Annotated in this window: 51 protein-coding genes and 1 riboswitch (2 of these 52 only partly in view); of the genes, 22 read left to right on the forward strand and 29 right to left on the reverse strand. The window is 71.0% G+C overall.

Going from position 1 to position 57,671, the window contains the following annotated elements; all coding sequences use genetic code 11:
* The 7 genes from O3597_RS10830 to O3597_RS10860 all read right to left on the reverse strand — a co-directional run.
* Positions 1–1,369: the 5' portion of a cellulase family glycosylhydrolase gene (locus tag O3597_RS10830; protein WP_281604056.1), read on the reverse strand. The gene continues 608 nt to the left of window position 1, outside the view; only the first 1,369 of its 1,977 coding nucleotides appear in the window; it begins with the start codon at positions 1,367–1,369; its stop codon lies beyond the left edge, outside the window.
* Between the two features lie 207 nt (positions 1,370–1,576).
* Positions 1,577–2,260, reverse strand: coding sequence for an urea ABC transporter ATP-binding subunit UrtE (gene urtE / locus O3597_RS10835; RefSeq protein WP_235944642.1), 684 nt, complete (start codon positions 2,258–2,260; stop codon positions 1,577–1,579).
* Between the two features lie 8 nt (positions 2,261–2,268).
* Positions 2,269–3,042 carry an urea ABC transporter ATP-binding protein UrtD gene (gene urtD, locus O3597_RS10840; protein WP_281604057.1) on the reverse strand — a complete coding sequence of 258 codons (774 nt, stop codon included), beginning with the start codon at positions 3,040–3,042 and terminating at the stop codon, positions 2,269–2,271.
* Positions 3,039–4,208, reverse strand: a complete 1,170-nt coding sequence (gene urtC, locus O3597_RS10845; RefSeq protein WP_281604058.1) for an urea ABC transporter permease subunit UrtC — start codon at positions 4,206–4,208, stop codon at positions 3,039–3,041. The genes urtD and urtC overlap by 4 nt, the downstream gene beginning before the upstream one ends.
* The gene (urtB, locus tag O3597_RS10850; protein WP_164446921.1) at positions 4,205–5,092 is read right to left on the reverse strand and encodes an urea ABC transporter permease subunit UrtB; all 888 of its coding nucleotides are present in this window, start codon (positions 5,090–5,092) and stop codon (positions 4,205–4,207) included. Before urtB ends, urtC begins: the two co-directional genes overlap by 4 nt.
* A 64-nt stretch (positions 5,093–5,156) precedes the next feature.
* On the reverse strand, positions 5,157–6,401 hold the full coding sequence (gene urtA / locus O3597_RS10855; protein WP_281604059.1) for an urea ABC transporter substrate-binding protein: 1,245 nt from the start codon (positions 6,399–6,401) through the stop codon (positions 5,157–5,159).
* Between the two features lie 455 nt (positions 6,402–6,856).
* Entirely contained in the window at positions 6,857–7,984 is a 1,128-nt protein-coding gene (locus O3597_RS10860; RefSeq protein WP_281604060.1) for a substrate-binding domain-containing protein, read from the reverse strand.
* 97 nt (positions 7,985–8,081) lie between these two features.
* Here O3597_RS10860 and O3597_RS10865 point away from each other — a divergent pair, with 97 nt between their 5' ends.
* Positions 8,082–8,525, forward strand: coding sequence for a MarR family transcriptional regulator (locus tag O3597_RS10865; protein WP_164446923.1), 444 nt, complete (start codon positions 8,082–8,084; stop codon positions 8,523–8,525).
* Positions 8,526–8,606: 81 nt separating this feature from the next.
* Here the strand turns inward: O3597_RS10865 and O3597_RS10870 are convergent, their stop codons facing one another.
* The 10 genes from O3597_RS10870 to O3597_RS10915 all read right to left on the reverse strand — a co-directional run bounded on the left by O3597_RS10870 (position 8,607) and on the right by O3597_RS10915 (position 16,940).
* Positions 8,607–10,106, reverse strand: a complete 1,500-nt coding sequence (locus O3597_RS10870) for a hypothetical protein (RefSeq protein ID WP_281604061.1) — start codon at positions 10,104–10,106, stop codon at positions 8,607–8,609.
* 82 nt (positions 10,107–10,188) lie between these two features.
* Positions 10,189–11,211, reverse strand: coding sequence for a serine hydrolase (locus O3597_RS10875; RefSeq protein ID WP_281604062.1), 1,023 nt, complete (start codon positions 11,209–11,211; stop codon positions 10,189–10,191).
* A 221-nt stretch (positions 11,212–11,432) separates the two neighbouring features.
* A complete protein-coding gene (locus O3597_RS10880; RefSeq protein WP_348650360.1) occupies positions 11,433–12,026 on the reverse strand; it encodes a maleylpyruvate isomerase N-terminal domain-containing protein in 594 nt (197 codons plus the stop codon).
* Between the two features lie 39 nt (positions 12,027–12,065).
* Entirely contained in the window at positions 12,066–12,392 is a 327-nt protein-coding gene (locus O3597_RS10885; protein ID WP_281604063.1) for a hypothetical protein, read from the reverse strand.
* Positions 12,376–13,158, reverse strand: a complete 783-nt coding sequence (locus O3597_RS10890) for an urease accessory protein UreD (RefSeq protein ID WP_281604064.1) — start codon at positions 13,156–13,158, stop codon at positions 12,376–12,378. The genes O3597_RS10885 and O3597_RS10890 overlap by 17 nt, the downstream gene beginning before the upstream one ends.
* Positions 13,158–13,880, reverse strand: a complete 723-nt coding sequence (ureG, locus tag O3597_RS10895) for an urease accessory protein UreG (RefSeq protein WP_281604065.1) — start codon at positions 13,878–13,880, stop codon at positions 13,158–13,160. Before ureG ends, O3597_RS10890 begins: the two co-directional genes overlap by 1 nt.
* The gene (locus tag O3597_RS10900) at positions 13,870–14,553 is read right to left on the reverse strand and encodes an urease accessory UreF family protein (RefSeq protein WP_281604066.1); all 684 of its coding nucleotides are present in this window, start codon (positions 14,551–14,553) and stop codon (positions 13,870–13,872) included. The genes ureG and O3597_RS10900 overlap by 11 nt, the downstream gene beginning before the upstream one ends.
* Positions 14,553–16,256 (reverse strand): urease subunit alpha, encoded by a 1,704-nt coding sequence (locus tag O3597_RS10905; protein WP_164446927.1) that lies wholly within the window; start codon positions 16,254–16,256, stop codon positions 14,553–14,555. Before O3597_RS10905 ends, O3597_RS10900 begins: the two co-directional genes overlap by 1 nt.
* 61 nt (positions 16,257–16,317) lie before the next feature.
* Positions 16,318–16,641: an urease subunit beta gene (locus O3597_RS10910; protein WP_281604067.1), complete on the reverse strand. Its 324-nt coding sequence runs from the start codon at positions 16,639–16,641 to the stop codon at positions 16,318–16,320.
* Positions 16,638–16,940 carry an urease subunit gamma gene (locus O3597_RS10915; RefSeq protein ID WP_281604068.1) on the reverse strand — a complete coding sequence of 101 codons (303 nt, stop codon included), beginning with the start codon at positions 16,938–16,940 and terminating at the stop codon, positions 16,638–16,640. Before O3597_RS10915 ends, O3597_RS10910 begins: the two co-directional genes overlap by 4 nt.
* A 396-nt stretch (positions 16,941–17,336) precedes the next feature.
* Positions 17,337–17,449, forward strand: a riboswitch (SAM riboswitch).
* A gap of 262 nt (positions 17,450–17,711) precedes the next feature.
* Here O3597_RS10915 and O3597_RS10920 point away from each other — a divergent pair.
* From O3597_RS10920 to O3597_RS10940, 5 genes are all read left to right on the forward strand, one after another.
* Entirely contained in the window at positions 17,712–18,560 is an 849-nt protein-coding gene (locus O3597_RS10920) for an ABC transporter substrate-binding protein (RefSeq protein WP_164446930.1), read from the forward strand.
* A 37-nt stretch (positions 18,561–18,597) separates the two neighbouring features.
* Positions 18,598–19,377 carry an amino acid ABC transporter permease gene (locus tag O3597_RS10925; RefSeq protein ID WP_164446931.1) on the forward strand — a complete coding sequence of 260 codons (780 nt, stop codon included), beginning with the start codon at positions 18,598–18,600 and terminating at the stop codon, positions 19,375–19,377.
* Positions 19,374–20,105 (forward strand): amino acid ABC transporter ATP-binding protein, encoded by a 732-nt coding sequence (locus tag O3597_RS10930; RefSeq protein WP_281604069.1) that lies wholly within the window; start codon positions 19,374–19,376, stop codon positions 20,103–20,105. The genes O3597_RS10925 and O3597_RS10930 overlap by 4 nt, the downstream gene beginning before the upstream one ends.
* Before the next feature lie 62 nt (positions 20,106–20,167).
* On the forward strand, positions 20,168–23,338 hold the full coding sequence (locus O3597_RS10935) for a DEAD/DEAH box helicase family protein (protein ID WP_281604070.1): 3,171 nt from the start codon (positions 20,168–20,170) through the stop codon (positions 23,336–23,338).
* Positions 23,338–26,040 (forward strand): site-specific DNA-methyltransferase, encoded by a 2,703-nt coding sequence (locus tag O3597_RS10940; RefSeq protein ID WP_281604071.1) that lies wholly within the window; start codon positions 23,338–23,340, stop codon positions 26,038–26,040. The genes O3597_RS10935 and O3597_RS10940 overlap by 1 nt, the downstream gene beginning before the upstream one ends.
* Here the strand turns inward: O3597_RS10940 and O3597_RS10945 are convergent.
* Positions 26,028–27,182, reverse strand: a complete 1,155-nt coding sequence (locus O3597_RS10945; protein ID WP_281604072.1) for a caspase family protein — start codon at positions 27,180–27,182, stop codon at positions 26,028–26,030. The two genes, O3597_RS10940 and O3597_RS10945, sit on opposite strands and share 13 nt — an antisense overlap.
* Positions 27,179–27,541, reverse strand: a complete 363-nt coding sequence (locus tag O3597_RS10950) for a hypothetical protein (protein WP_281604073.1) — start codon at positions 27,539–27,541, stop codon at positions 27,179–27,181. Before O3597_RS10950 ends, O3597_RS10945 begins: the two co-directional genes overlap by 4 nt.
* 233 nt (positions 27,542–27,774) lie before the next feature.
* Between O3597_RS10950 and O3597_RS10955 the strand changes: the two genes are divergently transcribed.
* From O3597_RS10955 to O3597_RS10965, 3 genes are all read left to right on the forward strand, one after another.
* On the forward strand, positions 27,775–28,947 hold the full coding sequence (locus tag O3597_RS10955; RefSeq protein WP_281604515.1) for a helix-turn-helix transcriptional regulator: 1,173 nt from the start codon (positions 27,775–27,777) through the stop codon (positions 28,945–28,947).
* 187 nt (positions 28,948–29,134) lie between these two features.
* Complete coding sequence (locus tag O3597_RS10960; RefSeq protein WP_281604074.1) at positions 29,135–29,296, forward strand: hypothetical protein; 162 nt, start codon at positions 29,135–29,137, stop codon at positions 29,294–29,296.
* Positions 29,289–30,491, forward strand: a complete 1,203-nt coding sequence (locus O3597_RS10965) for a helix-turn-helix domain-containing protein (RefSeq protein ID WP_281604075.1) — start codon at positions 29,289–29,291, stop codon at positions 30,489–30,491. Before O3597_RS10960 ends, O3597_RS10965 begins: the two co-directional genes overlap by 8 nt.
* A 314-nt stretch (positions 30,492–30,805) precedes the next feature.
* Here the strand turns inward: O3597_RS10965 and O3597_RS10970 are convergent, their stop codons facing one another.
* Both O3597_RS10970 and O3597_RS10975 read right to left on the reverse strand, forming a co-directional pair.
* Positions 30,806–32,431 carry an anibiotic ABC transporter gene (locus O3597_RS10970; protein WP_281604076.1) on the reverse strand — a complete coding sequence of 542 codons (1,626 nt, stop codon included), beginning with the start codon at positions 32,429–32,431 and terminating at the stop codon, positions 30,806–30,808.
* Positions 32,428–33,348, reverse strand: a complete 921-nt coding sequence (locus O3597_RS10975) for an ABC transporter ATP-binding protein (protein WP_164446934.1) — start codon at positions 33,346–33,348, stop codon at positions 32,428–32,430. The genes O3597_RS10970 and O3597_RS10975 overlap by 4 nt, the downstream gene beginning before the upstream one ends.
* A 97-nt stretch (positions 33,349–33,445) precedes the next feature.
* Here O3597_RS10975 and O3597_RS10980 point away from each other — a divergent pair, with 97 nt between their 5' ends.
* Positions 33,446–34,249, forward strand: a complete 804-nt coding sequence (locus tag O3597_RS10980; RefSeq protein ID WP_164446935.1) for a TetR family transcriptional regulator — start codon at positions 33,446–33,448, stop codon at positions 34,247–34,249.
* A 21-nt stretch (positions 34,250–34,270) separates the two neighbouring features.
* Here O3597_RS10980 and O3597_RS10985 read toward each other — a convergent pair whose 3' ends face one another.
* Positions 34,271–35,596 (reverse strand): carbohydrate-binding domain-containing protein, encoded by a 1,326-nt coding sequence (locus tag O3597_RS10985; protein WP_164446936.1) that lies wholly within the window; start codon positions 35,594–35,596, stop codon positions 34,271–34,273.
* A gap of 140 nt (positions 35,597–35,736) precedes the next feature.
* Complete coding sequence (glpK, locus tag O3597_RS10990; protein ID WP_281604077.1) at positions 35,737–37,254, reverse strand: glycerol kinase GlpK; 1,518 nt, start codon at positions 37,252–37,254, stop codon at positions 35,737–35,739.
* Positions 37,255–37,476: 222 nt separating this feature from the next.
* Here glpK and O3597_RS10995 point away from each other — a divergent pair, with 222 nt between their 5' ends.
* Together O3597_RS10995 and O3597_RS11000 are read left to right on the forward strand one after the other, a co-directional pair.
* Complete coding sequence (locus tag O3597_RS10995; protein ID WP_281604078.1) at positions 37,477–38,349, forward strand: SDR family oxidoreductase; 873 nt, start codon at positions 37,477–37,479, stop codon at positions 38,347–38,349.
* Between the two features lie 62 nt (positions 38,350–38,411).
* Positions 38,412–38,915: an ATP-binding protein gene (locus O3597_RS11000; RefSeq protein WP_281604079.1), complete on the forward strand. Its 504-nt coding sequence runs from the start codon at positions 38,412–38,414 to the stop codon at positions 38,913–38,915.
* A 21-nt stretch (positions 38,916–38,936) separates the two neighbouring features.
* Here O3597_RS11000 and O3597_RS11005 read toward each other — a convergent pair whose 3' ends face one another.
* Entirely contained in the window at positions 38,937–39,257 is a 321-nt protein-coding gene (locus O3597_RS11005) for a TraR/DksA family transcriptional regulator (protein WP_281604080.1), read from the reverse strand.
* Positions 39,254–39,481, reverse strand: coding sequence for a hypothetical protein (locus O3597_RS11010; protein WP_281604081.1), 228 nt, complete (start codon positions 39,479–39,481; stop codon positions 39,254–39,256). The genes O3597_RS11005 and O3597_RS11010 overlap by 4 nt, the downstream gene beginning before the upstream one ends.
* Before the next feature lie 227 nt (positions 39,482–39,708).
* On the opposite strand from O3597_RS11010, the gene O3597_RS11015 reads away from it, so the two are divergent.
* The 5 genes from O3597_RS11015 (at position 39,709) to smpB (ending at position 45,745) form a co-directional block, all read left to right on the forward strand.
* Positions 39,709–40,152 (forward strand): SCP2 sterol-binding domain-containing protein, encoded by a 444-nt coding sequence (locus tag O3597_RS11015; protein ID WP_281604082.1) that lies wholly within the window; start codon positions 39,709–39,711, stop codon positions 40,150–40,152.
* Positions 40,149–42,215, forward strand: a complete 2,067-nt coding sequence (locus tag O3597_RS11020) for a glycogen debranching N-terminal domain-containing protein (protein WP_281604083.1) — start codon at positions 40,149–40,151, stop codon at positions 42,213–42,215. The genes O3597_RS11015 and O3597_RS11020 overlap by 4 nt, the downstream gene beginning before the upstream one ends.
* A gap of 32 nt (positions 42,216–42,247) precedes the next feature.
* Positions 42,248–42,760: an NUDIX domain-containing protein gene (locus O3597_RS11025; protein ID WP_164446944.1), complete on the forward strand. Its 513-nt coding sequence runs from the start codon at positions 42,248–42,250 to the stop codon at positions 42,758–42,760.
* A gap of 114 nt (positions 42,761–42,874) precedes the next feature.
* Positions 42,875–45,223 carry a hypothetical protein gene (locus tag O3597_RS11030; protein ID WP_281604084.1) on the forward strand — a complete coding sequence of 783 codons (2,349 nt, stop codon included), beginning with the start codon at positions 42,875–42,877 and terminating at the stop codon, positions 45,221–45,223.
* Between the two features lie 30 nt (positions 45,224–45,253).
* Positions 45,254–45,745, forward strand: a complete 492-nt coding sequence (gene smpB, locus O3597_RS11035; protein ID WP_281604085.1) for an SsrA-binding protein SmpB — start codon at positions 45,254–45,256, stop codon at positions 45,743–45,745.
* 93 nt (positions 45,746–45,838) lie between these two features.
* Here the strand turns inward: smpB and O3597_RS11040 are convergent, their stop codons facing one another.
* From O3597_RS11040 to O3597_RS11050, 3 genes are all read right to left on the reverse strand, one after another.
* Positions 45,839–46,252, reverse strand: a complete 414-nt coding sequence (locus O3597_RS11040; RefSeq protein WP_281604086.1) for a type II toxin-antitoxin system Phd/YefM family antitoxin — start codon at positions 46,250–46,252, stop codon at positions 45,839–45,841.
* A gap of 41 nt (positions 46,253–46,293) precedes the next feature.
* Positions 46,294–47,187, reverse strand: a complete 894-nt coding sequence (locus O3597_RS11045) for an MHYT domain-containing protein (protein WP_281604087.1) — start codon at positions 47,185–47,187, stop codon at positions 46,294–46,296.
* 169 nt (positions 47,188–47,356) lie between these two features.
* Positions 47,357–50,137, reverse strand: coding sequence for a DEAD/DEAH box helicase (locus O3597_RS11050; protein ID WP_281604088.1), 2,781 nt, complete (start codon positions 50,135–50,137; stop codon positions 47,357–47,359).
* 85 nt (positions 50,138–50,222) lie between these two features.
* Between O3597_RS11050 and O3597_RS11055 the strand changes: the two genes are divergently transcribed.
* Positions 50,223–50,978, forward strand: coding sequence for an HAD-IA family hydrolase (locus tag O3597_RS11055; protein ID WP_281604089.1), 756 nt, complete (start codon positions 50,223–50,225; stop codon positions 50,976–50,978).
* Between the two features lie 92 nt (positions 50,979–51,070).
* On the opposite strand, the gene O3597_RS11060 is transcribed toward O3597_RS11055, so the two are convergent.
* The gene (locus tag O3597_RS11060) at positions 51,071–51,994 is read right to left on the reverse strand and encodes a diacylglycerol kinase (RefSeq protein ID WP_281604090.1); all 924 of its coding nucleotides are present in this window, start codon (positions 51,992–51,994) and stop codon (positions 51,071–51,073) included.
* Between the two features lie 240 nt (positions 51,995–52,234).
* On the opposite strand from O3597_RS11060, the gene lanKC reads away from it, so the two are divergent.
* From lanKC to O3597_RS11080, 4 genes are all read left to right on the forward strand, one after another.
* Entirely contained in the window at positions 52,235–54,829 is a 2,595-nt protein-coding gene (lanKC, locus tag O3597_RS11065) for a class III lanthionine synthetase LanKC (protein ID WP_281604091.1), read from the forward strand.
* Between the two features lie 6 nt (positions 54,830–54,835).
* A complete protein-coding gene (locus tag O3597_RS11070) occupies positions 54,836–54,955 on the forward strand; it encodes a SapB/AmfS family lanthipeptide (RefSeq protein ID WP_164446950.1) in 120 nt (39 codons plus the stop codon).
* Positions 54,956–55,028: 73 nt separating this feature from the next.
* Positions 55,029–56,756 carry an ABC transporter ATP-binding protein gene (locus tag O3597_RS11075; RefSeq protein ID WP_281604092.1) on the forward strand — a complete coding sequence of 576 codons (1,728 nt, stop codon included), beginning with the start codon at positions 55,029–55,031 and terminating at the stop codon, positions 56,754–56,756.
* Positions 56,753–57,671: the 5' portion of an ABC transporter ATP-binding protein gene (locus O3597_RS11080; RefSeq protein ID WP_281604093.1), read on the forward strand. 842 nt of this gene lie beyond the right edge of the window; 919 of the gene's 1,761 nt are visible here — the first part of the coding sequence; its start codon is at positions 56,753–56,755; its stop codon lies off the right edge, out of view. The genes O3597_RS11075 and O3597_RS11080 overlap by 4 nt, the downstream gene beginning before the upstream one ends.

Consider the following 57,671-nt stretch of genomic DNA (forward strand, 5'->3'; position numbering starts at 1 on the left):
GGCCGGGCCCGCCGGCGTAGCGCTCGGCGAGGCTCATGCCGGTGGTGGAGTCGGTGCCGCCGAGGCGCACCTGGTGGTCGAGGCCGACGAACTTGCCGTTGTGCTGCCACAACGCGGGCTTGAGCATCTGGTTGTACTTCGTCTCGTCCCAGCTGGCCCAGTCGTCCAGCAGCAGACCCCCGGTGTCACCGGAGTTGGGGTTGAGGCACCAGAAGGTGTGGTGAATACCGTTCTCGATCATCAGGTCGCGCAGCGCGGCCATCCAGCGGTCCTGCCGGTCGTCCTGCCCCAGCCGGCCACCCCACTCCCCGACCAGCAGCGGCGCGATGTTCTGCTCGTGGATGTAGAACCAGTTCGGCCGCCACACGTCGTTGGTCAGCGAGTCCTTGTCGAAGTCGCCCTCGAACCACGGCTGCTCGTACACCAGCGGTCCGTAGTCGTGCGGCGAGTAGACGAGTTGGTCCTGCTGGGCACCGAGGTTGACCGGGTGCTCGGCAACGCCGCGCAGGTTGCCGCCCCACCAGTTGTAGTGGTAGTTGGGGCTGCGGTCGGGGTTGGTGTTCGGCGAGTTCCAGGTGGCACCGGCGCGCGGGTAGATCTCGATGCCCTCGCAGAGGATCAGCAGGTTCGGGTTGATGGCCAGGATCCGCCGGCCCGCCGTCTCGCACGCGTACTTGAAGTTGTCCTGGTCGGTGCTGGAGTCCCACTTGGCCCGCTGGGGATCGTTCGGAGTCCCGTGCGGCTCGTTCTTGATGTCCATCGCGACGATGGTGTCGTTCGTCCGGTAGCGGGTGGTGATCCACTCCCAGCCCTGGAAGAACAGTTCCGGGGTGACGCTGCCCTTCCACCACACCGGATAGACGTGGCCGGAGTTGTCCGCCTCGGCGCTGTGCACGTCGAGCATGACCTTCAGCCCGTACTTCTCGCACAGGGCGAGCCAGTGGTCGAAGACCTGGAGGTTGTTCAGGCCCTCCAGCTCCGGGTTGACGTACGTGTTGACGTTCGGCCGGATCGTCTGCCCGGCCTTCCACTCCAGCAGCAGTTGCGTGGAGATGGGCACCCGGACGATGTTGATGCCGCGCTGGGCCATCTGGCGGGTTATCGATTCGAGGTTGCCCGACCACAGGCCGTGGAAGACCCGCTCGCTGGCGTTGAAGCCGAACCAGTTCGCCCCGGTGAGCCAGACCTGGTTGCCGGCCTCGTCGACGATCCGGTTGCCGTCGGTGTGCAGCCAGTCGGCGGTCGGCGCGGCGGCGACGGCCGGAGCACCGACCGTCGGCGCCGCCGTCGCGGCGGGCGCGGCGGCGGCCAGGCCGAGCAGAGCCACGGCCACCGTCGCGGCGGCCTGAAGTTTTGTACGTGCAGACATGCGACTTCCTCTGTGGTGGGTGAGGGAGCGAGCACGTCGAGAAACAGTCCTGCCCAGGGACCGTGGGAGCGCTTCCAGACCCACCTTAGGCGGTCGACCCCGACAACGGAAGGCCCACCCCCGACCTCGCCGATCTTGCACTTTCCGTCGCCACAAAAGCCGCGACAAGGGGCATCTCGGCGACCGAAAGTGCAAGATCGCGGGGGGTCAGACCGCGAGCGCCTCCCGGACGGTGTGTTCGGCGGTGGCGCCGCCGTCGCCGGCGGAGGTGACGCGGCCGGACTCCAGGACGTGGTAGCGGTCGGCGACCCGCAGCGCGAAGCCGAGGTGCTGCTCGACCAGGAGCACACTGAACCCGCTCTGGGCGATGAGTGCGACGATCCGGTCCTGGATCTCGGTCACCACCGACGGCTGGATGCCCTCGGTCGGTTCGTCGAGCATCAGCAGCCGTGGTCGGGTGATGAGTGCCCGGGCGATGGCCAGCTGCTGACGCTGGCCGCCGGAGAGCAGCCCGGCCCGGCGACGCAGCAACGGACGCAGCGCCGGGAACAGGTCCAGCACCTCGGCCGTGGCCGTCGCGCCGTCCCGGCGACCGTCGGCGACCAGGCGCAGGTTCTCCGCCGCGGTCAGGTGCGGGAAGCACTGCTGCCCCTGCGGCACGTACGCGATTCCCCGGGCGACCCGCTCGTGCGGAGCCAGCCGGGTGATGTCCTCGCCGTCCAGCTCGACCCGGCCGGCGGTCGGACGCAGCAGGCCGGCGGCCACCCGCAGCAGGGTGGACTTGCCGGCTCCGTTGTGGCCCAGCACCGTGGCGACCCCGTCGTCGGGCACCGTCACGTCGACGCCGTGCAGCACCCGGCTGCGCCCGTAACCGGCGTGCACGCCGCGCATCGCGAGCATCATGCCTCCGTGTGCGTCGGGGCCGACCCGGCGTCGACCGGGTGACCGAGGTAGACCTCCTGCACGCGTGGGTCGGCCTGTACCTGCGCGACGGTGCCCTCGCTGAGCACCTTGCCGGCGTGCAGCACGGTGACGGTACGCGCGAAGCGACGCAGGAAGTCCATGTCGTGCTCGATCACCACCACCGTGCGGTCCTGGCTCACTTTCTCCAGCAGCTGCCCGGTGGCGTCGCGTTCCTCGTGGCTCATGCCGGCGACCGGCTCGTCGAGCAGCAGCAGCCGGGTGTCCTGCACCAGCAGCATGCCGATCTCCAGCCACTGCTTCTGCCCGTGGGCGAGGGTGCCGGCGAGCTGGTCGGCGCGGCTCGCCAGGCCGATCACGTCGAGGGCCTCGGCCACCTCGTCGGGCACGCCGTGGCGGCGGCGCAGCAACGTCGCCCAGCCGCGCCGGGCCCCGGCGGCGATGTCGAGGTTCTGCAACACGGTCAGCTCCTCGAACACCGTCGAGGTCTGGAAGGTGCGGCCGACGCCGAGCCGGCTGATCCGGTGCACCGGCCGGCCGAGCAGTTCCCGGTCGCCGAAACGCACCGAGCCGGTGGCCCGGACCAGGCCGGTGACCGCGTCCACCAGGGTGGTCTTGCCGGCGCCGTTGGGCCCGATCAGGAACCGGATGTCGCCGGGGGCGACATCGAGGGACACCCCGTCGACGGCGGTGAACCCGTCGAAGCTGACCCGCAGGTCACGCACGTAGAGCCCGTGCAACTGCCCGGTCATGCCGCCCCCTCCCGCCGCCGAGGTCGAAATCGACTCAGTCGACTCGGGCGGGGTTCGCCGTCGTCGCGGCGGCGGGCCAGACCGATCAGCGAGGCCAGGCCGCCGGGCAGGAACGCCACCACCACCACGAACAGCAGGCCCTGGAGGTACGTCCAGGTGCCCGGGAAGCGCTCCGACAGGGCGGTACGCGCCCACGCCACCGCGACCGCACCGAGTACCGGGCCGAGCAGCGTGGCGCGCCCGCCGATGGCGACGCCGATTACGAACTCGATGGACGGCACGATCCCGATCAGGGCCGGGGAGATGATGCCCACCGCCGGCACGAACAGCGCGCCGGCCAGCCCGGCCATGCCGGCGGCGACCACGTACGCGACGAGCTTGACGGTGGCCGGGTCGTAGCCGAGGAAGCGGACCCGCTCCTCCGAGTCGCGCACGGCCACCAGCAGCTCGCCGTAGCGGCTCTGCATCAGGTGCCGGGCCAGGGCCAGCAGGGCCAGCAGCGTGCCGGCGATGATGAAGTAGACCATCCGCTGGTTGACCGGGTCGTCCAGGTCGTAGCCGAAGAAGCCCTGGATGTCGGTGAGCCCGTTGGTGCCGCCGGTGGTGCCCTGCTGGCCGATCAGCAGGATCACCATGGCGGCGGCGAGGGCCTGGCTGAGGATGGCGAAGTAGGCGCCGCGCACCCGACGGCGGAACACCAACGACCCGAGTACGAAGGCGACCGCCATCGGCAGCAGCACCGTGGCGGGCAGGGCGAACCACGGGCTGGCGAACGGCCGCCACCACAGCGGCAGCTCGTCCAGTTGCCCGTACAGCATCATGAAGTCGGGCATGGTGCCCGGCCCCGCGTCGGCGAGCTTGAGATGCATGGCCATCGCGTAGCCGCCGAGGCCGAAGAAGACGCCCTGGCCGAGGGTGAGCATGCCGCCTCGGCCCCAGGCCAGGCCGATGCCGACCGCGACCATGGCCACGCAGAGGTACTTCGCCAGCAGGGAGAGCCGGAAGTCCGACAGCAGCAGCGGCGCGACGGCGAAGAGCAGGGCCGCGCCGAAGGCGAATCCGACGGCGGCCCGGTAGCGGTGCCGGGACGGTCCGGCCGCCGGTCTGGTCGGTGGTGCCGGCGCCGGGTCGGTGGCGGCGACGGGATCTCGGGCGACGGTGGTCATGCCAGACTCCTGGTACGCAGGGTGAACAGGCCCTGGGGTCGCCACTGGAGGAACGCGACGATGGCGATGAAGACCATCACCTTGGCGACGCTGAGGGTGGTGAGGTACTCGCCGGTCGCCTGGAGCACGCCGAGGGCGAAGGCGACGATGACGGTGCCCTTGAGCTGGCCGATCCCGCCGACCACGACGACCAGGAAGGCGTCGATGATCAGGTTGGTGCCCATGGTGGGACCGATCGGCCCGAGCAGGGTGAGGGCCACTCCGGCGATGCCGGCCAGGCCGGAGCCGATGAAGAAGGTCATCCGGTCGACCCGGGCGGTGGGGATGCCGGAGACAGCCGCCAGGTCCCGGTTCTGCACGACGGCCCGGATCCGGCGCCCCAGCGGGGTGACCCGCAGGGCGAGGGTCAACGCGACGACCGCGCCGCCGGCCAGGGCGAGGATGAACAACCGGTTGTTGGCCACCGTGATGCCGCCGGGCAGCGCGATGTTTCCGGTGAGCAGCTCCGGGGCGCGGGTCTGCACGTTGGGGCTGCCGAAGATGTCTCGGGCGAGCTGTTGCAGGATCAGCGACACCCCCCAGGTGACCAGCAGGGTGTCCAGCGGGCGGGCGTAGAGGCGGCGGATCAGCAGCATCTCCAGCAGCACACCCATCGCGCCGGCCACCACGAAGGCGACCGGCAGGGCGATCAGCAGTGACCAGCCGGCCGCGGTGATGACCTGTTGCAGCACGTAGGTGGTGTAGGCGCCGGCCATGATGAACTCGCCGTGGGCCATGTTGATGACGCCCATCTGGCCGAAGGTCAGGGCCAGGCCGAGGGCGATGAGCAGCAGCACCGCCCCGATGCTGACGCCGGTGAAGAGTTGGCCGATGAGAACTGTCACGGTGCGTTCTCCGAACTGCTGGTGGGTGCGGGCCCGGGCGGGAGCGCCGCCCGGGCCCGCCGGGTCAGCTCAGGCCGCCGGCCCACGGGTAGCTCTTGAGGTACGGGTCGGGGGTGATCGGTTCGCCGGAGTTCCAGACCTCCGTGATCAACCCGTCCGCACCGACCTTGCCGACGCGCGCCGTCTTGGCGATGTGCTGGGTCGCGCCGTCCACGGTGACCAGCCCCTCGGGCGCCTCGAAGGTGATGCCGTCGGAGGCCTCCCGGACCTTCTCCACGTCGAAGGTGCCGGCCTTCTCGACCATCGCCTTCCACAGGTAGACCGAGACGTAGGCGGCCTCCATCGGGTCACTCGTCGGCTTGTCCGCCCCGTACTTGGCCTTGTACGCCGCGACGAACTTCTCGTTCGCCGCCCCGGGCGTGGTCTGGTAGTAGTTCCAGGCGGTGAGCTGGCCCTCCAGGTACTGGGTGCCGATGCTCTTGACCTCCTCCTCGGCGATCGACACCGACACCACCGGCATGCTGGCGGCGGTCAGCCCGGCCGACTTGTACTCCTTGAAGAACGCCACGTTGCTGTCACCGTTGAGCGTGTTGAAGACCGCGTCCGCGCCGGAGGACTTCACCTTGTTCGTGATGGTGCCGAACTCGGTGGAGCCCAGCGGGGCGTAGTCCTCGCCCAGCACCTTCATCCCGTTGGCCTCGGCGTACGCCTTGATGATCTTGTTTGCGGTGCGCGGGAAGACGTAGTCGGAGCCGACCAGGTAGAGCGAGGTCGCGCCCTGGGCCTTGAGGTAGTCCAGGCCGGGGACGATCTGCTGGTTCGTCGTGGCCCCGGTGTAGAAGATGTACGGCGACTGCTCCAGACCCTCGTACTGCACCGGGTAGAACAGCAGCGCCTTGTTCTTCTCGAACACCGGCTTGACGGCCTTGCGGCTGGCCGAGGTCCAGCAGCCGAAGACGGCCGCCACGCGGTCCTCGCGGATCAGCTTCTCGGCCTTCTCGGCGAAGGTCGGCCAGTCCGAGGCGCCGTCCTCGCCGACAGGTTCGATCTTCTTGTCGAGTACGCCGCCGGCGGCGTTGATCTCCTCGATCGCCAGCATGATCGCATCGCGGACGGTGACCTCGCTGATGGCCATCGTGCCGGAGAGGGAGTTGAGCAGGCCCACCTTCACGGTGTCGCCGGAGACATCGGCGGCGACTCCCGCCGAGGTGTTCCCGTCGGTGGTCTTGCTGCCGCACGCGGCCAGCGCGGCCGCGGCGACCAGGGTCATGGCACCCGCCAGGATGCGGCGGCCCCGGATCAGTGTCATCAAATCTCCCTGCGTCGCGCGTGTGACGTCAGTCAGTGCCCGGGAACGGTCGTCGGCCCCGAGTCGAAGTGCGGATCTGTCTAACTGCGGTGCGGTCCATCGGAACGTTGGCGCTGCCCGGTACGGCGGGTGGACACCGACCCGGGCGGCGATTCGAATATCGGGCAGGGAAAGCTTCGATCCGTTTCATTGCACGGATGTTTCCCGGTCCTCAATAGAGTGTTTCCGCTGGCCCGACCGTGCTGATGAGGGCACGAAAAATGCCGGCGCATCGCCGAGGAGAATCGGCGGAATGGCACCGGCACACGATTTTCAGCCGCATTCGGCTGCACTTTTCCGTCCATCGCCGGACGGTGGTGATATCCGACGCGACGATCGGATGCTTCACGTAGGAAGTATCTTGGCCGCCGGCCGACGAACCTGTCAAGACACGGTCCGGTCACGCCCGGCGGAGATCACAGTTCGGTCAGGACGGTGAAGTCCAGGCCGTCGGCCTCGGCCAGGTAGATGCGCTGGCGCACGTGCCGGCGACGCAGCCGCAACTCGCCGCGCGGTCCGTCGTAGGTCACCACGCCGGCGGAGGCCTCCACCGCCCGTACGTCGAGCGTGCCAGCCTTGGCGATAAGCGCGGCCAGCAACATCACGCCCTCGTAGCAGGACTCCCCCAGGCTGCCCAGCGGCGGTGCCTCCAGCCCGAAGCGACGACCGAAGCTGCCGTGGAAGTCCAGATTCTCCTGTGTCACCAGGCCGGCGAAGAAACCCGCCGCGCTGAACAACCCCCGGGTGTTGGCGGCGCCGCTGGCCAGCAGCATGTTCTCGTCCATCAGGGTGCTCAGGCGCAGGCACCGCTGGTCCAGACCGGCCCGCGCGAACGCCCGGTTGAACCGCACCGCGTCCGCGCCCACGAGCAGCATGAGCACCGCGTCGGCGTCGCTGTGTTCGACGCGCCGCAGCACCTCGGTGTAGTCGTGGGTCTCCAGCGGCAGGAAGTGCTGGCCGACCACCCGCCCGCCGCTGCGCAGCGCGTACCGGTGCGCCGCCCGGGTGGTCCGACGTGGCCAGACGTAGTCGTTGCCGACCACGAACCAGCGCCGCACCCCCAGATCCCCGGCGAGCACCCGCATCGCCGGCCACAGCTGCGCGTCCGGCGTCTCGCTGGTCAGGAAGACACCCTCGGTACGCTCGCCCCCCTCGTACAGGGCGGTGTAGACGTACGGCACCCGGTGCGCGATGCGCGGCGCCACCGCCTGGCGCACCGAGGAGATGTGCCAGCCGGTGACGCCCTGCACCGCGCCCACCGACACCAGCGCCTCGACCTCGGCGGCCACCTCGGCCGGCGGGGCCCCGCCGTCGACCGGCACCAGCCGCAGCTCCCGGCCGAGTACGCCGCCACGCCGGTTGAGTTCCTCGATCGCGAGCTGCGCGCAGAGTTCACAGCTCGGACCGAACATGCCCGCCGGCCCACGCATCGGGTACACCAACGCGATGCTGACCACGCCCCGGTCGACGGTCAGCCAGGACGCCCCGGCGGCGATGCTCTCCCCTGCCTGCGGGCGTCCGGACCCTGGTGCCGGCGCGGACATGAACACATGGTGGCCGCCGCCGCTGGTGGAAGACCAGCCCTCCCAGCCAGCGGGACATCTCGGTACGATGACAACGCATCAGCGAGGCGGGAGTGCCATGTCAGACCTTCCCGGTTCCGCAGCCGACCTGCTACCCCTGCTCACCCGCGCCGAGCGGCTGCTCTCGCGCCGGGTCGGCGGGGTGCTCGCCGCCGAGTCGCTCACCATCGAGGCGTGGCGGGTGCTCTGCCTGCTCGCCGACGGTCTCGGGCACCCGATGAGCGAGGTCGCCGCCGAGGCGTCGCTGCCGCCCGGCACGCTGACCAAGCTGGTCGACCAGCTCGTCGACCGTAACCTCGTCTTCCGCCGCGTCGATCCGATCGACCGGCGTCGCATCCGCGCCTACCTCACCGTCCGAGGTCGCCGCGAGCACGAGCGCCTCTCCGCACGGATCCGCGACGAACTGGCCGAACTACCCGGTGACGCCGACCTGGCGGCACGCCTCGACGAGCTGATCCGGCACCTCGATCCGAAGCGCCGGCACGTCCCGGTCGGCTCCTGAACGCGCTCGACCGCGGAAACGACGACGGTTCGGGCAGCCACGGCGGCCAGACCACCAGACCGACCGGCCACACGAGCGGGCTCAGAAGTGACCGAAGCTGCTCGGCCAGGTGGTGGCGTGCCGGGTCGACGACCGGGAATCCGACGTCCGTGGTGCCGGCGCAGGCCACGGGTCGGGGCGACTGTTGCGTCGTGCGACGGTCCGGAAGTGCTCGTGCTCGTAGAGATAGGACTGCGTGGCGAGGATGGCGCGTAGCCGGGTGCCGTCGGGGTCCTCACGGTCGTACCGCTCGAACTGCTCGGTGAGGAAGAGCACCGGCAGCGCCGATTCGTCGTCATCCTCGGGCAGGTACCCCGCGTCGACCACGGCCGCCACCGCCTCGGGCACCAGCGTGGCCGCGTGCGTCAGGAGCGCCCTTCGCATCGCCCGGCGGCAGAAGTCGTCGTCCAGAGAGGAGCCCGAGGGGCCAAGGTCGCGCAGGGACCGGCGCACGGATGCGGCCACGTCGTCCGGCAGATCCGTCTCCAGGACGTGCAGAACCCGATCGATGATGGCCTTCTCCTCGACCTGCAACTCGTCGAGGACGTCCTCGTCCGCGCTCCCCCACTCGCTGGCGAAGCACGCCAGTTGCAGCACCCGCCCCTCCGGATCGGCCTCGCGGTAGGCCGCGAACTGCCGGGTGAGGAGCAGGAAGAGGGGCAGCCAGGCGGGGTGAGCCGGCCGGTGCCCGGCGGCACGGACCGCGGCGGTCGCCTCGGTGTCGCCGAGCATGGCCTGCTTACAGACCACGGCGACACCATCTCGGGCAGACAGCTCCCGCAACGCACGGCGACACCGGTCGTGGACCTCCTCCGGCAGCCAGGTGTCGAGACACTTCAGCAGCCGCTGGGCCAGGACGGCCTGGTCGAACGCCGGCAGCAGATCGAGCCGGTCCTTGACAAGCGGCAGCAGAACCAGGTTGACGTCTCCGGGATCGGCGGACGGGCGGGGCAGATGGGGGTTGGCGCAGACGATCCGCAGCAACGCGGTCGGCTCGCCCCCGTACCACAGGTTGCACAGGGTTTCGTGGCCGGGCGGTGCCGCGCCGACGTAGGTCGAGTCCAGCCGCGCCCGCGACCGGAACTCGATTTCCAGGGCGTCCAGCAGCCCGGGCTGGTCGGTGACCGACATCAGCTCGGCCAGCCGTCGGCGCAGTTCGAGATCGGGGAACGCGAGCGCGGCCTGCACCAGCCGCCGTACGTACGGGTCGCCCTCGTAGAGGCCTTGCGGCGGGTCGGCGGCGGTCTGCGGAAGGCAGGCGGTCAACCGCACCCGCGGAAGGTACCCGGATGTGGGGTCGGGTTCGAGCAGGAACTCCAGCACCGGAGCGACCTGCTCCGGCCGCTCGTGATTGCCGAACCTGAAGTACGCGTCGCTCAGCAAGAACCACGCACCACGCCAGACCCGGTCGCGACCGGCGCCACCGGCCGCCCACCACCGGTCGATTCTGGCCCGGGCGTGGGCGTTGCCCGCAAGGGCGTCGGCCAGCACGTACTGGCCACGCCTGGGACTGTGGAACGGTCTGCGCCAGCGACGAAGCATCACTCCATTATGCGCGGTCCGCTACTGCCCGTAACCAGGCGGGAAACGCACGGGATCGACCGAGCCCGATGGTCAGGCTCGATCAGCCGCCGTTGACAGGGCGGAACCGCTGGACGGAGTGGCGGGCGCGCGGGGCGGGGTTGGTGGTTCGGGCGATGGTGTCGAACATGGTTCGGCCCAGGGCCGCGTGGGCGCATACGGCCGGGTGGGTACCGCCGTAGTTGTCCAGGTCGCCGAGGGAGTCGGCGAAGAACGCGTACGTCAGGGTGGGCGCGCCGGTCGCGTCGAACATGATCCCGACCTCGTGCCGGGCGGCACCCGAGGAGTCGAAGTCGGCGCCGTACTTGGTGGCGACCCGGCTGCGCTCCGCGGAGGACATGTCGCGGCGGATCCCGTCGTGGTAGCCGTTGATCCAGCGCAGGATGCCGAGCAGGAAGTCGCTCGACCGGGCCGAGAGCAGGGTCTTGTTGGCCAGCCGCCACAGCAGGTCATGGGTCTCGCGCGGGGTGGTGACGCCGAGGAAGAACCGGTTCGGGTTGGCCACCGGCTCGACCCGGGTGTGGGTGAAGCCCTTGGCCGCCAGGATCTCGTTGATTTCCAGCGCCGGCACCACCCGGCCGCACATCCGCACCGCGGTGTTGTCGGAGACGAGCAGCATCGCGGTGAGGAAGTTCGCCACGGTGACCTCGTCACCCCAGACCGTCTGCAGGAAGTAGATCCCGCTGCCACCGAGGATGATGTCGGCGGTGAGGTCGAGACGCTGGTCGAGCCGCAGCTCACCGCGGTCGATCTTGTCCATGACGGCCACCGCGACCGCGAGCTTCTGCACGCTGTACCCGTGCGTGACCCGGTCGGCGTCGTCGGCGAGCACGGTCCGCAGGGCGCCGGACTCGTCCACCATCGCGACGTGCGAGCGCCACACCCCGCCGGCCCGGGCCTTCTGCCGCCGGTACATCCGGCGGATCACCTCTCGCGGCGACATCCCGCCGTCGGCAGTTATGGTGCCGTCCCCCGGAGCGGCCACCGCGCCGGACGGCGTTGCCGCCACTGTCACCGCTGCCGCACCGAACCCGATCGCTGCCCGACGACTGATCCGCATGGTCATTGACTCTCCCCAGGGTTTACACCGGCGCCGACGAGCACCGGCACCCGACACACCCTGCCATATGACCACAAAGGACAGCCGACCTGGCCGCGCCGGGATCTGTCGCGAGCCGGCCGAGGTGGCCCGCCTACCGGAGGCCGCGGGTGGGCTGCCGGCAGACGATGGCCGAGGAGCCCGGGTGTGAGCAGACCCGTTCCGGGCTGGTGGCGCAGATCAAGTGGTCAGAGTGCGCTGATGGTCTCCGGGGCCCGTTCCCGGCGGGACAGTGCCCGCACCACCGCGAGGGGACCGTGCCGCCAGGCGGCGATGCGGGTGAGCAGGTCGGTGGTCAGCTCGGTGGCGGCCGTCGGCATCTCGGGCGTCGGCAGGTCGAGGCTGACCGCCAGATCGTCGCCGTGCACCACCATCTCCAGCAACCGGGTCAGCAGGAAGTCGTCGACGGTCAGTCCCCAGTCGCCGAGGTCGACGATCCGGTAGGGCGGCTGCGCCGGCACCGTGCGGTGCAGCCTTGCCAGACACCCGTCGACCTCGGCGGCGAGCCGGTCGGCGGTGGTCTCGGCGGCGGCCCGTTCACCACGCTCGCGGATGTCGGTGTTGTCCGCCTCGTCGGCACCGGTGGTCACCCAGCCGCTGCCGGTGAAGTGGGCCAGGACGTCGATCGCGGTGTGCCCGGGCGGGGCGTCGAGCAGTTCCGCCGTTCGGGTGATCTGGTTGGCGAGGTGCCGGGCCAGGCCGCCGGTCGAGTAGTACGGCAGGGCACTCGGCGACGTCCAACGCTCGGCCAGCAGCGGCGTACGCAGCAGCGCGGCGGTGATGTCGGCGGCGGCGAGGTAGGCGTCGCGGGTGGTGACGTCCTAGAGCACCAGGCCCGGATCGACGCGCAGGCCGAGTTCCGGCTGTCCCAGCCAGTCCAGTCGAGCCGCGGTCTGCTCGGCGTGTTCGGTCAGCAGCAGCCGCACGCGGTACGCGGCCAGCAGCATCGCCTGCAGGGAGTCCACCCCGAACGCGGCGTCGACCGCACCGTCGCCCAGCCCTTCGATCTGGAACGGGCAGCACCAGTCGCCGCCCGGCAACGGGGCGGGGTGCGGCTTGCCGAAACGGACCACCAGCTCCGACGTGCCACCGTCAGGAAGAACCATCGCGATCCGCCGCTCGGCGACGACCTCACCCAACTCGTACAACCCCACGCTCCTCTGCCGCGCCCGACGCAGCGATGGTATCCAGCGCGGTCTGCGGTTCGAGGTACTCCCGCAGGGTGTGCGCGTCCGGCGCGGTGCCGCTCCACAGGGTCGCCGGGCCACCCGCCAGCGGCAGTCGGGCCCGCGTACCGCACACCGCGGGCGGCTGTTCCGGGCGGGCCGGGTCCACGACCAGCAGCGAGCCGGTGGCGGGCGCGCCGGCCAGCACCGCCGGTCCGGCCCAGCCGGCGGCGTTCGGCCCTACCGCCAGGGACTGCCGCAGCAGCGGCCTACCGTCCAGGTCCACCCACGTGTTGATCTCGACGTTGCCGGGCCGCTCGCCGTGTCGGCCGCAGATCAGCTCGTCGCGCCAGTGCAGGACGCCGCCCTCGGCCACGTCCACCTGAGAGTCCGCGACGTGCGCGCAGCCGGCCGCCGCGACCAGTTGCTCGGGCAGCCAGTACAGGGCCGCCCGTTCGGCGACGGTGGCCCGGACCAGCATCCGGGACACCGCGCCGGGACGCCCCGGCAGGGCCACCGAGGCGGCCACCGTGTGCACGCGTACCGCCGCACCGGGGCCGACCTCGACGTCCAGCCGCAGATCGTCACCGGCCAGCGGCCCGGCCGCTCCGCCGACGACGTACACCGTGACACCACCGCCCGGGGCCGGCACCTGGCGCAGCAGCAGGGGGCTCTCCCCGCGCAGCTCGGCCAGCACGGTACGGCCGTGCCGGTCGCGCCGGGCCACCAGCCGGGCGGTGGCCCGCATCAGGCCTGCCCAGCCGGGACGGACTGGGCGGCCCGGTGGTGGGCCAGCTCGTGACGGATCCAGCCGGCGACCTGGGTCGCCAGCGGATCCTCGCTGATCGACTGGAACACCGTGGGCAGGTCGCCCCGACGGGCACGCGCGTCCCGGTCCATCACGGACAGGTCGGCACCGACCATCGGCGCCAGGTCCGTCTTGTTGATGACCAGCAGGTCGGCGGCGGTCACCCCCGGGCCGCCCTTGCGGGGCACCTTGTCCCCGCCGGCCACGTCCACCACGAAGATCTGCCGGTCGACCAGGCCCCGGCTGAATGTCGCGGTCAGGTTGTCGCCGCCGCTCTCCACCAGCACCAGGTCCAGCGGACCCAGCGCGTCGGTCAGGTCGTCGACGGCGTCGAGGTTGGCGCCGATGTCGTCGCGGATGGCGGTGTGCGGGCAGCAGCCCGTCTCCACCGCCCGGATCCGCGCCGGGTCGAGCACCCCGGCGCGCTTGAGGAAGTCGGCGTCCTCGGTGGTGTAGATGTCGTTCGTCACCACACCGAGGCGCAGCTCACCGGCGAACGCCCGGCACAGCGCCGCGACCAGGGCCGTCTTGCCGGAGCCGACCGGCCCGCCGATGCCGACCCGCAACGCCCGCGCGGCGGCGGGCAGCGGGGCGTGCGGGTCGACTCCCGGCTCGGGGTGGGTGTGGGGAACGGACTCGTCGTGATCGAATTCAGGACGCAAAGAGACGCACCTCCCAGGTGACGTGAGCTTCGGCGTGGATGTCGGCGAGCGGAGCGGCGGCGGCGGGCAGCCGCTCCGGTGGTTCGTCGGCGGCGCGCGCCGCCCGCGCCGCGGTGGCGTCGCAGGCACCGGCGAGCCGCACCAGCAGGGCCTGCACCTGGTACGGGTCCAGGCCGAGCAGGCGTACGGCGGCGCTGGCGGCGCCGGTCACCGTCGCGTGGGCGGCGACCGTGGCCACCTGCCCGGGATCGAGGCCGGCGGCGGCACCGACGAGTCCCAGCACCAGCGGCTGGTGTGGCCCGTCCGCTGCGGCGGGCAGGTCGTCGAAGGTGACCGCTGGCCAGATCCGGCGACCGGCCCGCAGCAGTGCCCGCCCCTGCCGGCGGGACACCGACCGCTGGGCGGGCGAGGCGGTCCGGGCGTCCAGTTCGGCGTCGAGCCGGGCCAGCGCGGCGGCCCGGCCCGCCGACCAGGCCGCACCACGGGCCGCCGCCGCGAACGCGGCCGCGACAAGTCCCGCGGTGGCCAGCCGACCCCGCAGGTACTCCCCCAGCGTGTCCAGGTCGGTCACCCGGCCGGCGGCGACGGCCGCCTCCAGCCCGGCCGAATGCGCGTGCGCACCGGCCGGAAACCGCCCGTCGGCGAGGAGCAGCAGCATCGTCGTGGCGGCCATCAGAACAGGAAGTACCGCTGGGCCATGGGTAGTTCGGCCACCGGATCCGGCTCCACCACCACACCGTCGATCCGGACCGTGAAGGTGTCCGGGTCGACCTCGATGCGGGGCAGCGCGTCGTTGCCCGGCAGGTCGGCCTTGCCGCGCGAGCGTACGTCGGCCACCGGCACCACCCGCCGCCGCACGTCCAGCCGCAGCCCGGCCTCGAGCGCCGCGGGCGCGACGAACGCCAGGCTGGTCGCGGCGGCCGCGCCGCCGTACGCGCCGAACATCGGCCGGGGCAGCATCGGCTGCGGCGTGGGGATCGAGGCGTTCGCGTCACCCATCTGGGCGTACGCGATCATGCCGCCCTTGATGACCAGGTGCGGTCGTACGCCGAAGAACGCCGGCTCCCACAGCACCAGGTCGGCGAGCTTGCCCGGCTCCACCGACCCGATCTCGTGGTCGAGGCCGTTGGCCATGGCCGCGCAGATGGTGTACTTCGCGACGTACCGGCGGGCCCGGTGGTTGTCGGCGGCCCCGTCCCCGGGCAGGGCGCCCACCCGGGCCTTCATCACGTGCGCGCTCTGCCAGGTACGCAGCACGATCTCCCCGATGCGGCCCATCGCCTGCGAGTCGGAGCCGATGATGGAGATCGCCCCGAGGTCGTGCAGCAGGTCCTCGGCGGCCATCGTGGACGGCCGGATGCGGCTCTCGGCGAACGCCAGGTCCTCCGGCACCGCCGGGTTGAGATGGTGGCAGACCATCAGCATGTCGAGGTGCTCGGCGAGGGTGTTGCGGGTGTACGGGCGGGTCGGGTTCGTCGACGACGGCAGCACGTTCGGCTCACCGGCGACGGTGATGATGTCCGGCGCGTGCCCGCCACCGGCCCCCTCGGTGTGGTACGAGTGGATCGCCCGTCCGCCGATGGCGCGCAGCGTGTCGGCGACGAACGCGGCCTCGTTCAGGGTGTCGGTGTGGATGGAGACCTGCACGCCGGAGGCGTCCGCGACACGCAGACAGGCATCGATCGCCGCCGGGGTGGTGCCCCAGTCCTCGTGCAGCTTGAACCCGCCGGCCCCGGCCCGCAACTGCTCCCACAGCGCCTCCTCCGAGACGGTGTTGCCCTTGCCGAGCAGCAGCACGTTGACCGGGAACGTGTCCAGGGCCTCGTGCATCCGGGCCAGGTGCCACGCGTTCGGGGTGACGGTGGTGGCCCGGGTGCCCTCGGCCGGGCCGGTGCCACCGCCGACCAGGGTGGTGACCCCGCTGGCCAGGGCCTCGGTGACAAGTTGCGGGCAGATGAAGTGCACGTGGGTGTCGACCGCACCGGCGGTCAGGATCCGGCCGTTACCGGCGATCACCTCGGTGGCCGGGCCGATCACCAGGTCCGGGTGGACACCGTCCATGGTGTCCGGGTTGCCGGCCCGGCCCAGCGCGACGATCCGCCCGTCGCGCAGCCCGACGTCGGCCTTCACCACCCCCCAGTGGTCGAGGACGACCGCACCGGTGATGACGGTGTCCAGGGCGCCCTCGGCGCGGGTGGCCCGGGACTGGCCCATCGACTCACGGATCACCTTGCCGCCGCCGAAAACCGCCTCGTCGCCGCCGGCACAGTGGTCGTGCTCGATCTCGATCAGCAGGTTCGTGTCGGCCAGCCGGATCCGGTCGCCGGTGCTCGGGCCGTACAGGGCGACGTAGCGGTCCCGCTCCACCATGCTCATGCCGGCACTCCACTTCGCTCCATGCCGCCGGGCGGCGGGTCTAACCTGCTGATCCGCGCGCTCATGCCGTCCGTCCTTCGTCCAGCGATCCGGCGCACTCGCCGCGCAGGCCCGGCACGATCCGTGCGCCGCCCAGCGGCACCAGGTCGACTCGGCGGCTCACTCCAGGCTCGAACCGCACCGAGGTGCCGGCCGGTACCGCGAGCCGCTGCCCCCAGGCGGCGTCCCGGTCGAAGTCCAGCGCCGGGTTGGCCTCCGCGAAGTGGTAGTGCGACCCGACCTGCACCGGCCGGTCAGCAGTGTTCACCACCAGCAGCGTGGTCACCGGACGACCGGCGTTGATCTCCACCGGTCCGTCGGCCGGCAAGATCTCCCCGGGGATCACGGGATCGGGTGGTGCACCGTCACCAACTTGGTGCCGTCCGGGAACGTCGCCTCCACCTGCACCTCCCTCAGCAGCTCGGGGATGCCGTCCTGCACGTCCTCGCGGCCGAGCACGGTGCGGCCGGCGGCCATCAGGTCGACGACGGACTCGCCGTCGCGCGCCCCTTCGAGCAGGAAGGCGGTGATCACCGCGACGGCTTCCGGATAGTTGAGACGCAGGCCGCGCTCGCGGCGTCGCCGGGCGACATCGGCCGCCACATGGACGAGCAGGCGGTCCTGCTCGTGGGGGGTGAGATACACGGGTGGCTCCCGGTGGATGTCCGCGCCCCGCACGCCGCCGGCCCGGCGCCTCGACGCGCCACCGCACTGCTGGGGGTTCGCCCGCCGGCCAAACCGTCACGCGCTGAGGACCTGGGAGTTCCACCCTCCCGGCCCACGTGACGGACCACCGGCGGTGTCATCGGATGCGGACCGCACCGCCCACCGCTGAGCAGACCGTAGAGGATCACCCACTCCCCCGGCAACACCCCCAACGACCGCCCACCCCAACCCCCACCAGCGTTGATCATGAGGTTAGCGGCAGTCGGATAGATCAACTTCGCCGCCAGCCTCATGATCAACCGAGCTTGGCCTTGGGGTGAGGGTGGTCATAGCGGGTGGACGGTGGGCGGGCGGGGGCTGATAGCGTCGGTGCCAGGTCATGAGTGCCAGCGCGAAGCCCCGGCTTGCTGGCCGGCAACCCTCGTCCGCGCAGGGGTGCCCCGGGTGAGGACCAGGCGCCGGAGCGTTCTCCGGTGCAAGCGTGGCCTGGGTTCCCAGGTCATCACGACCTTGAGGAGCACCATGTCGTACCGCGATCGTTCTGTGGCCCGCCCGGGCCTGACCCGGCGTCGGCACGTCGACATGATGCGGGTGTGCAGCGCCGCGTGTAGCTGACCGCGTCGCTCCCCGTCACCGATTCGCCACGGGTCGGCTGACCCTCTGCCATCGATCCCATCCCAGCGGTCCGCCCTGCGGCGGACCGTCGGTGCGGCACGTCCGTGCCCGCCGCAGCTCAACCAGGAGACACCTGTGCGATTCCTTCCTGCCCTGACCCGCGCCGCCGCCGTCGGTGTCGCCGCGATCCTCGGTGCCGCCACCCTCACCGCCTGCGGCTCCGACTCCGCCGGCAGCGCCGCCGACAACCCGTACGGCCTGGTGCAGCCGGGCGTGCTGCGGGCCGGCACGCTCACCGACGCCCCGCCGAACGTGTACCTGAAGGACGGCGAGTTCACCGGCTTCGACAACGACCTGCTTGTCGCCGCCGCCGACAAGCTCGGTCTGAAGGTCGAGTTCGTCGGCACCGACTTCTCCGCCCTGCTCGCCCAGGTCGGCAACCGGAAGTTCGACGTCGGCAGCTCCTCGATCACCATCACCGAGGCGCGCAAGAAGACCGTGGACTTCGGCAACGGGTACGACTTCGGCTACTTCGGGCTCGACGTGCCCGCCGGATCGACGTTGCGCAGCTTCGACGAGTTGCCCGGCAAGCGGGTGGTGGTCGTGCAGGGCACCGTCCAGGACGACTACGCCACGAACAAGGGGCTGGACCCGGTCCGCGTACCCGACTACAACGGCGCGATCAACCAGCTCAAGGCCGGTACCGCGGACGCGTGGATCGCCCCCGCCGAGATCGGTGAGAAGACCGCGGCGGACAGCGGCGGCAAGATCACGGTGGCGGCGAAGGAACTCAGCCCGGCACCGACGGCGTACGCCTTCGCCAAGGGCAACGACGCGCTGCGCGAGGCGCTGAACAAGACGCTCGACGAGGTGATCGCCGACGGCACCTGGACCCGCCTTCAGGAGCAGTACTACCCGGGCCGGCCGATCCCGGCCGACTTCACCCCGGGCAGTGGAGACGTGTCGGCACCGGTCGCCTCCTGACGGTAGGACGACGAGCGAGCAGGGCGGAGGTTGACCCGTGGATCCGTTGCGCACCCTGTGGGAGACGTTCTTCGACGGCGAGTCGATGCGTGAGGCGTTACCCGAGATGCTCACCGTCGGGTTGCCGAACACGCTGATCCTGGCGGTCACCGCTGCCCTGCTCGGCTCGGCACTCGGCATCCTGCTGGCGGTGGCGGGCATCTCGCGTACCCGTTGGCTGCGGTGGCCGGCGCGGGTCTACACCGACGTGTTCCGGGGCCTGCCGGCGGCGGCGACGATCCTGCTGATCGGGGTGGGCCTGGCCCCGCTGGGCATGCAGGTGTGGGGGCCGAACCCGTACCCGTTGGGCATCCTGGCGCTGTCGCTTATCGCGTCGGCGTACCTCGGGGAGATCTTCCGCTCGGGCATCCAGTCGGTGGAGGCCACCCAGCTGGAGGCGGCCCGCGCGCTGGGCTTCTCCTGGCGCGAGGCGATGCGGAGGGTGATCATCCCGCAGGGCATCCGGCGGATCCTGCCGGCCTGGGTCAACCAGCTCATCGCCCTGATCAAGGACTCCAGCCTGGTCTACTTCCTCGGTCTGCTGGCCAGTCAGCGCGAGCTGTTCCGGATCGGTCAGGACTACGCGGCCAACACCGGCAACCAGTCGGCGCTGCTGCTGGCCGGGCTGTTCTACCTGGCGCTGACCGTGCCGCTGACCCACGCCGTCAACCGGATCGACAAGCGACTGCGACACGGCCGGCCGGCGGCCGGGCCGACCGACGACCCCGACGACCTGGACCTGGCGCTGCCCGGCGCCGCCGGAGGCAACCAACGATGAACACCTCGGTCAGCCTGAGCCTGCGCGACGTACACCTCGCCTTCGGGCGTCACCGGGTGCTGCGTGGGGTGGACCTGGACGTGGCGCGCGGCGGCACCGCCTGCGTCATCGGCCCGTCCGGGTCGGGCAAGTCCACCCTGCTGCGTACCGTCAACCGGCTCCTCGAACCGGACAGTGGCGACGTGCTGCTCGACGGGCGCAGCGTGCTGCGCGACGACCCGGACGCCCTGCGGCAGCGGATCGGCATGGTGTTCCAGCAGTTCAACCTCTTCCCGCACATGAGCGTGCTGCGCAACATCACCCTGCCGCTGCGCCGCATCCGCAGGCTCCGCGAGGACGAGGCGGTGACCCGGGCCCGGGCCGAACTCGACCGGGTCGGCCTGGCCGCCAAGGCCGACGCCCGGCCCGCGCACCTGTCCGGCGGGCAGCAGCAGCGGGTGGCCATCGCCCGGGCGCTGGCCATGCGGCCGCAGGTGATGCTCTTCGACGAGGCCACCTCCGCGCTCGACCCGGAGCTGGTCAAGGGGGTGCTGGCACTGATGGCGGAGCTGTCCACCCAGGGCATGACCATGGTGGTCGTCACCCACGAGATGGGCTTCGCCCGGCAGGTCGCCGACACCGTCGCCTTCATGGACGCCGGGGTGGTGCTGGAGGCCGGCAAGCCGGAGTCCGTCTTCGAGTCGCCGCAGCACCCCCGGCTACGCCGCTTCCTGTCCCAGGTGCTGTGAGACGGACGCGAGCGCGTCGAACATCACCCTCCGGTACACGCCTGCATGCACCTTGCGTTGCAGTGACGCGCCGTCCGGTCGACACGGCAGGCTCCGCAACCTCGGCTTCTAACGCCCGGTATAGGCTGTCGCTCGAATCTGCAACATCCAACTCCATCGGGAGGTCTACGTTGAGCGACCGGGTCATCGACAACCCGATCATCAACTCACCGTACGGCCGGCCCACCCGCCACTTCGCCTTCGACCGGGACGGCATCACCGACCGGATCGAGGAGCAGCGGCGACCGTCGAGCTTCTTCATCCCGGTCCCGCGACCTCGCAAGCGGGGGCAACAGCTTGAGTTGCAGGTCTTCACCGAAGACGACATCAAGCCCAACAAGCAGGTCAATGATGTCCGTGAGCGGGTGGACGCGTGGCGGGAGGCAGGTTGGCCGAACGTCACACCGGTGACCCGCCGTCTGCTGGAGTACTGGAGCGATCCGGAGCGGGACAACAAGATCCTGTTCTGCCAGCGCGAGGCGGTCGAAACGGCGATCTTCCTCGCCGAGGGTGCGACCAAGTGGCAGGGCAGTTGGATTAACAACGACCTGGACGCGCACAACACCGAGCACAACAACGGTCTGCCACGAGTCGCCCTCAAGATGGCGACCGGCACCGGCAAGACGGTTGTGATGGCCATGTTGATCGCCTGGCAGACGATCAACAAGGTCCATGCACGGTACGACAAGACGTTTGCCAAGCGCTTCCTGGTGGTGACTCCCGGCCTCACCATCCGTGACCGGCTGCGGGTCCTGCTGCCGGAGGATCCGGGCAACTACTACCGCGAGCGCGATCTGGTGCCGGCCGAGTTCGCCGACGATCTCGGCCAAGCAAAGATCGTCATCACCAACTTCCACGCCTTCCAACTCCGCGAAACCCGCTTCGGCCGCAACGCGACCGGAAACACCAAGGCCCTGGTGGCACCCGGTCGACCTGACCCGTTCCGGGAAACCCCGGCCCAGATGGTCAGCCGGGTACTACGCGAGCTTGGCGGCTCGTCGGAGATCGTCGTCTTCAACGACGAGGCACATCACTGCTACCGGGGACGTGCCGGTGAGCCGGAACCGGACGCCGACACCGTCGAGAATCTGCGCGGCGACGAGCGAAAAGAGGCCGCCGACCGGGCCGAGGATGCCCGGATCTGGTTCAGCGGCCTGGAAGCGGTCCGGGCGAAGGTCGGCATCAAGAGGGTGTACGACCTGTCCGCGACCCCCTTCTTCCTGGCCGGATCCGGCTACCGGGAGGGCACTCTTTTCCCCTGGGTGGTCAGCGACTTCTCGCTTATCGACGCCATCGAGGCCGGCATCGTCAAGATTCCCCGGGTGCCGGTCGACGACGACCGGGTCGCCAACCGTGTGACCTACCTGAACCTCTGGCAGGAGATCCGGGATTCGTTGCCCAAGGGTGGACGCCGGTCCAACCAGGACTTCACGGCAGCGGATCTGCCCGGCGCGTTGACCGCCGCCCTGCACAGTTTGTACGGCTCCTACGTGTCAGCGTTCGAGGCTTGGGAGAAGTCGGAGGCTGCTGCGCACGGGCAACCGCCGCCCGTGTTCATTGTCGTCTGTAGCAACACGACAATCTCGAAGGCGATTAACGAGTGGATCGGCGGCTACGACCGTGAACAAGGCGGTGTCCTGCTGCCCACCGCCGGGCAACTACCCCTGTTCAGCAACGTGGCTGATGGGCAGTGGCTGAACCGGAGGCGGACAATCCTGGTCGACGCGGCAGAGTTTGAGTCCGGAAACTTGTCGCCGGAGTTTCGTCGCGCGGCAGCTCGTGAGATCGCGGATTTCAAGCAGGAGTACGCGGAACGCTTCCCCGGCCGTAGCGCGGACGACATCGGCGACGCGGAGCTGATGCGGGAAGTGATGAACACCGTCGGTAAGCCGGGGAAGCTCGGCGAACCGGTGCGGTGTGTCGTCAGCGTCTCCATGCTGACGGAGGGCTGGGACGCCAACACGGTCACCCACATCCTCGGAGTACGAGCCTTCGGCACGCAGTTGCTCTGCGAGCAGGTGGTCGGCCGGGGCCTGAGGCGACGCTCGTACGTCGCCGACGAGGACGGCATGTTCACCCCCGAGTACGCGGATGTCTACGGGGTTCCGTTCCAGTTCATCCCCACGGTGGCCGTGTCGCGGGAGCTGCCGATGAAGCCGGTTCGCAACGTGCGGGCCGAGCCGGACCGCGACGCGGCGAAGCTTGAGATCACCTTTCCGCGGGTGGTCGGGTACCACTTGGAGATACCTGACGCGCCGCTGGTCGGCGACTTCTCGGATCCCGACCTGAAGATGATCCTGTCCCGGCAGGACCTGCCGACAAAGACCATGGTAGCGGGGCAGGTCGGCGAGGAGGACGTGCACGACCTCGAACGGCTGAAGGGCCTCCGTGGACAGTTCGTGGCCTACCGGCTGGCCTGCGAAGTACTCACCCGCAAGCTACGCACCGGGGACGGCGACCTGCGGCCGTGGTATTTCCCGCAGGTGCTGGAGATCGCTCAGGAGTGGCTTCGCCGCTGCGTCGACATCCGGGACGACCAAGCGGTTGGTCTGATCCTGCTGCGGGAGGCCGAGGCGGTGGAGAAGATTTGGCAGTCGATCGCATGGCAGCGTGGCCAGCGGGAACGCTGGGTGCTGCCCGTGCTGCGGACGACGGATCCGATCGGCACCACTTCGAGCGTGGACTTCCGGACGACCAGGGAGGTCTGGCCGACGGACCCCCGACGGTGCCAGGTCAACCTCGTGACGCTCGACGGCAAGGATGGCAACGCCTGGGAGCGAGCCGTCGCCCAGGCAATTGAGTCGCTGCCGGAGGAACAGGTCGCCGCGTACGTCCGCAACGACCACCTCGACTTCTTCATCCCGTACGAGCACGCCGGGCGGAGCCGGCGGTTCTACCCGGACTTCCTGGTCAAGTTGGCCGATGCCGGCGACCGGATAGCCCGCACCCTGATTGTCGAGGTGTCCGGCGGTCGCAAGTCACAATCCGAAGCTACCCAGAAGGCGTGGGCTGCCCGCAATCTCTGGGTGCAGGCGGTCAACAACAGTGGCCGGTTCGGGCGCTGGAGCTTCTGCGAACTTCGTGACCCGACCACGGCCAAACGAGACCTTCGACCCGCCATAGATGCGCTGTTCGCCCTGCAAGGCGCGGCGGCGCTCACCGATGCCGTATCCGCCGAGGAGGAGCTGGTCTGATGCCCCCGAGGAGTCGCAAGCCCGCCGTCAGCACCGTGCCGGTCCAGGCGATCGCGCACCCGACGGACCGGCGAGTGCACATCCCGACGGCGGACGGCCAGGAGTTCGTCTCGCCCGACGCCGCCCGGATCGAACAGGTCAAGAAGGAGCGCGACCCGAGCCTGGATCCGCAGCTCGTCTGGATCGGCAAGGAGGACCAGGACGCCGAAGACCTGGTGGTCGAGGCTCCACCGATCTACATCCAGGAGAAAATCGCCCCACGCACCCTGGTTGAGGAGTTGCGCAGGGCAAGCGAGGAGTCCCGCCCTCGTGACAACGAGCAGCTCGGCCTCTTCGCCGACGACTACGCGGACTTCGACGGGCTGGACGACTGGCAGTCGGTCGAGTACTACCAGCACGAGGCCAACTGGTCCAACCGCATGATCCTCGGCGACTCGCTGCGGGTCATGGCGTCGCTCGCCGAGAAGGAGCGACTACGCGGCAAGGTCCAGATGATCTACATCGACCCGCCGTACGGCATCAAGTTCGGCTCCAACTGGCAGATGTCAGCCCGCAAGCGGGACGTCAAGGACGGCAACCTCGCCGACGTCACCCGCGAGGTCGAGCAGATCAAGGCGTTCCGGGACACCTGGGAGTTGGGCATCAACTCCTACCTGGCGTACCTGCGCGACCGTCTGATCATCGCCCGCGACCTGCTCACCGAGTCCGGCAGCATCTTCGTCCAGATCGGCGACGAAAACGTCCACATGGTCCGCTGCCTCCTCGACGAAGTCTTCGGCCCCGAAAATTTTGTGTCGCTGATAAGTTTCGTTACCACTAGCGGATTCGATTCAAGCACTCTGGCAAGAGCCGGCGACTATGTCGTTTGGTACGCCAGATCCGCGAATCAAGCAAAGGTCCGCCGTGTTTGGCAGGAGGCGGATCGTAACCCTGGCGGCTCCTACCGGTGGTTAATGCTACCAGACGGCCACTACCGCAGCATGACGTCCGCCGAACTTGCTGGAAGCGCACCTCTCCCCCCTGAAGCTAAGCTGTACGCACCGGATAACCTTCAGTCGCAGAACCCTGCCGGCGTGGATCAGCCATTTGAGTACCAGGGCAAGACCTATCGACCTATGGCAACGTCCCACTGGAAGGCAAATTACCCGGACGGGATGAACCGTCTGAAGTGGGCTGGTCGGATCCACGCAGCAAAGAACTCCTTGCGCTACGTGCGGTATGCAGAGGACTTTCCGCTCAGGTCGATCAACAACATGTGGACCGATACAGGGACTGGAAACTTTACTGACGATAAGGTTTACGTAGTTCAGACCAACACCAAAGTGGTCGAGCGATGCATGTTGATGTGCAGCGATCCGGGCGACCTGGTGCTAGACCCGACCTGCGGGTCTGGGACCACGGCGTATGTGGCAGAACAGTGGGGGCGTCGGTGGATCACCATTGACACGTCCCGAGTCGCCATCACGCTTGCCCGCCAGAGGGTGATCGGTGCCAGGTATCCCGCCTACCTGCTCGCCGACTCGACGGCCGGCCGAGCCAAGGAGCGGGAACTGTCTGGTGCCGAGGTGCCCCCTACTCCGCCCGGACACGACATCCGAAAGGGATTCGTCTACGAGCGTGTACCGCATGTGACGCTCAAGTCCATCGCGAACAACCCAGACATCAAGGAAGGCATGAGCCGCAAGGAAATCGACACGGCGATCAGGCGGCACGCGGAAACCGAGTTGCTCTACGACCGGCCCTACGAGGACAAGAAGCGTATCCGCGTAGCCGGCAGGTTCACCGTGGAGAGCCTGTCGCCGCATCGGCCCGCTACCTTCTCGATCGGCGAGGAGCACGCCACCGGGACCGATGTCAACGCCTACGTCAAGACCATTCTGGACAACCTCGCCAAGGCAGGAGTACAGAACGGCTGGCGCAACGAACGGCTGGAGTTCGTCTCACTGAATCCGTACCCCGGCAAGTTCGTACACGCCGAAGCCGCGCGACGTAACGACGACGAGGGAACGTCGGCGCGGGTCGCCGTCAGCGTCGGCCCGCAGTACGGCACAGTGGACGCCGACTGGGTCAAGGATGCGGCTCGGGAGGCACTCAAGGGCGTCGGTTTCGACCTACTGCTGGTGTGCGCGTTCGGCTTCGACGGGCGGGCCATCGACGCCGCCGGCGAGTTCTCGCCGGAAGGCAATGACTTTGCCACCGTCGCGGAGCAGCGGCAGCTCGGCCGCCTTCCAATCCTGCTGGTTCGGATGAACGCGGACCTGGCGATGGGCGACACACTGCTCAAGAAGACCGGAACAGCCAACCTGTTCACGGTTTTCGGTGAGCCCGACATCGCCATCGACCCGGCGCCGGACGGGCTCGTCGTCGAAATTCGCGGGGTCGACGTCTACAACCCCACCACCGGTGAGCTGCGGCCGGACAACGGTGTCGCAGACATCGCCCTGTGGATGATCGACACCGACTACAACGAGGAAGAGTTCTTCGTACGCCACATATACTTCGCCGGCAAGGACGGCAAGCCGGATGGGCTGGACCCATACTCCCGACTGCACAAGGCCCTCCGGGCGCAGATCGACGAGTCGGCCTGGGAGAGCCTCTACGGCCACCGCTCACGGCCGTTCCCCCGGCCCGGGTCAGGGAAGATCGCCGTGAAGGTGGTCAACCACTACGGCGACGAGGTGGTCAAGGTCTACGAGGTCTGAGCCGGCGAGTACCCGTACTCGGCCAACCGATCTCGGGCGATGTCCAGTTCTTCGTCGGTGAAAAGCCCGGCGAACCGGTCTTGCAGCACGACGGCCTCCACGGAGAGGTCGAGCCGACCCTTCTCCCAGAGGGCGGTGAAGCCGCTGGAGACCGACCCCGCCCGGATCAACCTTCGGGCCGCCTCCAGACCGCCTACTTCCTGCACCATCTGTAGGAAGTAGGCGGCGTTGTAGCCCGCCTCCTTCTTGGCCTTCCGGTACACATCCAGCATGGCGCCGTGAAAATCCGCAGCGGCCTTCGGGCCGGGCTCAGCAGAGGACTGTCGCTGTGGCGCAGGGCGGCTTCGGCGCTGTTTCGAGACGGTACTTGATTCGGGGGGTGTCATTGCCGGTGCGCGATGTGCGGGGTTCTTGGTCAGGGCGATGTGGTCGGCCAGACCCGTGCCGAGATGCTGCGGGCGGGGAAGGCCGCTGGCCAGGAGCGCCCGGGTAAGCGCGGGATAGATGTCGCCGAGTGTCAGCAGCGGCCCACCGCCGGGGATACCCTGCCGCAACGCCGTCAGCAACTCGCCGCTGAATGCGGTGAAGCGTGCGCCGACCGGTGCGACAGCGGTTTCATGGGCGGGCGCAGACGTCAGCGTGTAGGTGCCCCGGATGTCGAGTGTGCCGCAGACCATGGAGGCGGTGTCCGACATTGCTTCCGCAGCCCGGCCCGAGAAGCAGCAATCGAGGATCAGTACCCGGTTCTGGGCGGGACTCTCGGCCAGCGCGGATCGGAACCAGTCCAGCGGAACCCCTGAGTAGCGGACGCGTCGTGGGTCCGGGTTGGTGTCGCCAACAGCCAAGAACAGGTCACCGCGTTGGCTCAATACTCCGTGGCCGCTGTAGTACAACACGAGGGTGTCCAGCGCCTCGTCGGCGACGGCGTGGACGGCGTCACCCACCTGTTGTGCTGTCGGATCGGTCAACACTCGACAGCCTGTCTCATCGAACCCACCGAACTCGGGATCGGTGAGCACGTCGGCCAGCGCCTGCACATTGTTGACCACGGCAGGAAGGGCATGCAGACCCGGGTAGCTGAACTGTGATGCCCCGATGAGTAGTGCCCGCGATGCCTGTCGCTCCGGTAGCCGAGCGTTCATGGCACCACCCGGCCGGGGGCCAGCAGGGCATACAGATCTTTAACGGAGTCCGCGTTGTTGGCCTCGACCTCCACCCTCCGGATGGTCTCGCCCGTGTCGCTCTCGACGAACTCCACGCTGATACGTGCCCTGCGCGTCTGCAACCAGGTCGATAGCGCGCCGGCCAGTACGGCGCCCGCACTACCACTCCCGAGCGCTACGGAAAGGATCTCCATAGCACCCCCCATGTCCTCCGGACCCGGTTGGCGGGGCACCGTCCTGGCCCTGCCCCGGAAGTCATCGATGCGTTGAAGCCAGTCGGCAAGGGAATACAAATCGCTGGGATTCCCATCAAGGAGCGACACGTTGATCAGCGCCATGGGGTCATTATCCATAAGGGAGAAACGCATAGTTGTCCAAGGTGCTGGTGCGTCGTCCAATGGGACACCCAACCGAATGCGTAAAGAATTCATGTAGAGATGCCGGTTGGGCGTACCCGTCGACGGCGTCGAACCCTCGACTGTCCGCCAGATGGTCGTCCCTTGTACTGTCCGTAGCATTAAATCCGTCGACCAGGTTCGGGTCCGTTCCCGGCTGACGAACTGGGAGCACCATCGTGTCGCACGTCGATCCGCGCTTCGGTGTCCTACTCCGCACCCTGCGAACACGCCAAGGTCTGTCGCTACGTGCGCTCGGTCGGCTCGCGCACCGAGGCAAGAGCCATCTGCACGACCTGGAAACCGGCACGAAGGCTCCCACGCCTGAGACGGCCCGTCACCTCGATGAGGTACTGCGCGCAGGCGGGTCACTCGCCTGTCTGGTTCACCAGCCCGTCGACCACGACGCTGAGGCCGGTGAACTGCTGGCCCGGGTCCGAGCGAGCGATGTGAGCACCGAGACGCTCGCTCGGATCGAGGCGGGTGTGGAGAATCTGGCTAGCGCGTATGCGACCACGCGACCGGTGGATCTGCTGCCGAGGGTACGGAAACAGTTGGCTTATGTAGGGCGACTGCTGGACGGTCGCGGGACGTTGGCGCAGCGACGACGGCTCGTGGTCGCCGGTGGTTGGTTGTCAGTCCTGCGGGCAACAGTCCATATTGATCTTTTGCAGCAGTCTGCGGCCGGCGCGCACCTGAGGACCGCCATGGCGTTCGCGGAGGATGGTGAGGACCCAGAGGTCCAGGCATGGTGCCTGGAGACACAGGCGTGGGAGCGGCTGACTCGGGGCGACTACCGGCGGGCCATCGACCTCGCGCAGCAGGCCCAGCGGGTGGCTCCCAGGGGTAGCTCGGCGCACATTCAGGCGACCGCTCAGGAGGCGCGGGTGTGGGCACGGCTGTCCGACGTACGACGGACGCGTGATGCGCTGGATCGGCTGAATCGCTTGACGACAAACCTGTCCACGCCGGAGCGAGCCGAGCATCACTACCGGTACGACCCGACGAAGGCGTTGGCGTATACGGCGACGACGCTGTCGTGGGCGGGCGACCCGGCGGCTGAGCAGATCGCTCGAACCGCTCTGGCGGAGTTGGATCCGCACGGCGACCGTGGAGAGCGGCCACGGCGCTCTGCGTCAGCGCGTCTGGATCTCGCCATGGCGCTGCTGGCCGCCGACCAGCCGGACGAGGCAAGCGTGATCGCCGCCGACGCGATCCGGTCGGGGCGGGTGGTGTCGTCGAACTGGTGGCGGGCGCGGGAGGTGCTTCGGCGGGTTGAATTGACCGGCGCAGCGGAGGCGGCGGCGTTCCGCGAGGTATACGAGGCGTACCGACCCGAGAGTCGCTAGCGGACAGCACGCGCTACCAGCGGACAGCCGTTAGCTTTCCGTCACTTTCCGCTCACCCCATGCTGTGATCAGTGGCGGGAGCACTGCAAACAGTCGTCAGGGTAAATCGCGAACCCGCCTGTAGTCGGTGCGGTGGTAACGATCCTTGGTCTGATCAGGCCGTCGCACCCCTACCACGGAGGTGGGGATGAGCGGTAAGGACAACGCCGGTACGCCAGGTAGGGGCGAGCGGATCGAGGCGGCCGAGCGGGAAGCGGCGCGGCGTCGGGTGCTCGCCCAGACCGAGGCGGATCGGATACCGGTCGAGGAGACGACCCGGGCGGTGCCGGATCGGCGACGGCATGGGTGACGAGTTGCCGATCGGTCGGCGGGTGGCGTACTGGCGGGGGCGGCGACGGATGTCGCAGCAGGTGTTCGCCGACCGGCTGGGCAAGTCGAAGAGCTGGGTCGACAAGGTCGAGCGCGGTGCGCGGTCGCTGGACAAGGTGTCCACGATCGCGGAGATCGCCGCTGTGCTGCGGGTCGATCAGTCGGTGCTGCTGGGCCGCGACGTCCGTCCCGTCGCCGACAGCGAGCGGGCCGGCTCGGTGGAGCGGATCCGAGCGGCACTTGCGGCGTACGACATCGCGGTGGGCCGGCGGGTGCCGGACCGCGACGTGCCGGCGGCAGCTCAGGTGGCGCGCGGCGTGGCTTACGCCTGGACCACCTACCAGCACGCACGGTACCCCCAGTTGACCGACCTGCTGCCCGAGCTGATCAGCGGGGCGCAGCGCGGTCACGCCCGCGAGCTGGCGTCGGGGCGCGTGCCACTGGTGGAGGCGTACCGGATCGGCGCGGCACTGCTGACGAAGCTCGGTGAGACCGAGTTGGCCTGGTTGGCCGCCGACCGGGCGATGACGCTGGCGACCGGCGATGCTGTGCTGGTCGCCAGCGCGGCGGTGCAGCTCGGGGAGGTGTTGCGCGCCACCGGGCGGGCGCGATCGGCGGTGTCGACCGTGCGGACCGCCGCGTACCGCATCGCCCCGCCGGACCTCGACGGCGGCTCGTCGGCGCAGTTGTCCCTGTGCGGCACGCTGCTCGTGCAGGGCGCGTTGGCGGCAGCTGGCGACGGCGACGAGCGCGCCGCCGCCGACCTGCTCGACGAGGCCGCCGACCTGGCCGACCGGGTGGGCGACGGTCATGACCACCATCGCACCGCCTTCGGGCCCACCGCCGTCACCGCAGCACGGACAGTGGCGGCACTGGAGTTGGGCGACGCGGGTGAGGCGGTGGCCTGGCATCAGAGGGCGGTCCGACGCGACGGTTGGCGGTGGCTACCCGTCGAGCATCGCGCCGCCCACCTGATCGACGCCGCCCGAGCGCACCTGCACGCCCACGATCCCACCAGCGCGGCTCGGACCCTGCTGCAAGCCCAGAGCACCGCACCCGCTGAGGTACGGCACCGGCCCGCCGCCCGCGATCTGCTCGCCGAGGTGCTCCGGAGCCGGCACGCCCCGACGACGATCGTCCAGCTCGCCGCGGCCCTCAAGGTGCCGGCAACATAACCGCACCGCTGCTGTCCCTGGCCCAGATTCTCAACCGGCTCGCCCTCACGGCCCGCCGAACCCTCCGTGATCATGAATCGTCGGACGGCACCTGCCCGATCTGCCACACGGCGGACTGTGCCACGGCAGCCGCTGCGCGTGACGTCCTCGACGCCATCACCCAACTGCGCTGGCACCGCCTGGAGGTTCCGCCGCACATCGTGTCCCCCGTGGATCCCGGCCTGCTCCGCGCTGACCGGCACCCCGAGCACTGACCATGGCAGCGGCGTGTCGAGTCACTCGACTGCAAACGATCAAGCTCGGCTCAGGCCGCGTCAGGTGGGGGTGTCGCGGCGGCGGAAGGTGGTGAGGCCGAGGGCGAGCAGGGCGGCGGCTACGGCGGTCAGGACCACCAGGGGCAGGACGGTGACGTCGACGGCGGGCACCGACGGCACGTGGGTGTACGGGGAGAGGTTCAGCGCCGCCTGCGGCAGGTCCAGCGCGGCGCCCAACTGGCCGAGCAGCAGGAACACGATGAGCACCGCCCAGCTCGACGCGACCGACAGGCGCGGCAACGCGCCGAGCAGGGCGGTCACCACCCCGGCGACGACGAGCAGGGCCGGCAGCCGCAGCAGCGCGGCTCCGGTCAGGTCGACCGTCCAACCGACCGGGTCACCGACCGCCAGCCCGTACCCGAGGCCGGTGGTGGCACCGGCCAGCAGCATCAGCGCCAGCGCACCGAGCACGGCACCGGCCACCTGCGTTCCCAGCCACCGGTAGCGGCTGACGGCGGTGGCGAGCAGCGGTTCGAGGATGCCGTCGGACTCGTCACCGCGCACCCGCAGCAGGGCCTGCACCACGTACGCCCCGATGGTCAGGGCGAACAGCCCGAGCATCGCGGCCAGGAAGGCGTCGACCAGTTCGGCACCGCCGCCGAGTTGGGCGATCGCCTCGGCGGCGGCCGGGTTGTCGGCGATCATCTCGTCGACCTCGTTGCCGGCCAGCCCCATGGCGAGGCCGAGCACCGCCACCGCGACCGCCCAGCCGGTCAACGCGCCCCGGTGCAGCCGCCAGGTCAGCCCGGCCGGGCTGAGCAGTCCGGCACTGGCGCGGGCCGGCCCGCGGCGGGCGGCGAGCAGTCCGGCGCCGAGGTCGCGCCGTTCGGCGAGCGCGTACGCCCCGGCGACCCCGGCGACCAGCACGGCGACCGGTAGCGCGAGAACCCACCACCGCTCGTCGTCGAAGGCACGGATCTGGGTGCCCCAGCCCAGTGGCGACAACCAGGTCGGCCAGGCGCTGTCCAGGCGCACCCCGTCGGCGGCGGGCTGACCGAGAACGTCACCGGTGGCGCGCAGCAGGAACGCCACCCCGACCGTGGCCGAGGCGAGGGCGTTGGCGCCTCGGGAGGTCACCGAGAGCTGGGCGGTGACGGCGGCCACGCCGGTGAAGGCGAGGCCGACCCCGGCGATCGCCGCGGCGGCGGCCACCGAGCCGGCGGCCGGCAGGCCGGCACCGACGAAGGCGAGCGCGAGCAGCAACCCGGACAGCACGTTGGCGCCGACCACGACGACCAGGGCCGCGGTGAGCAGCGCGTACCGGCCGACGGCGGCGGCACCGAGCAGCTCCGCGGGGCCGGTTTCCTCGTTCTGCCGGGTGTGCCGGACCACCGCGAAGGTGCTCAGCAACGCGGCGAGCACGGCCAGGGTGAGGTACGTCTCGGTGACCACCACGGCTCCGAGGTCGGTGCTGGCCACCGGGCCGTTGAAGGCACGGGCGACGACGCTGGTGTTGGCCACCTCGGCGTACCCGATGCGGTTCTGCTCCTCGGGGTAGATGCTGGCCACGCTCTCGGCGAGGGCGTAGCCGATCAGCGGGCTGCCGAGCGTCCAGATGGCCAGGCGGATGCGGTCCCGACGCAGGGCGAGCCGGGTGAGTCGGCCGGTGCCGGTGAAGGCGCTCATCGGGTGCCTCCGGCCGGCGCCTGCCGGTCTGAGTCGATGGTCTCGCCGTAGTGCCGCAGGAAGAGTTCCTCCAGGGTGGGCGGTGTGCTGGTCAACGCGCGGACCTCGAAGCGGACCAGGTGGGTCAGGAGCGCGTCGAGGTGCTCGGGCTCGACCTCCAGGCGGACGCGACCGTCGACGGGGCGGACCTCGTGCACGCCGGGCAGCTCGGTCAGGCCGGTCACCGGCCGTCCGGTCTCGACGGTGACGGTGGTACGCGCCAGGTGGCGCAGCTCGGACAGGGTGCCGGACTCGACGATCCGGCCCTCCCGGATGATGCTGACCCGGTCGCAGAGCGCCTCGACCTCGGCCAGCACGTGGCTGGAGAGCAGGACGCTCGCGCCGCCCTGGGTGAGCTGCCGGACCTCCTCCTGGAACACCGCCTCCATCAGCGGGTCCAGCCCGGAGGTGGGCTCGTCCAGCACGTACAGCTCGACGTCGCTGGCGAAGGCGGCGACGATGGCGACCTTCTGCCGGTTGCCCTTGGAGTAGGTGCGGCACTTCTTCGTCGGGTCCAGGTCGAAGCGACGCAGCAGTTCGTCGCGGCGACGCGGGTCCAGCCCGCCGCGCAACGCACCGAACAGGTCGATCGCCTCTCCGCCGGACAGGTTGGGCCAGAGGTTGACGTCACCCGGCACGTAGGCCAGCCGCCGGTGCAGCGCGACCGCGTCCCGCCACGGGTCCCCACCCAGGAGGCGAACCTGCCCGGAGTCCCGGCGCAGCAGGCCGAGCAGGATCCGGATGGTGGTGGACTTGCCCGAGCCGTTGGGTCCGAGGAATCCGTGCACCTCCCCCGGTTCCACCGTCAGGTCGAGCCCGTCAAGTGCGCGTACGCCGCCGAAGGTCTTGACGAGGTTCTCGATGGCGATCACGGACATGGACGCCTCCTGTCGTTGCCGGTGTCTGCCACTGACCGATGGTAAGGGGTACCGCACAGCCACCGTCCGGCGGTCAGGAGCGACTACGCTGAACGCCATGACCTGCGCGGAGACCGACGGCACCCGCAGTCGGATCCTGCGCGCCGCGCTGGACCTCTTCGCCGAGCAGGGCTACCAACGCACCTCGCTGCGGCAGATCGCCGAACGGTTGCGGCTGACCAAGGCCGCCATCCTCTACCACTTCCCCAGCAAGGTGCATCTGCTCGCCGCACTCGCCGAGCCGTTGATCCGCGACCTGGAGGCACTGCTGGACACCGCCGGGTCGCTGCCCGGCCGGCAGGCGAGATGGACGCTGCTGGAGGGCTGGGTGGACACCATGCTCGCGCACCGCGGCCCACTCGGCATGCTCTTTCACGACCTCGCGCTCGTCGACCGGGGCAGCACGTACCACCGCCTGATGCAGATCGCCATGCGGGCCAACGAGATCGTCGCCGGTCCGGACGCCGGACGCCGGGATCGGGTCCGGGCGGTCCAGGCCATCGCCATGTGCAGCGACCCGGTGGTGTTCATGATCGACGTTCCCGCGTCGGTACTGAGGGCGGACATGCTGGACGGCGTCTGCCGGCTGCTGGGTGAGACGCCGCCCGGCGAACAGCGGCCGGTCGCCCGCACCACGACGGCGACCGATCCGGCCGCCGGCGCCGCGCCGCCCGGGCGGGTGGGTCGGCGGCGGCCGGGCCGCCCCCGTTCGCTGAGCCCGGAACAGGTGCGCGCCGCCCGTCGGATGCATCTGGCGGGCACCCACTCGGCCGACGAGATCGCCGCCGAGTTCGGTGTCTCGCGCGCCACCGTCTACCGCCACCTCGACGCGGACCACGATAACGAGACAATTACAAGATAGTTGTGAGACCTCGCCGGGTGGTCACCGGACCAGGCCGATCCCGGCGTACGTCCGCTCGTACGCCGGGAACTCCTCGTCGGTGTGCGGCGCGTAGATCCAGGTACGCAGGGAGTCGGCCGTGGTGTCGATCTCCACCAGCCGCACCGGGTTGGTACTGCGGGAGTGGAACGTCTGCAGGAAGGAGTAGATCCGGTTGCCGTGCACTCCGGTGTCCACCCGGGACGCCGCCGTGCCGGTGTGCCCGGAGAAGACGAACCGGATGTTCGGGTACCGCCGCACGAGATTGTCGAAGACGTACTGCGGACTGGTCGAACCGTAGCCGGCCGACCGACCGATCGAGGCGTCGCTCTCCAGGTGGTGATGGGTGACGATCACGACGTTGTGCCGGGGATGGGCCGCCACGACCGCCTTCGCCCAGTCGACGGCCGCCCGGCGCGGCCACAGTTCCAGGCTCAGCACCAGCCACCGCACTCCACCGGCGGTGTAGGTGGCATAGGCGTTGTCCACCTTGCCCGCCTCGAACTGGCCACCCACCGCGCCGAACCGCCCGGCGGTGAAGTACCTGTTGAACACTGTCGTGTCGCGCAGCAACTGTCCGGCGGGACTGCGCAGTTCCCCGCCCGGCCCGGCGGCCTGGGTGTCGTGGTTGCCGACGGCGAGGGTGTACGGCAGGCCGGCCGTCTCCAACGGACGCAGCGCGGCGCGGGCCCGGTCGTACTGCGCGTGGTCGGGAGTGTCGTAGTTGACCACATCGCCGGAGTGCGTGACGAACCGCAGGTCGAGAGTGGTGCGCTGGGCGACCAGCCAGTCGACGCGCTGACGCAGTCGGGTGTCGCGGGCGCTCAGCACCTCCTCCTGCGTGTCCGGCACCACGGCGAAGGTGAAGCGCGGGTCGACCGCCGGAGGCGGCTGCGTCCACACGGACGCCAGGTGCGCGTTGCGGTCACACGCGCCGGTGTACCGGTCGTTGACCAGCTCGATCCGGACGTCGTGCGTACCGTCCGGCAGCTCGGCACCGACCGGATAGCCGCCATAGTCGGTGGCGCTGGTCACGGTGACCTCGCCGACCAGCGCGCCGCCGACCCTGACCCGCAGGGTCGGCCAGCCGTCGCAGTGGTCGCCGATCGCACCGACGACCAGCCGTCCGGCGCCCCGCACGACGATCGTCGCGTAGCTGGCGTTGTGCCACAGCGTGGCGTGGGTGCCCGAGGACGGCCGGGGCGTGCCCGTGGCGGCTTGGATCGAACCGTTGACCACGGTGAACGGTGACGCCGCGTGCGCCGCGCCGGCCGGTACGCCGGCCGACAGGACGACCACGACCGCCATGATCGCGCGCGTGATCCGCATGGATGCCCTCCCTGTGCCACCTCCGGCAGCTGCCGGACATCGGGATGCTAAGGCAGACCGACCGGGCATTCCGGTACCGAAACATCGACACGCAGTGACGTTTACCTTGACGAAACGTGACAGGGGGCGCGGCGGATCGATCAGCCGACGTCGACCCAGTCGAGCGTGCGTTGCACCGCCTTGCGCCAGCCGGCGTAACCGGTGGCCCGCTGTTCGGGCGACCAGGACGGCTGCCAGCGCCGGCTCTCGTTCCAGTTCTCCCGCAGTTCGTCGGTGTCCCGCCAGAATCCGACGGCCAGTCCGGCGGCATAGGCCGCGCCGAGGGCCGTGGTCTCGGCGACCACGGGCCGGCTCACCGGCACGCCGAGGATGTCCGCCTGCAACTGCATGCACAGGTCGTTGACGGTGACCCCACCGTCGACCTTGAGGCACTCCAGCGACACGCCCGAGTCGCGCGCCATGGCCTCGGCCACGTCGCGGCTCTGGTAGCAGATCGCTTCCAGGGTCGCCCGGGCGATGTGCGCGTCGGTGTTGTAGCGGGACAGGCCGACGATCGCGCCCCGGGCGTCGGATCGCCAGTACGGGGCGAACAGACCGGAGAAGGCCGGTACGAAGTAGACCCCACCATTGTCGTCGACCTGGCGGGCGAGGTCCTCGCTCTGCGCCGCACTGCTGATGATCTTCAACTGGTCGCGGAGCCACTGCACGGCCGAACCGGTGACGGCGATGGAACCTTCGAGCGCGTAGACCGGCGACTGGCCGGCGAACTGGTAGCACACGGTGGTGAGCAGTCCGGCCTCGGAGCGGACGATCTCCGGTCCGGTGTTCAACAGCAGGAAATTGCCCGTACCGTAGGTGTTCTTCGCCTCGCCCGGGGCGAAGCAGACCTGACCGACGGTGGCCGCCTGTTGGTCACCCAGATCCCCGGTGATCGGGACGGGGCCGGCGAACGGGCCGTTGGGCAGGGTGACGCCGTAGGCGTCCGGGTCGGAGGACGGGACGATCCGGGGCAGCATGGCGCGCGGGATGCCGAAGATGGACAGCAGTTCGTCGTCCCAGTCCAGCGTCTCCAGGTTCATCAGCATGGTCCGGCTGGCGTTCGTGGGGTCGGTGACGTGGATGCCGCCGTCGGTACCACCGGTCAGGTGCCACAGCAACCAGGTGTCGGTGTTGCCGAAGATCGCCTCACCGCGTTCGGCGGCCGCCCGAACCCCGTCGACGTGCTCCAGGATCCACTGGATCTTGCCGCCCGAGAAGTAGGTCGCCGGCGGCAGGCCGGCCTTGCGCCGGATGATCTCGCCGCGCCCGTCACGCTCCAACGCCGAGGCGATCCGATCGGTCCGGGTGTCCTGCCAGACGATGGCGTTGTAGTACGGCCGGCCGGTGCGCCGGTTCCACACCACCGTCGTCTCCCGCTGGTTGGTGACACCGAGAGCCGCCAGGTCACCCGCGGCGAGGCTATGCGTGTTCAGCGCCGTGCGTACGACCGTCTGGGTGCGTTCCCAGATCTCCAGCGGATTGTGCTCGACCCAGCCGGCGCGCGGCAGGATCTGCTGGTGTTCGAGCTGGTGGCGGCCGACCTCGTTGCCACCGTGGTCGAAGATCATGAACCGGGTGCTGGTGGTGCCCTGGTCCACGGCGCCGACGAAGTCAGCCATGCGTTCTCCTTGTCCTGGTCCTCGCTGTGGGTGCGGCGTGCGGCCTCGGGTAGATCCTTCCCGATCTCCGCGTCGCTTACCACGAACGGTTGGCGCGGCCGGCGGGGAGGGCGTGCCCGCCGGGCGCGGCGGCACCGGGTGGGAGGGCCGGCGGATGCCCGGTAGCGTTCGGCAGACCACCACTGGGTCGCCGCTGGCGGCGACCGGGAGCAGGAGCGCAACATGCGGTTAGAGCTACGCGACCGGACCATCCTGATCACCGGAGCGGCGCGGGGTATCGGCGCCCAACTGGCCCGGGCGGCCGCCGCCCGGGGCGCCCGGGTCGCCCTGGTCGGCCTGGAACCGGCGCCGTTGCGGCAGGTCGCCGCCGAGGTGGGCGGGCACTGGTACGAGTGCGACGTCACCGACCAGGCGGGCCTCGACGACGCGGTCGCCTCGACCGTGCAGCGTTACGGCGGCATCGACGTGGTGGTGGCCAACGCAGGCATCGCCAACATCGGCACCGTGTCCACCGGCCCGGTCGACGCCCTGGCCCGCACCATCGAGGTGAACCTGACCGGGGTGGTCCGCACGGTCAGCGCGGCGCTGCCGCACGTGCGCGCCGCCCGGGGCCACGTCCTGATCGTGTCGTCGGCGGCGGCCTTCGCCGCCATGCCCGGGATGGCCGCGTACTGCGCGTCGAAGGCCGGGGTCGAACAGTTCGGCAACGTGCTGCGGCTGGAGAACCGCCGGCGAGGGCTGACCGTGGGCACCGCCCACCCGATCTGGATCGACACCGACCTGGTGCGCGACATCCGGGACGACCTCGCCTCGTTCCACACCGCGCAGCGCAAGCTGCCCTGGCCGCTGAACACGACGGTCAGCGTCGAACGGTGCGCCGAGGCACTGCTGCGCGGCATCGAAGCTCGTCGACGCAAGGTCTACGTGCCACGGTCCATCGCCCTGGTCCAGGCGCTGCGCCCGGTGGTGCTCAGTGGGTTCGCCGACCGGCTGATCGACCGGTTCGGCGGCGCGGAGCTGGCCGAGCGGATGGAGGCGGAGGTACACCGTCTCGGCCGGTCCTTCGGTCGGACGTCGGTGGAGGGCGGCCAGTAGCGTCCGGATGGTTGCCCCTCGGCAAAGGTCGCGGATGTTCCTGGACGACGTAATCTGCCTGCATGAACAACCTCGGCCCGTCGGACGCCCGGGATTCCCGCGACCCGTCACCCGGCGGCGACGAGGCCACTCCCCTGCTGTCCGAGACATTCACCGCACAGACGGTGACGGCGCTGCGGCACCTGCTCACCGCCCGGGTGACCGCCGCCGGCCTCACCGGCGACGTGGCCGAGGATCTCGTCCTGGCCGTGCACGAACTGGTCACCAACGCCGTGCTGCACGGCGGGGGCCGCGGGCGACTCGACCTGTTCCAGCGGGCCGACCTGCTCGTCTGTGAGGTCACCGATCACGGGCACGAGCGGGGCGCGGACCTGCCGGTGAACCTGCCGGCGACGAACACCCCGGGCGGCCGAGGTCTCTGGCTCGCCCATCACCTGACCGGAGCGCTGACGCTGACCCGCCGGCCCGATGGTCTGACCGCGACCGTCACCGCCAATCTGCGCGTCGAGCCGTCCGCGGTGACCGGATCGCCCGAGGTGTCCACGGACCGGCCGTCGCATCCGTGAGGCCGACGGCCGGTCCACCGGTCAGCCGTTCTGCTTCTGCTGGCACGGCACGCAGAACCGCGCGTGCGGCAGGATCTCCAGGCGTTCCCGGGGAATGTCCGTTCCGCACCGCTCGCACCTGCCGTAGCCACCGGCGGTGAGGCGCCGCAGCGCCCCGGCGATCTGGTCGAGGCTCAGCCGGGTGGCGGCGATCAGCGCGGCATTCGTGTGCGCCTCCCCGGGATCCCCGGTGTCGGCCGTCAACTCGGTCAGCCGGGCGGTCTGGGCCGCGAACTCGTGGTGCAGTGTCGTTTCGAGTTCGCTGATCCACTGCTGGTCGTGGCTGTCGGTCCGTTCGCTCATGTCGGTTCCCTCTCCGGAAAAAGAAAAAGGGCCGAAGCGGTGCGCTTCGCCCTTGCCGTCACGTGTCCGTGCACGATGTCCGGAGGGCTGCGACCGGCGGGGCGCGGCTGGCCGTGACCGGTCGGTGCCGGGAACCGGGGCGCCGGAGTGGCCGCGCCCGGCACGCGCAGCCCGGCCGCCGCCGGGACGGCAGCGGCCTGGCTGAGCAGCACGGCGGTTCGCATCGGACCACCATAGGCGGCGGCCAGCCGGAAACCAACGCCGATCTCCGACGCACGGCTCGGAGGCCGGGGCCCACCTGAAGGTGGACCAGTAGTACGGACCAGCACCAGAGCGGATCAAAGCCGCTAAGGTGACCGTGGCGGAGGAGTTGACCGGCGCTTCGCCGCCGGCTCGGGCCGCCCCGGCACCCAGCCCTCGTCGGCCGGGCACGGCCCGCAGGAGGTCCGGGATGTCGGAGGCGGTGCGCGACTTCTTCGACGGTCTCACCAGGGGTGGGGGGCTGATGCTGCGGCAGGTCTCCGGCACCGTGCGTTTCGACCTGGCCTATCCCGACCGGGTCGACCACTGGCTGGTCAGCATCGACCAGGGCCGGATCACGGTGTCGCGTGACGACGTACCGGATGTGGACACGGTGATCCGGGCCGACGCGCAGTTGTTTCTCCGGATGACCCGCGGCGAGGTCAAGCCGCTGTCGGCGTGGCTGCGCAACGACTTCACCGCCGACGGCGAGTTCCGGTTCGTCATCATGCTGGAGCGCCTGTTCGCACCGCCGCCCCACGCCCGCCACCCGCGGGAGGTGGCCGCCCACCGCAATCACCGGGCGCTGGCCGATCCTGGACAGCCGTCGCCGCACGACGCGGTCCCCCCGACCGGTGAGGGGGAGCAGCGGTGAGGAAACTCGTCCGCATCCTCGACGGCAACATCTTCGCGTTGAGCGAGGACAACGGCGACATGGACTTCAGTCCCACCAATCCGGCCGGGTTCTTCGCCTTCGACACCCGCTTCCTGTCCACCTGGCGGTTGCGGCTCGACGGGGAACGGCTGCACCCACTGGCTGTGCACGATCCGAGTTACTACAAGATCCGGTTCTTCCTGGTGCCCGGTCATCCGACCCACTACGTCGACGCGAAGGTCTCGATGATCCGCGACCGGTGGATCTCCGACAGCGCCTTCGTCGAACACCTCACCGTGCTCAACCACACCAACGGCCCCGTCGACTACGTGCTGCGCATCGACGTGGACAGCGACTTCGCCCCGGTCTACGACGTCATCTGGCCGCACGCGTCGGCGCTGCGCGGCTACCGCGAGGTCTCGGCGGACGGCCTGCGGCTCGGCTACCGGCGGGAGAAGTTCCACCGGGTCACCGACGTCTCGGCAAGCGAGCCGGCGGAGTTCGACGAGCACGGGCTGACCTTCCGGATCCGGGTCGACCGGCAGGGCCGGTGGAGCACGACCCTGCGGGTGCGGGCGCTGGTGCTGCGTCCGGACGGCGCGGACGTGCGGGAGCGGCTGCGGCACCCGCGCGGCAAGCTGGGCACCGAGTTGCGCCACGACCTGAGTGATTGGATCGCCGAGGCCCCCCGGCTGTACTGCGACTGGGAGTCGCTGTGCACGACCTACCGACGCGGGCTGATGGACCTCGCCGGCCTGCGTTTCTCTCCGCTGGCGCTGCCGCACGAGACCATGCTCGCCGCCGGGTTGCCCTGGTCGGCCACCATCATCGGCCGCGACAACCTGCTCACCTGTTACCAGACCCTGCCGTTCGTTCCCCGGATGGCGGCGACCACGCTGCGCCTGCTCGCCATGGACCAGGGCACGGTGCTCGACGACTTCCGGGACGAGGAACCCGGCAAGATCCTCAACGAGTTCCGATACGGGGAGATGGCCGCCTTCGAGCAGCGTCCCCAGTCACCGTATTACGGCGGAGCGGACGTGACGCCCCTGTTCGTCGTGCTGCTCGACGAGTACGAGCGCTGGACCGGCGACGCCTCGCTGGTGCGCGATCTGGAGGACGCCGCCCGCGCGGCGCTGAACTGGATCGACGAGTACGGCGACCTGCGCGGCGACGGCTACCTCTGGTACCAGCCGCGAAACGACGCGAGCGGGGCGCAGAACCACTGCTGGAAGGACTCGCCGGAGGCCATCTGTTACCGGGACGGCCGGCTGCCGGGGCTGCCGCGCGCCACCTGCGAGTTGCAGGGCTACGCGTACGACGCCAAGCGGCGCGGAGCCCGACTGGCCCGCGAGTTCTGGGGCGACCCGGCGTACGCCGACCGCCTGGAACGACAGGCCGAGGAGCTCAAGCGGCGGTTCAACCGCGACTTCTGGATCGACGGAGGTGAGTATTTCGCGCTGGCACTCGGCCCCGACGGTGACCAGGTGGACGCGCTGGCGTCGAACATGGGACACCTGCTGTGGAGTGGCATCGTGGACGACTCCCGGGCCGCCGCCGTCGCCGGTCACCTGCTCGGGCCACGGCTGTTCTCCGGCTGGGGGGTCCGGACGCTGGCCACCGGGCAGGCCAGCTACAACCCGCTCGGTTACCACGTGGGTACGGTCTGGCCGTTCGACAACTCGCTGATCGCCTGCGGGCTGCGCCACTACGGCTTCGTCGAGGAGGCGGGAAAGATCGCGGAGTCCGTCATCGAGGCGTCCCAGCACTTCGCCGGACGGATGCCGGAGGCCTTCGCCGGCTACGACCGCGAACTGACCCGGTACCCGGTGCCGTACCCGGCCGCCAACAGCCCACAGGCCTCCGCGACCGGCGCCACGTTCCTGCTGCTGCGCAGCCTGCTCGGCCTGGAGCCCTACGGCGAGCACCTGGTGGTGCACCCGGCGCTTCCCGCACGCTTCGGCCGGATCGAACTGCTGAACATCCCGGGCCGGTGGGGACGCAAGGACGCGATCGGCAACGCGCGGGCGGGCAGGCCGGTGGCGCACAGTGGCGACAGGTGAGCCCGGGCGGACCCCAGGTAACGTGCTGCGGCATGAGCGGCGTGGCGTACTCGCATTGTTCGTACTGTGGCGCGGCCTACCCGCCGCCGATCGCCTGGCCCCGGCTCTGCGCGAGCTGTGGCCAGCAGGTCTGGCGCAACCCGCTGCCGGTGGCGGTGGCCGTACAGCCGGTGCTGACCGCCACCGGACTGGGCGTGGTCGTCGTCCGCCGGGACATCGAACCCGCCCGGGGGCAGCTCGCGCTGCCCGGCGGGTTCATCGAGTACGGCGAACGGTGGGAGGACGCCCTGGTCCGCGAGCTGCGCGAGGAGACCGGCCTTCGGGCCGAGGCGGTCGGTGCCAGGCTGCTCACCGTGCGGAGCGCGCCGGCCGGCGGCACCATGCTTGTCTTCGGAGAGCTGCCGGCCCGCCCCGCCGAGGAGCTGCCGCCGTCGGCACCGACCACGGAGGCCACCGAGTGGCTCGTGCTGACCGAGCCGACCGAGCTGGCCTTCTCCACCCACACGGAGGTGCTGGCCGACTTCCTCGCCCGCCGGCCGGTCTGACCGGCCGGGCACCGCGAGCAGGCGTGTTCGTCGGCTCGGCGGGTAGACCGGGAGATCGCACCGGGACGTCGCGCCTGCGCCGGGTCGGGTCGGTGCACACGTTCCGGGGGGCCGATGACCAGCGAGCCGGGGGCGTCGGACGACGTCGTGGAGCTGCGGGTGCACGGCGTGTCCGGCGCCGACGCCGCACAGATCCTCGACCGTCCGCACAGTCACCAGGTCGCCGGGGACCGTAACGGCGGGTTCTACCGGCCGCGCCCGGGCTATCCGGATACCAGAGGTCCGGCGGGCGTGACGTTGGAGGCGTACCGCTGGAGCGAACTTCCCTCCGGCACCACCGTCCGCACGCTGTCGCTGATGTTCCTGCTGCCGTTCATGCTGTGCAACGTCGCGATCTGGATGCGGCCGGCCCCCGGCGACAAGGCCGGTTCCGGGGTGAAGGCGTTGTGCCGGCTGCTCGCCCTCAGCCTCACCATGCTGTACGTGCTGGCGGCGATGGGCGTGGCGCTGGAACTGATCGCCTGGCGGTGCGTGCCGAACCCGTCCTGTCTGGCCGGGCGGCCGTGGCTGTCCTGGCTCAGCGACCGACCCACCGGGCTGACCCTGGCCGTCTTCGCGCTGCTGCCCTTCGGCGCGCTCATGCTGGTCTGGCTGCTCGGTGTCCGTCCGGGCCGCAACTTCGACGCCTTCCACACCCCCATCAGCACCTCCGGGAGCCACCAGCTCAGCGCCGTGGGCCAGTGGGACAGCGGACCGACCGTGGACCGGCTCTGTTCACTGCACGGAGCCGCCGGGCTGATGACCCTCGGTCTCGGCCTGGTCGCCGCCCGGATCGGGTCGGGCCCGTCGCCGCTGAGCGTGACCCTGGCCGTCGTCAGTGGGGCGGTGCTGGTGGTCAGCATCGTGCTGGTCTGCGCGCACCCGTTCGTCGACCTGCTGCCGACCGGCTCGTACGCGGATCGGATCTCGCGCGGCCTGCGCAACCTGGCCTTCGTACTGATCGCCGTGGTGCTGGTCGCGGTGTCGGTCGACCCCACGCCGTGGCGGATCCGGGACGGGTTGCCCGGCTACGCCACCGCCGTCGGGCTGGTCATCTCCTCCCAGGCGGTCCTGCTGTTCCTGCTCGGCACGGGCGCGCTGATCGCCCGGAGCCGACAACGCCACAGCACCGCCGACACCACCGGCAGCGGCGAACCGGTCGACCGTGGCGACGCCGGCGGAGATGCGCCGCCCGCACCCAGTGTCGAGCCCGATGAGGCGCGTCGCGGATTCGGCCGTGACGGGCTCGGCGCCGGACCGCTACGCGGCCTGGGTGCGCCCGTGATCGCGGCCACCGCGACCGGGCTGGCGGTGGCGATCTCCGCGGACCTGGTCTACCGGGTGGCCGACTTCCTCAACCGCCGTGCCGACGCCGACGGTGAACGGGAGATCAGCCCGCCGCTGGGCTACAAGTGGGCCATCTTCGTCTTCCTGGTGGCGGCGGCAGCCACCCTGCTGGCGGCGCTGATCATCGGGCTGGCCAGTCGTATCCCCCGGATGCGCACCGCCCGGGCCACCGTCGCACACGACTTTCCCGACGCGCCGCCGGCCGCCCGGTACCGCCTGCACCAGGTCGAGCGCATGATCGCCAGGGCGCGGTTCACCGAACGGGTGGAGTCACTCGCGGTGGTGTACGCCTGTGTCGTCGGGGTGGGCATGCCCAGCAGCCTGCTCGGCATGCTGGGCCTGGCACCGGACAGCACGGTGCAGCAGCTGACCGGCATTCCGGCCGCGGCGACCAACTTCGGCATCCAGATGGGCAGTTTCCTCATCGCGGCGGTGGTGCTCGCGCTGCTCGTCGGCGGCATCTTCGCGTACCGTACGTCCCGGTTCCGCAGGTACGTCGGCGTGCTGTGGGACCTGGGGACGTTCTGGCCACGGGTGGCGCACCCGTTCGCACCGCCCTGCTACGCCGAGCGCGCTGTTCCCGAGCTGAGCCGACGGATCGGGTACCTCGCCGAACAGGGTCACGGAGTGCTGCTCACCGGGCACAGTCACGGCTCGGTGCTGCTCGCCGCCACGATCCTGCAACTGCCACCCGAGGTGTGCGGCCGGTTGGCGCTGCTGACCTACGGCTCACCGCTGCGCCGGCTCTACGCCCGGCTGTTTCCGGCCTACGTCAGTGACGAGGTGCTCCGCGACGTGGGCGACCGGGTCAACTGGCGGTGGATCAACCTGTGGGACACCGACCCGATCGGGGGCTGGGTCTTCTCGCCGCACCGGCCGGAGCGTCCGCCGACGGTGTCCGGTGCCGCCGGCACGGTGGACCGGCGGCTGCGCGACCCGGTCGGCGTCCTCCCGCCGCCCGGCGACAGCGTCCCGCATCCGATCCTCGGGCACTGGCCCGGCGAATCCGATCCGCGCTTCGAGGCCGCGGTGGCCGAGCTGGCGGGCCGGCTGCGTGAGCACGACAAGCCGGCATGAGCCCTCCCACGGTGCGGCTATCCTTCCTCGATGGGCACCTCCTCAGCCGCCGAGCGGACCCTGATCGCGGCCAACCGCCGGGCCCGCCACGACTACGCCGTGCTCAAGACCTACGAGGCCGGCATCGTGCTGGCCGGCACCGAGGTCAAGTCGCTGCGCGCGGGTCGCGTCTCGCTCGTCGACGCCTTCGCGCAGGAACGCGACGGGGAGATCATGCTGTACGGCCTGCACATCGCCGAGTACGGCTACGGCAGCTGGACCAACCACGCGCCCCGGCGGACCCGCAAGCTGCTGCTGCGCCGGGTGGAGATCGCCCGGATCCTCGACCGGACCCGCGAGGGCGGAATCACCCTGGTGCCGCTGTCGATGTACTTCTCCGGCGGCTGGGCGAAGGTCGAGCTGGCACTGGCCAAAGGGCGCCGGTCGTACGACAAGCGACAGGTGCTCGCCGAACGCGACGCCAACCGGGAGATTGCCCGCGAGCTGGGCCGCCGGCTCAAGGGCCGCCCAGGTCGGCGCTGAGCCGGAAGCCGTGGCTCGCCCTCGGACCGGGTCGAGCCCGCGCGGGACGACCCGGAGACCGGCGGGCACCCGCGACAGTCTCCCAGCGGTCGCTCAGTCGGCGAGCAGCTGGGTGTGCGCCGCGCGCAACCGGGTGAGCGCTGGATCGCTACCCGGCGGAAAGCGCCGATCCAGCTCGGCCCAGACCTCGGCGAGCGCCATGGTCACCGCCCGCAGCTCGGCGGCGTGCCGGCGCCCGCTCTGCTGCCGCTGCGCGTCGAGGCGTCGGGACCAGCCGGCGGTGACCTCGGCCAGGCGGGCGGCGTCGGCGCGGGCCTCGGCGACCGTGCGGGCGGCCGCCGCCGGCACGATCGCGGCGACCGGCCGAGGGTCACCGTCACGGGTCACCACCGTGACCGAGTCGGTCAGCTCGGCCATGGCGACGAGTTGGCTGAGTCGGGTGCGCGCCTCGCGGAGGGGCAGCGAGCGCGCCGGGGCGTTTCGCGGAGTGAGGGCGGGGACAGCCATGAATACATCGTCGGTGCCGGGTACGACACTTTCCGCGACCGTCAGCGCGACGAATGGTCCCGGCGGGACGGGAACTGGGCACCGGGACGGGCCAGCGTCGACCGGGCGCGCAGCCCCACCGGATCGGGTGCGCTGACGTCCGGTGTCGCGGCGGCCGTGGCCGGCTGCGGCCGTTGCCGGGCGTCCAGGTAGGCCAGCGCGGCGCGATCCTCGTCGGTGGGCGCGGCGAGCAACGCGTACACCAGACCGACCACGCCGAAGATGACCAGCAGCACGATCGGGATCAGCAGCGTACCGACACCCGCCCCGGTGACCTCACCTCGTTCCTCGTGCAGGTGCACCGACAGGGCGCTCATCCCGGTGAAGTGCATGCCGTTGACCGCCACCCCCATCACCAGCGCCGAGGCGAAGATCGCCACTCCCTTGCGTACGGTCACCGCGAGCCAGAGGGCGACGGACGCGGCGACCACGGCGATCAGCACCGACAGGCCCACCCGGAGGTCGTCGTAGACCAGCCGACCGTCCAACCGCATCGCCGCCATGCCCGTGTAGTGCATCGCCGCCACCCCGGCGCCGGTGAACAGGCCGCCACCGAGGATCCGTGCCGCCGAGAGCCGACCGGTGCCGACGATCGCCAGCCCGAGGCCGACGGCCGCCACCGCGATCAGCGCGCTGGCAACCGTGATCGGCACGTCGTAGCGGATCCGCGTCCCGGTCACCGCGAAGCCCAGCATCGCCATGAAGTGCATCGTCCAGATCGCCGTGCCGCCGAGCGCCCAGGCGGCCAGGGTTCCCCACCAGAGTTTCTGGCCCGTACCGGTGGCGGTCCGGATGCGGCCGGCACAGACCAGGCCGAGGATGGAACCGAGCACCGACAGCGCGTAGCTCAACGCCGGTGTGATCCAGCCGTACTCAAAGTGATTGATGTCCGCCACGAGGGCTCCCCCCAGAGCTGCTACCGGCGCGTAGTGCACGCGCCGATGACATCATCGGGGACGCTCTCACCAGGCACAACAGGACCCCTGGTCAATTCGGGGGGTGCCGCGACGGTGACGCAGCGACGCGTCGGTTCCGACGCATCGACCGGCCGCCGTCGCGGTCGGCTCAGGCCGGTGAGTGGTATGCCAGCACACCCCGGTTGACGTCCTTTATCGCCTGGCGAGCGGTGGCGCGAAGCTCCGTCGAGGCACCACCGGAGTCGGCGAGCTGGCCGAGCAGGTCCACCACCTGGCGGGCCCAGCGGACGAAGTCTCCAGCGGGCATCTCACCGTCGAGTTCGTGCCCGCTGGCGAGCACCTTGGCCAGTGCCTCGCCTCGCGCCCAGCGGTACACCGGCCAGGCGAAACCGAGATCCGGCTCACGGGTGACGGCCAGCCCGCGTGACGCCTCGTCGGCCTCGATCTCGCTCCAGAGCTTCAGTGTCGCGTCCACCGCCTCGGCCACCGCGCCACGGGGCAGCGAGGCCCGTTCGTCGACGTCGCGGCGGGCCTCGAAGACCACCACCGACACCGCGGCAGCGAGTTCGGCCGGTGACAGCCCGTCCCAGAGGCCACGCCGCAGGCACTCCGCCACGAGCAGGTCCGCCTCCGTCCAGATCCGGCCGAGCATCCGGCCGGCGTCGGTGACGGTGCCGTCGGCGGCGAGATAGCCGCGCCCGGTGAGCAGCGCGACGATCCGGTCGAAGGTACGCGCCAACGAGCCAGTCCGGCCGGCGACCCGCTGGCGCAGTTCGTCGGTGTCGCGTTCCAGCCGGCGGCGGCGCTCGGCCCAGCGGGCATGTTCCTCCCGCTCCGGGCAGGCGTGGCAGGGGTGCCGACGCAGCTCGGTGCGAAACTGGCTGAGCTGGTGGTCCTCGCCGGACTGCCGGCCGCGGGCCCCCCGGCGGGAGTGCCGGTCCAGCCCGGTGCCACTGACCTGGGCAGCCAGGTCCCGCCGGGCGGCCGGATTGCGGTGGTTGAAGTGCTTGGGCACCCGGATGCGGGCCAGCACCTCGGCCGGGGTGGTGAAGTCGCCGGGGCTGATCCGGCCGGCCCAGCGGTCCTGGGTGAGCACCAGCGGGCGCGGCTCGCTGAAGCCTCCGGCCGCCGGATCGAGCACCACGGCCAGGCCGGCCCGCCGCCCGGACGGCACCCGGATCACATCACCGACCCGCAGCCGCTCCAGGGCCGCCACCGCCGCCGCCCGGCGCTGGCTCTGCCCCTGCCGGGCGATGGCCCGCTCCCGGTCGGCGATGGCGACCCGCAGGGCGAAGTACTCGTCGAAGTCGCCGTGGTGGCACTCCGCCTCGACGCCGTACGCCTCGATGGTCTCGGTGTTGCGCTGCACCTGCCGGGCCAGGCCGACCACCGACCGGTCCGCCTGGAACTGCGCGAACGACGACTCCAGCAGCGCCCGCGCCGACTCCGCACCGACGCTGCCGACCAGGTTCACCGCCATGTTGTACGACGGTCGGAAGCTGGACCGCAGCGGATACGTCCGGGTGGAGGCCAGACCCGCCACGTGCCGGGGGTCGGTCTCCGGGGACCACACCACCACGGCGTGCCCCTCCACGTCGATGCCCCGACGCCCGGCCCGCCCGGTGAGCTGGGTGTACTCCCCCGGGGTCAGGTCGACGTGCGCCTCACCGTTGTACTTGACCAGGCGTTCCAGCACCACGCAGCGGGCCGGCATGTTGATGCCCAGGGCGAGGGTCTCGGTGGCGAAGACCGCCTTGACCAGCCCCCGGACGAACAACTCCTCCACGACCTCCTTGAACGCCGGCAGCATCCCGGCGTGGTGCGCGGCGAGCCCGCGCTCCAGCCCGTCGAGCCACTCCCAGTAGCCGAGCACCGACAGGTCCTCGCCGGGGATCGCGGTGACCCGGGACTCCACCACCCGGCGAATCTCCGCCCGCTCCTCGGGCGAGGTGAGCCGCAGCCCGGCGGCGAGGCACTGCTGCACCGCGGCGTCGCAGCCGGCCCGGCTGAAGATGAACAGGATCGCCGGCAGCAGTCCCTCGCGGTCCAGCCGGTCGACGATGTCGGGGCGCAGCGGCCCGCGCCAGCGGGGGCCGCGCCGGCCGGCACCGAAGCCGGCGGACCGTCCCTCGCCGAGATCCAGCCGGCGTACCGTGTCGCGCGTGTAGCGCAGCAGCTCCGGGTGCACGTCGTGCTTGCGGGCGGCGGCGGCGTCGTGGAACAGGTCGAACATCCGCTTGCCGACGAGCATGTGCTGCCACAACGGCACCGGCCGGTGCTCGCTGACCACCACGGTGGTCTCGCCCCGGACGGTGATCAACCAGTCGGCGAACTCCTCGGCGTTGGAGACCGTCGCCGACAGCGACACCAGGGTCACCGAGGCGGGCAGGTGGATGATGACCTCCTCCCACACCCCGCCGCGGAACCGGTCGGCCAGGTAGTGCACCTCGTCCATCACCACGTACGCCAGGCCCTCGAGGGTGGCCGAGCCGGCGTACAGCATGTTGCGCAGCACCTCGGTGGTCATCACCACCACCGGGGCGTCGCCGTTGATGGCGTTGTCGCCGGTGAGCAGCCCCACCTGCGCGGCGCCGTACCGGTCGACCAGGTCGTGGTACTTCTGGTTCGACAGCGCCTTGATCGGCGTGGTGTAGAAACACTTGCGCCGGGCCCCGTCGGCCGGTTCCGGCCGCCCGGGCGCACCCCGCAACGCCAGGTGTACGGCGAACTCGCCGACCACCGTCTTGCCGGCACCGGTCGGCGCGCAGACCAGGACGCCGCTGCCCCGCTCCAGGGCCTGGCAGGACTCCCGCTGGAAGTCGTCGAGATCGAACCCCAGGTCGGAGGTGAACTCTTCAAGCGCCGGGAACTGTGTGGCCTGGGCGGCCCGGCGGCGCGCCGCGGCGTACCGCTCGGCGGGGCTCGACATGCCCCAAGATTAGTGCCTGCCCACGACGGGCACCGGGCAAGGCCGAGCGCCGGGGCGGTCCGAGTGGGTCGGTAGGGTGCACCACGTGCCGGATCATGCCGAACCGACCAGCCCCGTACCCGACATCGACGATCGGGGCCCCTCCCGTCGGCGGGTGCGGGCGGTGCTGTTCGACTTCCACGGCACCCTCGCGCAGGTGGAGGAGGCCAGCCAGTGGGTGCTGGCCGCCGCGTCGGCGTGCGGCGTGGACCTGGACCGGGCCCGCGCGACCGCCCTGGCCGACCGGCTGCTCACCGCCGGCCGCGCCGGTGGGCCGCTGCCCGCCCGGGTACCGCCCCACCTGGCCGAGCTCTGGGCCGACCGGGATCTCTACGAGCACGCCCACCGGGGTGCCTACACCGGGCTGGCCGACACCGTCGACGCCGGTATCGAGGGCTTCGCCGAGGCGCTGTACGAACGGCTGCTGGTGCCGCAGGGCTGGGTGCCCTACCCCGACACCGCGCCGACGCTGGCCGCCCTGCGGGCCGCCGACGTCCGGGTGGCCGTGGTCAGCAACATCGGCTTCGACATCCGGCCGCTCTTCGACGCCTGGGGGCTGGCGGAGCTGGTCGACGCCCACGTGCTGTCGTACGAGGTGGGCCGCTGCAAGCCCGACCCGGCGATCTTCTGGCGAGCCTGCGGCATGCTCGGCGTCGACCCCGAGGAGGCGCTCATGGTCGGCGACTCCCCCGCCGACGCCGGTGCCGTCGCCGCCGGCTGCGCGGCGCTGATCCTCCCCGCCGCCGACCCCGGCCGCCCCAACGCCCTCGGCTCCGTCCTCGACCTTCTCCCCACCCCCTGACTTCCGCGATCTTGCAGTTGCGGTCGCCGGTATGTCGCCTTCGGGGGGTTATTTCCCGACCGAAAGTGCAAGATCGCGTGTGGTGAGGGTGGTCAGTGGAGGAGGTGCAGGGCGGCGGGGACGGCGGTGATGGTGAGTGGGAGGGGGAGGGAGCGTTCGCCGTCGGCGTAGGTGGTGATGCCGTCCGCGGCCAGGGTGACGGTGCGGGCGCGGTAGGTCTGCACCAAAGGATGGGCGACGTGGGTGCCGGCGTAGATGCGCGGCTTGACCCGGATCAGGGTACGCCGGTCGAACCGACCGCCGACCACGACGTCGAGCAGGCCGTCGGTCGGGTCCGCGTCGGGGCAGATCCGCATCCCGCCGCCGTAGCTGGCGCCGTTGCCGACCGCCACCAGGACCGCATCGACCTCGATCCGCTCGCCGTCGAGGGTGAGGGTGTACCGGCGTGGCCGTAGCTGGGCCAGCTCCACCAGGATGGCCAGGTCGTAGCGGCGTGGACCGCGCGGCCAGCGCATCCGGTTGGCCCGCTCGTTGACGATCGCGTCGAAGCCGGCCGCCAGCACCGCGCCGTACCAACGGGCCGTGCCGTCGGCCCCGGTCATCCGGGCCAGGTCGACCGGCCGGCTGCGTCCCTCGCGCAGGGCCGTCGCGATGACGTCGACGGCCGCCCGGGGATCGGCCGGGAAGCCGGTCTCCACCGCGAAGTCGTTGCCGGTGCCCGCCGGCACCGGCCCGAACGGCACCGAGGTGCCGGCGACGGCCTGCATCGCCCGGTGCACCGTGCCGTCGCCACCCACCGCGACCAGGGCGCCGACCCCCTGGGCCACGGCGGCCCGACAGACCGCCTCGGCCTCGACCGCGCTGCCGGCCCGCAGCAGCCGCACCGGCCGGTCGGCGGCCGCGAGCCCGTCCAGCAGGCCCGGCAGCAGTCCTCGGTGCCGGCCACGGCCGGCGGACGGATTGGCCAGCACGGCGACCGGTCCGCCGGGCACCCAAGGGCGATCGTCTGAGGTCACGGCGAGCACCGTACCCGCCCGGACCGGCGCGGGCGCGGCTGTGCCGACCCGGCGACGGCCCGTGCCGGCAGGCGAAACCGGACAGTCCCGCCGCTACGCCGCAACTGTCATTTGTCACGACCGGTCGTGCGGCACGCATTCATCTCCATGACTGAAAACACTAGGAACGCCATAGGCCGAACGGACAGACTCGAATCCATCGACAGGACGACAGCCGACAGGTGGACGGGAGGCGACACAGTGGACGAGCGCTACGACAGCTACTGCGCCGCCGACCCGCTGTTCTACGACTCCCTCGGCAGCGCCGTCGCGCAGCCGACCTTCCCCGCGGCGACCCGGCCGTTGCCGGCCGGCTGGCGCCGGGAGTCGCTCGACGACTGGCTCATCCACGCCCCCGACGGTGAACGCCTGCCGCAGCAGGGCTGGAAGGTGCACGTGTCGGCGACGGTGGCCAACGCCGACCGGGTGCTGGACACCGTCTGGGACTACTGCGTACCCCGGGGCCTGTCGTTCAAGTTCCTGCGCGGCCCCCGCACCCTGCTGCTGCGCAACTCCAAGTACGCCGCCCGCGCCGCCAGCGGCAAGTTCGTCACCGTCTACCCTCGCGACGACGCCGAACTCGAACTGGTCTGCAAGGAACTCGACGAGCTGCTCACCGGCGAGGCCGGCCCGTACATCCTGAGCGACCTGCGGTACGCCGCCGGGCCGGTGTACGTCCGCTACGGCGGCTTCGCCGCCCGGTACTGCCACTCCCCCGACGGCCAGGTGGTCCCGGCGGTCGAGGACGAGACCGGCACCCTGGTGCCGGACCGCCGCGATCCGGTCTTCCACGTACCGTCCTGGGTGGCGCTGCCCGACTTCCTCGCGCCGCACCTGGCCGCCCGCAACGCGACGAGCACCGACGAGGTTCCCTACCAGATCGAGAAGGTCATCCACTTCTCCAACGGTGGCGGCCTGTACGTCGGACGCGACCGGCGCACCGACACCCAGCTGGTGTTCAAGGAGGCCCGGCCGCACGCCGGCCTGGACGCCGACGGCACCGACGCCGTCACCCGGCTCGCCCGGGAGGCCGCCGTCCTGCGCCAGCTCGCCGACCTGCCGCAGGTGCCGCGGGTGCACGACGAGTTCGCCCTCGGCGATCACCGGTTCCTCGCCCTGGAGTTCATCGAGGGCCGCCCGCTGAACAAGGTGTTGGTCGACCGCTACCCGCTGATCGACGCCGACGCCACCGACGACGACCGCGCGGCGTACGCGCGCTGGGCGCTGGACGTCCACCGTCAGGTCGACGAGGTCGTCCGGGCGATCCACGCGCGCGGCCTGGTCTACGGCGACCTGCACCTGTTCAACATCATGCTGCGGCCGGACGACCGGGTCGCGCTGGTCGACTTCGAGGTGGCCGCACCGATCGACGGGCACCGCCGGCCGGGCCTGCGCAACCAAGGCTTCGCCGCGCCCCGGGGACGCACCGGCGTGGCCGTCGACCACTACGCCCTGGCCTGCCTTCGGTTGGCCCTGTTCCTGCCGCTGACCCAGCTGGTCCGCCTCGACCCGGCGAAGGCCGCGCACCTGGCCGACATCATCGCCGAGACCTTCCCGGTGCCGAGAGACTTCCTCGACGCGGCGGTGGCGGAGATCACCGCACCGGACGCCGAGTCCGGGGACCGCGTCCCGCCCACCGCCGCCAGGCCGTCCGTGGACCGGGACCGGCTCGCCCGCGCCATCCTCACCAGCGCCACGCCCGCCCGCGCCGACCGGCTGTTCCCCGGCGACATCGAACAGTTCCGCAGCGGCGGGCTCAACCTCGCACACGGGGCGGCGGGCGTGCTGTACGCGTTGCACCGCAGCGGCGCCGGCCGGTGGCCGGAACACGAGCAGTGGCTGGTCCGTCAGGCCACCTCGCCCCCGTCGGGCACCCGGTGCGGCTTCTACGACGGCCTGCACGGCGTCGCGTACGCCCTGGAGGTGCTCGGTCGCCGGCAGGACGCGCTCGACGTGCTCGACATCTGCCTCCGCGAGTCGACGACCGGGCTGGACCACAGCCTGGCCGGCGGGCTGGCCGGCATCGCCCTGAACCTGGCCGAGCTGGGCGGGCGTACCGGCGAACCGGCGCTGCGGGAGGCGGCCTGGCAGGTCACCGGAGAGTTGGTGGAGCGACTCGCCGACGACCCTGGCGGCGAGGTCAGCGGCGGGCGACACCCGTACGCCGGGCTGCTGCGCGGCCGGACCGGAGCGGCGCTGCTGCTGGTGCGCCTGTACGAGCTGACCGGCGATTCGGACCTGCTCGACCACGCCGCCACCGCGCTGCGGCAGGACCTGCGCCGCTGCGTGGTCCGACCCGACGGCGCGCTGGAGGTCAACGAGGGCTGGCGCACCATGCCCTACCTGGGGCAGGGCAGCGTGGGCATCGGGCTCGTCCTCGACCAGTACCTGCGTCACCGCGACGACGAGCAGTTCGCCGAGGCGAGCGCCGGGGTGCGTCGCGCCGCCCGGTCGCCGTTCTACGCGCAGTCCGGCCTCTTCGCCGGGCGGGCCGGCATCATCGCCTACCTCGCCGCTCACCGCGACGACCCGCAGCTGCGACAGGAGATGGAGAGCCAGGTCCGGCGGCTGGGCTGGCACGCCCTGCCGTACCGGGACGGCACCGCCTTCCCCGGCGAGCAGTTGCTGCGGCTTTCGATGGACCTGGCCACCGGCACCGCGGGCGTCCTGCTGGCGCTGGCCACCGCCCGACGTGACGCCCCGACGCCCCTGCCCTTCCTCGCGCCCCTCACCGGCGCACCGGACTCCCCCGCGACAGCGGGGGCGACCCTGACCCCGACGACCGATGGGAGGTGACACGACATGGCGCTCCTCGACCTTCAGGGAATGGAGGCGGCTCCGGCCGACCGGACCGGCGGTGGTAGCCGGGCGAGCCTGCTGCTCTGCGGCGACAGCTCGCTGTCCGTGACGACCTGCAACTGATCGGACCGCACCACGCGAGGCCCTGGACGGTTACCTGACCGTCCAGGGCCACGCCGTACGACCGGGAGGACCGATGCGAACGCTGGCCGGCGCGGACCGCCTGCTGTTCCGGGTGGTCCGAGACGGTGGCGGCTGGACCGTCACGCTGGTGGTGGTGGCGCTGGCCGGTGCCGCTGCCGAGCTGGCCCTGCCCGCGGTGCTGGGGCTGGCCGTGGACGCCGCCGTCGGCGGTGACGCCGCCCCCCGGTGGCCGGTGGTCGCCTGTGTCCTCGTCGTCGTCCTGCTGGTCACCGATGTCCTCGGTGACCTGACTGGCGGGTACGGCGCCGCCCGGGCCACGGCCCGGCTCCGCCGGAGGCTGCTGCGGCACCTGTTCGCGCTGGACGTCCGGGCCGTGCGCCGCTTCCCGGTCGGTGACCTGGTCGGCCGGTTGGCCGGACAGGCCGCCGACACCGGGCAGGCCGGCAACGCCGTGGCACTTGGCGGGATCGCGGCCCTGCCGCCGCTGGGCAGCGTCGTGGCGCTGTTCCTGCTGGAGCCCGTGCTCGGGTTCACTCTCCTGGCCGGGCTGGCCGTGCTGACCGTCCTCATGGCCACGTTCGTCACCGACGCCTCGGCGGTTGTCACCGCGTACCAGCGGGTGCTCGGGGCGATCGCCGGCCGGCTGCAGGAGGCGCTCGGTGGTGCCCGCACCATCGCCGCGGCCGGCACCACCGACCTCGAGTGCGACCGGGTGCTGGCGGCACTGCCCGAGCTGCGCGGCCACGGCCGGCTCGGCTGGCGGTTGCTGGCCCGGGCCAACGCCCGCGTCGCGGCCGTGGCACCGCTGCTTCAGGTCGCCGTCGTCGCCGTCGGTGGGTACGCGCTGAGCGTCGGCTGGCTGACCGCCGGCCAACTGGTCGCCGCCGTGCAGTACGCCGCGCTCGGCGCCGGGCTGGGCGCGGTGCTGGCCACCCTCAACCGGCTGGTCCGCAGCCGGGCCGCGGCCCGCCGGATCGCCGAGCCGCTGTCCTGTCCGGTGCGCGCCGGTGGCGACGAGCCGTTGCCGCCCGGCGGCGGTCACCTGCGGCTGCGCGGGGTCGGTGTCCGCGCCGACGACCGGGCGGTCCTGGACGCCATCGACCTGGACGTGCCCGCCGGTTGCACGGTCGCCGTGGTCGGGCGGTCCGGGGCCGGCAAGTCCGCCCTCGCCGCCGTGGCCGGACGGTTGTACGACCCGGACACCGGCGAGGTGCTGTTGGACGGGGTGCCACTGGCCCACCTCGACCGGGCCGCGCTGCGTCGGGCGGTCGGTCACGCCTTCGACCGTCCGGTGCTGGTCGGTGAGACGGTGCACGACGCGATCGGCCTCGGGCTGCCGGAACGGTCGGCCCGGCCGCCCTCGACCGGTGCGCCGGCCACCGCCGCCGTGCTGGCGGCGGCGCGGTCCGCGCAGATCGACGGGGTCGTGGCCCGGCTGCCCGACGGATTCCGTACCCGGACCGTGGACGCACCGCTGTCCGGAGGTGAGACCCAGCGCCTCGGGCTGGCTCGCGCGTTCCACGCCGAGCGGCTGCTCATCCTCGACGACGCCACGTCCAGCCTGGACACCGCCACCGAGCATCGGATCACCCGCGCCTTGACCGGCCGGGACGGAGGGCGTACCCGCCTGGTGGTCACCCACCGGGTGGCGACGGCCGCCACGGCCGACCTGGTCGCCTGGCTCGACGCCGGTCGGCTACGCGCCCTGGCACCGCATCGGCGACTCTGGACGGACCCGGACTACCGGGCGGTGTTCGCGGACGACGGTGTCCCCCGATGAACGGTCCGGGCGTTGGTCGGACGACGTGGCGGGCGTTGCGGGCCCGTCGCCGGGACGTCGGCCGGCTCGCCGCCTGGTCGGCGGTCGAGTCCCTGCCGGCGCTGCTCGCCGGGCTGCTCGTCGCCCGCGCCGTCGACCAGGGTTTCCTGGCCGGCCGATTCACCACCGGCCTGGCCTGGCTCGGCGGACTCGCGGTGGCCGTCCTGCTCGGCGCGGCGGCGACCGGGCGCGTCTACCGGAGCCTGGGTGACGTGGTGGAGCCGTTCCGCGACGAGTTGGCCCGTCTGGTGGTCCACGGCGCGTTGCACGACGCCACCCGGGCCGGCGCTCACCCGGACAGCGCCCCGGTGGCCCGGCTGACCCACCACGTGGAGATCGTCCGGGACACCTTCGGCGGCCTGGTCATGGTGGTACGCGGCTTCCTGTTCACCGCCGGAGCGGCGCTGCTCGGCCTGCTGGCCCTGGATGCCACGGTCGCGGCGCTGGTGGCGGCCCCGCTGCTCGCGGGGCTTGTCGTGTTCACCGCCGCGCTCCCGTCGATGCTGGCACATCAGCGGACCCAGGTGCGGGCCGGCGAGGCGCTCGGCCGGTCGGCGGCGACCGCGCTGACCGGTCACCGCGACGTGCTCGCCTGCGGCGCCGAGGAACGCACGGTGGCCGAGGTCGACCGCAGGGTCGGCGACCATGCCGACGCCGAGCGGACGCTGGCCCGGATGTCCGCGCTGCGCAGCCTCAGCCTCGGCCTGGGCGGCTGGCTGCCGGTGGTGGTCCTGCTGCTCGCCGCGCCGTGGCTGGTGCGACGCGGGCTGAGCACCGGCGCGGTGCTCGGCGCGCTGGTCTACGTCACCACCAGCCTGCAACCCGCGCTGCACGCCCTGGTGCAGGGGCTCGGTGGTGGAGGGCTGCGCTACGCCG

The organism is Verrucosispora sp. WMMA2044 (assembly GCF_027497155.1).
In the GTDB taxonomy this organism is placed as follows: Bacteria; Actinomycetota; Actinomycetes; order Mycobacteriales; family Micromonosporaceae; genus Micromonospora; species Micromonospora palythoicola.

Bases quoted from the DNA above. Each gene is read 5' to 3' on its own strand.
- O3597_RS11050 (WP_281604088.1), bottom strand. From the start codon at position 50,137: ATGTCGAGCCCCGCCGAGCGGTACGCCGCGGCGCGCCGCCGGGCCGCC.
- O3597_RS11040 (WP_281604086.1), bottom strand. From the start codon at position 46,252: ATGGCTGTCCCCGCCCTCACTCCGCGAAACGCCCCGGCGCGCTCGCTG.
- O3597_RS11010 (WP_281604081.1), bottom strand. From the start codon at position 39,481: ATGCGAACCGCCGTGCTGCTCAGCCAGGCCGCTGCCGTCCCGGCGGCG.
- O3597_RS10905 (WP_164446927.1), bottom strand. From the start codon at position 16,256: ATGAGCATGGTGGAGCGGGACCGCTACGTCGCCCTGTACGGCCCGAGC.
- O3597_RS10875 (WP_281604062.1), bottom strand. From the start codon at position 11,211: ATGACCATGCGGATCAGTCGTCGGGCAGCGATCGGGTTCGGTGCGGCA.
- O3597_RS11005 (WP_281604080.1), bottom strand. From the start codon at position 39,257: ATGAGCGAACGGACCGACAGCCACGACCAGCAGTGGATCAGCGAACTC.
- O3597_RS10985 (WP_164446936.1), bottom strand. From the start codon at position 35,596: ATGCGGATCACGCGCGCGATCATGGCGGTCGTGGTCGTCCTGTCGGCC.
- O3597_RS10970 (WP_281604076.1), bottom strand. From the start codon at position 32,431: ATGAGCGCCTTCACCGGCACCGGCCGACTCACCCGGCTCGCCCTGCGT.
- glpK (WP_281604077.1), bottom strand. From the start codon at position 37,254: ATGGCTGACTTCGTCGGCGCCGTGGACCAGGGCACCACCAGCACCCGG.
- O3597_RS10995 (WP_281604078.1), top strand. From the start codon at position 37,477: ATGCGGTTAGAGCTACGCGACCGGACCATCCTGATCACCGGAGCGGCG.
- O3597_RS10965 (WP_281604075.1), top strand. From the start codon at position 29,289: ATGGGTGACGAGTTGCCGATCGGTCGGCGGGTGGCGTACTGGCGGGGG.
- O3597_RS11075 (WP_281604092.1), top strand. From the start codon at position 55,029: ATGCGAACGCTGGCCGGCGCGGACCGCCTGCTGTTCCGGGTGGTCCGA.
- urtA (WP_281604059.1), bottom strand. From the start codon at position 6,401: ATGACACTGATCCGGGGCCGCCGCATCCTGGCGGGTGCCATGACCCTG.
- urtE (WP_235944642.1), bottom strand. From the start codon at position 2,260: ATGCGCGGCGTGCACGCCGGTTACGGGCGCAGCCGGGTGCTGCACGGC.
- urtC (WP_281604058.1), bottom strand. From the start codon at position 4,208: ATGACCACCGTCGCCCGAGATCCCGTCGCCGCCACCGACCCGGCGCCG.
- O3597_RS10975 (WP_164446934.1), bottom strand. From the start codon at position 33,348: ATGTCCGTGATCGCCATCGAGAACCTCGTCAAGACCTTCGGCGGCGTA.
- O3597_RS10865 (WP_164446923.1), top strand. From the start codon at position 8,082: ATGTCAGACCTTCCCGGTTCCGCAGCCGACCTGCTACCCCTGCTCACC.
- O3597_RS10980 (WP_164446935.1), top strand. From the start codon at position 33,446: ATGACCTGCGCGGAGACCGACGGCACCCGCAGTCGGATCCTGCGCGCC.
- O3597_RS10900 (WP_281604066.1), bottom strand. From the start codon at position 14,553: ATGGCCGCCACGACGATGCTGCTGCTCCTCGCCGACGGGCGGTTTCCG.
- smpB (WP_281604085.1), top strand. From the start codon at position 45,254: ATGGGCACCTCCTCAGCCGCCGAGCGGACCCTGATCGCGGCCAACCGC.
- O3597_RS10890 (WP_281604064.1), bottom strand. From the start codon at position 13,158: ATGCGGGCCACCGCCCGGCTGGTGGCCCGGCGCGACCGGCACGGCCGT.
- O3597_RS10950 (WP_281604073.1), bottom strand. From the start codon at position 27,541: ATGGCGCTGATCAACGTGTCGCTCCTTGATGGGAATCCCAGCGATTTG.
- O3597_RS11000 (WP_281604079.1), top strand. From the start codon at position 38,412: ATGAACAACCTCGGCCCGTCGGACGCCCGGGATTCCCGCGACCCGTCA.
- O3597_RS11015 (WP_281604082.1), top strand. From the start codon at position 39,709: ATGTCGGAGGCGGTGCGCGACTTCTTCGACGGTCTCACCAGGGGTGGG.
- O3597_RS11070 (WP_164446950.1), top strand. From the start codon at position 54,836: ATGGCGCTCCTCGACCTTCAGGGAATGGAGGCGGCTCCGGCCGACCGG.
- urtD (WP_281604057.1), bottom strand. From the start codon at position 3,042: ATGACCGGGCAGTTGCACGGGCTCTACGTGCGTGACCTGCGGGTCAGC.
- O3597_RS10860 (WP_281604060.1), bottom strand. From the start codon at position 7,984: ATGTCCGCGCCGGCACCAGGGTCCGGACGCCCGCAGGCAGGGGAGAGC.
- O3597_RS10945 (WP_281604072.1), bottom strand. From the start codon at position 27,182: ATGAACGCTCGGCTACCGGAGCGACAGGCATCGCGGGCACTACTCATC.
- O3597_RS11030 (WP_281604084.1), top strand. From the start codon at position 42,875: ATGACCAGCGAGCCGGGGGCGTCGGACGACGTCGTGGAGCTGCGGGTG.
- O3597_RS10870 (WP_281604061.1), bottom strand. From the start codon at position 10,106: ATGCTTCGTCGCTGGCGCAGACCGTTCCACAGTCCCAGGCGTGGCCAG.
- O3597_RS11025 (WP_164446944.1), top strand. From the start codon at position 42,248: ATGAGCGGCGTGGCGTACTCGCATTGTTCGTACTGTGGCGCGGCCTAC.
- O3597_RS10940 (WP_281604071.1), top strand. From the start codon at position 23,338: ATGCCCCCGAGGAGTCGCAAGCCCGCCGTCAGCACCGTGCCGGTCCAG.
- O3597_RS10930 (WP_281604069.1), top strand. From the start codon at position 19,374: ATGAACACCTCGGTCAGCCTGAGCCTGCGCGACGTACACCTCGCCTTC.
- O3597_RS10960 (WP_281604074.1), top strand. From the start codon at position 29,135: ATGAGCGGTAAGGACAACGCCGGTACGCCAGGTAGGGGCGAGCGGATC.